The sequence below is a fragment of the Aeromonas sp. R2-1 genome (assembly GCF_040908425.1).
GTDB classification, from domain to species: domain Bacteria; phylum Pseudomonadota; class Gammaproteobacteria; order Enterobacterales; family Aeromonadaceae; genus Aeromonas; species Aeromonas caviae.
On record NZ_JBFODR010000055.1, the window covers coordinates 1 to 55,460 of the forward strand.

Annotated in this window: 51 protein-coding genes, 4 tRNA genes and 1 riboswitch; of the genes, 38 read left to right on the plus strand and 17 right to left on the minus strand. The window is 62.0% G+C overall.

All coding sequences use genetic code 11. From position 1 onward, the window contains the following. Positions 1-1,697: methyl-accepting chemotaxis protein (locus tag AB5Y80_RS19860; RefSeq protein WP_368173436.1), on the minus strand; the 1,697-nt coding region annotated here is incomplete at its 3' end. 273 nt (positions 1,698-1,970) lie between these two features. On the opposite strand from AB5Y80_RS19860, the gene AB5Y80_RS19865 reads away from it, so the two are divergent. The 3 genes from AB5Y80_RS19865 (at position 1,971) to AB5Y80_RS19875 (ending at position 8,904) form a co-directional block, all read left to right on the plus strand. Continuing rightward, the gene (locus tag AB5Y80_RS19865; RefSeq protein ID WP_368173437.1) at positions 1,971-4,274 is read left to right on the plus strand and encodes a patatin-like phospholipase family protein; all 2,304 of its coding nucleotides are present in this window, start codon (positions 1,971-1,973) and stop codon (positions 4,272-4,274) included. Positions 4,275-4,503: 229 nt separating this feature from the next. Next, positions 4,504-7,101 (plus strand): bifunctional aconitate hydratase 2/2-methylisocitrate dehydratase, encoded by a 2,598-nt coding sequence (acnB, locus tag AB5Y80_RS19870; protein WP_368173438.1) that lies wholly within the window; start codon positions 4,504-4,506, stop codon positions 7,099-7,101. Positions 7,102-7,332: 231 nt separating this feature from the next. Next, a complete protein-coding gene (locus AB5Y80_RS19875; protein ID WP_041213989.1) occupies positions 7,333-8,904 on the plus strand; it encodes a cyclic diguanylate phosphodiesterase in 1,572 nt (523 codons plus the stop codon). On the opposite strand, the gene AB5Y80_RS19880 is transcribed toward AB5Y80_RS19875, so the two are convergent. After that, positions 8,901-9,818: a LysR family transcriptional regulator gene (locus tag AB5Y80_RS19880; RefSeq protein WP_368173439.1), complete on the minus strand. Its 918-nt coding sequence runs from the start codon at positions 9,816-9,818 to the stop codon at positions 8,901-8,903. The two genes, AB5Y80_RS19875 and AB5Y80_RS19880, sit on opposite strands and share 4 nt — an antisense overlap. Positions 9,819-9,894: 76 nt before the next feature. Here AB5Y80_RS19880 and AB5Y80_RS19885 point away from each other — a divergent pair, with 76 nt between their 5' ends. The 4 genes from AB5Y80_RS19885 (at position 9,895) to mdtD (ending at position 14,683) form a co-directional block, all read left to right on the plus strand. After that, positions 9,895-10,512 (plus strand): LysE family transporter, encoded by a 618-nt coding sequence (locus AB5Y80_RS19885; RefSeq protein ID WP_103261545.1) that lies wholly within the window; start codon positions 9,895-9,897, stop codon positions 10,510-10,512. Between the two features lie 115 nt (positions 10,513-10,627). Then, positions 10,628-12,034 (plus strand): D-arabinono-1,4-lactone oxidase, encoded by a 1,407-nt coding sequence (locus AB5Y80_RS19890; RefSeq protein ID WP_368173440.1) that lies wholly within the window; start codon positions 10,628-10,630, stop codon positions 12,032-12,034. A 71-nt stretch (positions 12,035-12,105) separates the two neighbouring features. Next, the gene (locus AB5Y80_RS19895) at positions 12,106-13,233 is read left to right on the plus strand and encodes a GTP-binding protein (RefSeq protein ID WP_368173441.1); all 1,128 of its coding nucleotides are present in this window, start codon (positions 12,106-12,108) and stop codon (positions 13,231-13,233) included. Between the two features lie 61 nt (positions 13,234-13,294). Beyond that, on the plus strand, positions 13,295-14,683 hold the full coding sequence (gene mdtD / locus AB5Y80_RS19900) for a multidrug transporter subunit MdtD (RefSeq protein WP_010675801.1): 1,389 nt from the start codon (positions 13,295-13,297) through the stop codon (positions 14,681-14,683). Between the two features lie 9 nt (positions 14,684-14,692). On the opposite strand, the gene AB5Y80_RS19905 is transcribed toward mdtD, so the two are convergent. From AB5Y80_RS19905 to folB, 3 genes are all read right to left on the minus strand, one after another. Then, positions 14,693-15,175: a YbaK/EbsC family protein gene (locus AB5Y80_RS19905; RefSeq protein WP_042015124.1), complete on the minus strand. Its 483-nt coding sequence runs from the start codon at positions 15,173-15,175 to the stop codon at positions 14,693-14,695. 117 nt (positions 15,176-15,292) lie between these two features. Further along, positions 15,293-15,802, minus strand: a complete 510-nt coding sequence (folK, locus tag AB5Y80_RS19910; protein WP_042865424.1) for a 2-amino-4-hydroxy-6-hydroxymethyldihydropteridine diphosphokinase — start codon at positions 15,800-15,802, stop codon at positions 15,293-15,295. After that, the gene (folB, locus tag AB5Y80_RS19915) at positions 15,802-16,173 is read right to left on the minus strand and encodes a dihydroneopterin aldolase (protein ID WP_010675798.1); all 372 of its coding nucleotides are present in this window, start codon (positions 16,171-16,173) and stop codon (positions 15,802-15,804) included. The genes folK and folB overlap by 1 nt, the downstream gene beginning before the upstream one ends. A gap of 171 nt (positions 16,174-16,344) precedes the next feature. On the opposite strand from folB, the gene plsY reads away from it, so the two are divergent. The 7 genes from plsY to AB5Y80_RS19950 all read left to right on the plus strand — a co-directional run bounded on the left by plsY (position 16,345) and on the right by AB5Y80_RS19950 (position 19,867). After that, on the plus strand, positions 16,345-17,007 hold the full coding sequence (gene plsY / locus AB5Y80_RS19920) for a glycerol-3-phosphate 1-O-acyltransferase PlsY (protein WP_029314836.1): 663 nt from the start codon (positions 16,345-16,347) through the stop codon (positions 17,005-17,007). Positions 17,008-17,054: 47 nt separating this feature from the next. Beyond that, positions 17,055-17,130: transfer RNA gene (locus tag AB5Y80_RS19925), tRNA-Phe, on the plus strand. 52 nt (positions 17,131-17,182) lie between these two features. Beyond that, a tRNA-Thr gene (locus AB5Y80_RS19930) sits at positions 17,183-17,258 on the plus strand. A gap of 3 nt (positions 17,259-17,261) precedes the next feature. After that, positions 17,262-17,337, plus strand: a tRNA-Phe gene (locus AB5Y80_RS19935). An 8-nt stretch (positions 17,338-17,345) separates the two neighbouring features. Further along, positions 17,346-17,421, plus strand: a tRNA-Asn gene (locus AB5Y80_RS19940). A gap of 266 nt (positions 17,422-17,687) precedes the next feature. Beyond that, positions 17,688-19,031, plus strand: coding sequence for a potassium channel family protein (locus AB5Y80_RS19945; RefSeq protein ID WP_010675794.1), 1,344 nt, complete (start codon positions 17,688-17,690; stop codon positions 19,029-19,031). A gap of 236 nt (positions 19,032-19,267) precedes the next feature. Beyond that, positions 19,268-19,867: a Yip1 family protein gene (locus tag AB5Y80_RS19950; RefSeq protein WP_029314835.1), complete on the plus strand. Its 600-nt coding sequence runs from the start codon at positions 19,268-19,270 to the stop codon at positions 19,865-19,867. A 114-nt stretch (positions 19,868-19,981) separates the two neighbouring features. On the opposite strand, the gene AB5Y80_RS19955 is transcribed toward AB5Y80_RS19950, so the two are convergent. Continuing rightward, positions 19,982-20,314, minus strand: a complete 333-nt coding sequence (locus AB5Y80_RS19955; RefSeq protein WP_160837519.1) for a hypothetical protein — start codon at positions 20,312-20,314, stop codon at positions 19,982-19,984. A gap of 383 nt (positions 20,315-20,697) precedes the next feature. On the opposite strand from AB5Y80_RS19955, the gene AB5Y80_RS19960 reads away from it, so the two are divergent. After that, the gene (locus AB5Y80_RS19960; protein WP_368173442.1) at positions 20,698-22,191 is read left to right on the plus strand and encodes a histidine-type phosphatase; all 1,494 of its coding nucleotides are present in this window, start codon (positions 20,698-20,700) and stop codon (positions 22,189-22,191) included. Positions 22,192-22,243: 52 nt separating this feature from the next. On the opposite strand, the gene AB5Y80_RS19965 is transcribed toward AB5Y80_RS19960, so the two are convergent. After that, a complete protein-coding gene (locus AB5Y80_RS19965; protein ID WP_368173443.1) occupies positions 22,244-23,119 on the minus strand; it encodes a DMT family transporter in 876 nt (291 codons plus the stop codon). A 96-nt stretch (positions 23,120-23,215) separates the two neighbouring features. Between AB5Y80_RS19965 and AB5Y80_RS19970 the strand changes: the two genes are divergently transcribed. Then, the gene (locus AB5Y80_RS19970; protein WP_039039724.1) at positions 23,216-23,674 is read left to right on the plus strand and encodes an Lrp/AsnC family transcriptional regulator; all 459 of its coding nucleotides are present in this window, start codon (positions 23,216-23,218) and stop codon (positions 23,672-23,674) included. A gap of 87 nt (positions 23,675-23,761) precedes the next feature. Here the strand turns inward: AB5Y80_RS19970 and AB5Y80_RS19975 are convergent, their stop codons facing one another. The 4 genes from AB5Y80_RS19975 to treR all read right to left on the minus strand — a co-directional run bounded on the left by AB5Y80_RS19975 (position 23,762) and on the right by treR (position 28,699). Continuing rightward, on the minus strand, positions 23,762-24,382 hold the full coding sequence (locus AB5Y80_RS19975; protein WP_039039723.1) for a sugar O-acetyltransferase: 621 nt from the start codon (positions 24,380-24,382) through the stop codon (positions 23,762-23,764). After that, on the minus strand, positions 24,382-26,046 hold the full coding sequence (treC, locus tag AB5Y80_RS19980; RefSeq protein WP_330144076.1) for an alpha,alpha-phosphotrehalase: 1,665 nt from the start codon (positions 26,044-26,046) through the stop codon (positions 24,382-24,384). The genes AB5Y80_RS19975 and treC overlap by 1 nt, the downstream gene beginning before the upstream one ends. An 88-nt stretch (positions 26,047-26,134) precedes the next feature. Further along, positions 26,135-27,565, minus strand: coding sequence for a PTS trehalose transporter subunit IIBC (treB, locus tag AB5Y80_RS19985; protein WP_039039721.1), 1,431 nt, complete (start codon positions 27,563-27,565; stop codon positions 26,135-26,137). 186 nt (positions 27,566-27,751) lie between these two features. Further along, positions 27,752-28,699: a trehalose operon repressor TreR gene (gene treR, locus AB5Y80_RS19990; RefSeq protein WP_039039720.1), complete on the minus strand. Its 948-nt coding sequence runs from the start codon at positions 28,697-28,699 to the stop codon at positions 27,752-27,754. Between the two features lie 134 nt (positions 28,700-28,833). Here treR and AB5Y80_RS19995 point away from each other — a divergent pair, with 134 nt between their 5' ends. Together AB5Y80_RS19995 and manA are read left to right on the plus strand one after the other, a co-directional pair. After that, positions 28,834-29,784 (plus strand): AEC family transporter, encoded by a 951-nt coding sequence (locus tag AB5Y80_RS19995; RefSeq protein ID WP_103243772.1) that lies wholly within the window; start codon positions 28,834-28,836, stop codon positions 29,782-29,784. Positions 29,785-30,196: 412 nt separating this feature from the next. Beyond that, positions 30,197-31,387, plus strand: coding sequence for a mannose-6-phosphate isomerase, class I (gene manA / locus AB5Y80_RS20000; RefSeq protein WP_368173444.1), 1,191 nt, complete (start codon positions 30,197-30,199; stop codon positions 31,385-31,387). Positions 31,388-31,416: 29 nt separating this feature from the next. Here the strand turns inward: manA and AB5Y80_RS20005 are convergent, their stop codons facing one another. Beyond that, the gene (locus tag AB5Y80_RS20005) at positions 31,417-32,715 is read right to left on the minus strand and encodes a PTS sugar transporter subunit IIC (RefSeq protein WP_103255176.1); all 1,299 of its coding nucleotides are present in this window, start codon (positions 32,713-32,715) and stop codon (positions 31,417-31,419) included. Between the two features lie 263 nt (positions 32,716-32,978). Here AB5Y80_RS20005 and AB5Y80_RS20010 point away from each other — a divergent pair, with 263 nt between their 5' ends. From AB5Y80_RS20010 to ansB, 9 genes are all read left to right on the plus strand, one after another. Further along, positions 32,979-33,284 carry a PTS sugar transporter subunit IIB gene (locus AB5Y80_RS20010; protein WP_041204936.1) on the plus strand — a complete coding sequence of 102 codons (306 nt, stop codon included), beginning with the start codon at positions 32,979-32,981 and terminating at the stop codon, positions 33,282-33,284. 40 nt (positions 33,285-33,324) lie between these two features. After that, positions 33,325-34,650 carry a PTS sugar transporter subunit IIC gene (locus AB5Y80_RS20015; protein ID WP_042864875.1) on the plus strand — a complete coding sequence of 442 codons (1,326 nt, stop codon included), beginning with the start codon at positions 33,325-33,327 and terminating at the stop codon, positions 34,648-34,650. A gap of 53 nt (positions 34,651-34,703) precedes the next feature. Next, positions 34,704-36,089, plus strand: coding sequence for a glycoside hydrolase family 1 protein (locus AB5Y80_RS20020; protein ID WP_042864877.1), 1,386 nt, complete (start codon positions 34,704-34,706; stop codon positions 36,087-36,089). A 72-nt stretch (positions 36,090-36,161) separates the two neighbouring features. Next, entirely contained in the window at positions 36,162-36,473 is a 312-nt protein-coding gene (gene chbA / locus AB5Y80_RS20025; RefSeq protein ID WP_042641204.1) for a PTS N,N'-diacetylchitobiose transporter subunit IIA, read from the plus strand. A gap of 11 nt (positions 36,474-36,484) precedes the next feature. Further along, a complete protein-coding gene (locus tag AB5Y80_RS20030) occupies positions 36,485-37,414 on the plus strand; it encodes an ROK family protein (RefSeq protein ID WP_368173445.1) in 930 nt (309 codons plus the stop codon). A 224-nt stretch (positions 37,415-37,638) separates the two neighbouring features. Beyond that, positions 37,639-38,778: a carbohydrate porin gene (locus tag AB5Y80_RS20035; protein ID WP_042864880.1), complete on the plus strand. Its 1,140-nt coding sequence runs from the start codon at positions 37,639-37,641 to the stop codon at positions 38,776-38,778. A 126-nt stretch (positions 38,779-38,904) separates the two neighbouring features. Then, positions 38,905-39,867 (plus strand): LacI family DNA-binding transcriptional regulator, encoded by a 963-nt coding sequence (locus tag AB5Y80_RS20040; protein WP_042864881.1) that lies wholly within the window; start codon positions 38,905-38,907, stop codon positions 39,865-39,867. A gap of 62 nt (positions 39,868-39,929) precedes the next feature. After that, positions 39,930-40,124, plus strand: coding sequence for a heavy-metal-associated domain-containing protein (locus tag AB5Y80_RS20045; RefSeq protein ID WP_042015137.1), 195 nt, complete (start codon positions 39,930-39,932; stop codon positions 40,122-40,124). Between the two features lie 129 nt (positions 40,125-40,253). Continuing rightward, positions 40,254-41,312, plus strand: a complete 1,059-nt coding sequence (gene ansB / locus AB5Y80_RS20050; RefSeq protein ID WP_010675782.1) for an L-asparaginase 2 — start codon at positions 40,254-40,256, stop codon at positions 41,310-41,312. A gap of 95 nt (positions 41,313-41,407) precedes the next feature. Here ansB and AB5Y80_RS20055 read toward each other — a convergent pair whose 3' ends face one another. After that, positions 41,408-42,394: a sodium:calcium antiporter gene (locus AB5Y80_RS20055; RefSeq protein ID WP_368173446.1), complete on the minus strand. Its 987-nt coding sequence runs from the start codon at positions 42,392-42,394 to the stop codon at positions 41,408-41,410. An 89-nt stretch (positions 42,395-42,483) separates the two neighbouring features. Next, positions 42,484-42,590, minus strand: a riboswitch (yybP-ykoY riboswitch). A gap of 189 nt (positions 42,591-42,779) precedes the next feature. Here AB5Y80_RS20055 and AB5Y80_RS20060 point away from each other — a divergent pair. Then, complete coding sequence (locus AB5Y80_RS20060; protein ID WP_041213974.1) at positions 42,780-43,367, plus strand: superinfection exclusion B family protein; 588 nt, start codon at positions 42,780-42,782, stop codon at positions 43,365-43,367. Between the two features lie 64 nt (positions 43,368-43,431). Here the strand turns inward: AB5Y80_RS20060 and AB5Y80_RS20065 are convergent, their stop codons facing one another. The 3 genes from AB5Y80_RS20065 to AB5Y80_RS20075 all read right to left on the minus strand — a co-directional run bounded on the left by AB5Y80_RS20065 (position 43,432) and on the right by AB5Y80_RS20075 (position 44,958). After that, positions 43,432-43,890, minus strand: coding sequence for a methylglyoxal synthase (locus tag AB5Y80_RS20065; RefSeq protein ID WP_041211864.1), 459 nt, complete (start codon positions 43,888-43,890; stop codon positions 43,432-43,434). A gap of 250 nt (positions 43,891-44,140) precedes the next feature. Beyond that, positions 44,141-44,620: a bacterioferritin gene (gene bfr, locus AB5Y80_RS20070; RefSeq protein ID WP_010675778.1), complete on the minus strand. Its 480-nt coding sequence runs from the start codon at positions 44,618-44,620 to the stop codon at positions 44,141-44,143. 131 nt (positions 44,621-44,751) lie between these two features. Beyond that, positions 44,752-44,958, minus strand: a complete 207-nt coding sequence (locus AB5Y80_RS20075; protein WP_010675777.1) for a bacterioferritin-associated ferredoxin — start codon at positions 44,956-44,958, stop codon at positions 44,752-44,754. A 138-nt stretch (positions 44,959-45,096) separates the two neighbouring features. Between AB5Y80_RS20075 and AB5Y80_RS20080 the strand changes: the two genes are divergently transcribed. The 6 genes from AB5Y80_RS20080 to AB5Y80_RS20105 all read left to right on the plus strand — a co-directional run bounded on the left by AB5Y80_RS20080 (position 45,097) and on the right by AB5Y80_RS20105 (position 52,034). Then, on the plus strand, positions 45,097-45,411 hold the full coding sequence (locus tag AB5Y80_RS20080; RefSeq protein WP_041211748.1) for an HlyU family transcriptional regulator: 315 nt from the start codon (positions 45,097-45,099) through the stop codon (positions 45,409-45,411). After that, the gene (locus AB5Y80_RS20085; protein WP_368173447.1) at positions 45,408-47,480 is read left to right on the plus strand and encodes a tRNA(Met) cytidine acetyltransferase TmcA; all 2,073 of its coding nucleotides are present in this window, start codon (positions 45,408-45,410) and stop codon (positions 47,478-47,480) included. The genes AB5Y80_RS20080 and AB5Y80_RS20085 overlap by 4 nt, the downstream gene beginning before the upstream one ends. Before the next feature lie 367 nt (positions 47,481-47,847). Further along, a complete protein-coding gene (gene coxB / locus AB5Y80_RS20090; RefSeq protein ID WP_231959412.1) occupies positions 47,848-48,978 on the plus strand; it encodes a cytochrome c oxidase subunit II in 1,131 nt (376 codons plus the stop codon). Between the two features lie 9 nt (positions 48,979-48,987). After that, complete coding sequence (gene ctaD, locus AB5Y80_RS20095; RefSeq protein WP_041211746.1) at positions 48,988-50,586, plus strand: cytochrome c oxidase subunit I; 1,599 nt, start codon at positions 48,988-48,990, stop codon at positions 50,584-50,586. Between the two features lie 9 nt (positions 50,587-50,595). Next, complete coding sequence (locus AB5Y80_RS20100; protein WP_139736451.1) at positions 50,596-51,150, plus strand: cytochrome c oxidase assembly protein; 555 nt, start codon at positions 50,596-50,598, stop codon at positions 51,148-51,150. A 2-nt stretch (positions 51,151-51,152) separates the two neighbouring features. Continuing rightward, complete coding sequence (locus AB5Y80_RS20105) at positions 51,153-52,034, plus strand: cytochrome c oxidase subunit 3 (protein WP_368173448.1); 882 nt, start codon at positions 51,153-51,155, stop codon at positions 52,032-52,034. Between the two features lie 8 nt (positions 52,035-52,042). Here the strand turns inward: AB5Y80_RS20105 and AB5Y80_RS20110 are convergent, their stop codons facing one another. After that, entirely contained in the window at positions 52,043-52,222 is a 180-nt protein-coding gene (locus AB5Y80_RS20110) for a DUF2909 family protein (RefSeq protein WP_231563079.1), read from the minus strand. Between AB5Y80_RS20110 and AB5Y80_RS20115 the strand changes: the two genes are divergently transcribed. From AB5Y80_RS20115 to cyoE, 4 genes are read left to right on the plus strand one after another with little or no spacing between them, the layout of a single operon-like run. Then, complete coding sequence (locus tag AB5Y80_RS20115; RefSeq protein WP_368173449.1) at positions 52,190-52,993, plus strand: SURF1 family protein; 804 nt, start codon at positions 52,190-52,192, stop codon at positions 52,991-52,993. The two genes, AB5Y80_RS20110 and AB5Y80_RS20115, sit on opposite strands and share 33 nt — an antisense overlap. Then, on the plus strand, positions 52,990-53,472 hold the full coding sequence (locus tag AB5Y80_RS20120) for a hypothetical protein (protein ID WP_368173450.1): 483 nt from the start codon (positions 52,990-52,992) through the stop codon (positions 53,470-53,472). Before AB5Y80_RS20115 ends, AB5Y80_RS20120 begins: the two co-directional genes overlap by 4 nt. A 59-nt stretch (positions 53,473-53,531) precedes the next feature. After that, the gene (locus tag AB5Y80_RS20125; protein ID WP_368173451.1) at positions 53,532-54,542 is read left to right on the plus strand and encodes a heme A synthase; all 1,011 of its coding nucleotides are present in this window, start codon (positions 53,532-53,534) and stop codon (positions 54,540-54,542) included. Continuing rightward, a complete protein-coding gene (gene cyoE, locus AB5Y80_RS20130) occupies positions 54,539-55,444 on the plus strand; it encodes a heme o synthase (RefSeq protein ID WP_368173452.1) in 906 nt (301 codons plus the stop codon). Before AB5Y80_RS20125 ends, cyoE begins: the two co-directional genes overlap by 4 nt. The last annotated feature ends 16 nt before the right edge of the window (positions 55,445-55,460 follow it).

A 55,460-nucleotide genomic window follows, 5' to 3' on the forward strand; every position in this document is an offset into this window, starting at 1 on the left:
CCGGTGATCTGGTCGAGGGCGCCGTTGGCCTCGTCGGCCTGGGTCACCACCCGCAGGCTCTGGTTGCGGCCCTGGGCCATGGCGCTGACGGCGCGGGCGCTCTGTTCCTGGAGGCTGTTGATCATGCCCTGGATCTCGGCGGTGGAGGCGGCGGAGCGGCTGGCGAGGTTGCGCACCTCGTCGGCCACCACGGCGAAGCCACGGCCCTGCTCGCCGGCGCGGGCAGCCTCGATGGCGGCGTTGAGGGCCAGCAGGTTGGTCTGCTCCGAGATGCTGCGTATGGTGTCGAGGATGCTGCCGATGGAGTCGGTCTGGCTCGCCAGGGACTCGATGACCCCGGCGACCTGTTCGATTTCACCGGAGAGGCCGACGATGCCGTGACGGGCCTGGGCGACGACCTGGGCCCCCGCATCGGCCTGCTCGTTGGCCTGCTTGGCGACGTCGGCGGCGAGAGACGCATTGCCGGCGATCTCGCTGACGGTGGCTCCCATCTCGTGGATGGCGGTGGCGACCTGAACGGTGCGATCCCGCTGGGCGGTGCAGTTGTGCTGGGTGAGCTGGGCCTTGGCGGCCACCTCGTTGGCAGTGGCGGCGAGCTGGCGGGAGTTGCTCGCCACCTGCTCGATGGAGCCGTGGATCTTGGCGACAAAGTTGTTGAAGCCGGTCGCCACCTGGGCCAGTTCGTCACGGCCATCGACCTTGAGGCGATGGGTGAGGTCGCCATCACCGCTGCCGAGTTCGCGGAACAGGCGGGCCAGTTCGTTGAGGGGGCGGCTCACGGAGCCGGCCAGGAGAACGCCGAGCAGCCCCATACCGACGGCGATGGCCAGGCTGACCAGCACCATGTGCAGGCGCGCTCTGTCCAGTTCGGCATAAATCTCGGCCTCCGGCACCTGGGCCACCAGATACCAGTCGAGCAGGGGGATGTAGCTGCTGGCCAGGATCACGGGCTGGCCGTCGACCTCGGCACGGGTGGCGGTAAAGGGCTGCTTGTTGAGCAGGTTGGTGCTGCTGCCGCTGGCCAGCTGGGTCAGGTTGTCCCGATCGATGCGGGCGGCGTCGGGGTGCAGCTTCACCTTGCCGCTGCCGTCTGTCATGAAGACGAAGCCGCTGTCGCCGATGCGGAAGTTGGCGAGCATGCTGACCATGCTGTCGAGGGATTTGGCGAGGCCGGCGAGGCCGCGTCCGTCGAGCTGCTGGAAGTTGACGAACAGTTTTACCTCGCCATTGCTCTCCCGAAAGATGCTGAGCATCAGATCCTGGCGGCTCTTGGTGTAGTCATAGAACCAGTTGTCCTGCTCGTGGTTCAGGATGCGCAGAAAACCGTCCTGGTTGTAGTAGGCGGCACTCTGGCGATCGGCGAAGGAGGCGGTGACCAGACCATACTGGCTCGTCATGTCCTTGAGCTGGTTGATGAGGATGGACTCCTGCTCCTTGGGCATGCCGCGCTCGACCCAGTCCAGCACGAAGCGGTCGTTGGCAAGCTGTCTGGCGGCATTGGCGACCGAGGTGAGATCCTTCTCGATCTCCTTGCCGATGCGCTGGGTCAGGTTGGGCAGCTCCTGCTCGAACATGCGGTTCTCGATCAGCTGCTGGGCAGAACGCTGGCTGAAATAGCCCACCAGCAGGCAGGAGAGGGCCACGGCGAGGATGACGGTGGCCAGAATTTTCTGTTTCAGTGTCAGGCTTGCGAACATAGGGGTGACTCGGAAGTGTGAACCAGGGTTGAACTCATAATAGCGGCTGATTTGGCGCGCTCTTGAGGCGGCGGGGGCGTTTATTGTCGATTAACGTTTGCGCTCACACCCGGATTGGACTGGATTGGCGCCCGATTTTGCCAAGACATCGTCGCAAGCGGGGCGACCCCTCGCCAGCACCCCGGCTTGCGGTTAAAGTGCTTGCACTTATAGTAGGCTGCACCTGACTGGCGGCCTGCCCGCTCGACTCGCACCGGATTTATGGACTCTCATATGCGCATCTTTCATCGGGGATGGACCCACCTGCTCGTGCTCCTGCTGGCGATCCTGCCGTTCATGGCGGCGGCCGGAGCCAATGATCCCGCGCCTACGGCCAGAAACTCGGGGGCAACCAAGATGGATCGTCCGAGGATCGCCCTGGTACTGAGCGGCGGCGGGGCCAAGGGGTCGGCCCATATCGGGGTGCTCAAGGTGCTGGAGGCAAAGCACATCCCGGTGGACATCATCGTCGGGACCAGCATGGGCTCCTATGTGGCGGGCATGTATGCCATGGGGCTCAGCGCCGAGGAGGTGGAGCGCACGACGCTTGCCATCGACTGGAACAAGGGCTATCAGGACAAGGTGGGGCGCGACGAGCTCTCCCTGCGCAAGAAGCAGCAGACCGAGAAGTACCAGCTGCGCACCGACATCGGGGTCAACGGTGACCAGACCCAGCTGCCGGACGGCTTCTTCCAGGGACAGTCCATGGCCAGCCTGCTGCGCCACGCCACCTCCAACCTGCCGGCGCAAAAGAGCTTCGACAACCTGCCTATCCCCTATCGCGCGGTGGCGACCGACATGGAGACGGTGACCCCCTTCGTGCTGGATCACGGCAGCCTCGCCAAGGCGATGCAGGCCTCCATGTCCATTCCCGGTGCCCTCAAGCCGGTGGAGTGGGACGGCCGCATCCTGGCCGATGGTGGCACGGTCAACAACATGCCGGTGGACGTGGCCAAGGCCATGGGGGCCGACGTGGTGATCGCGGTGGACATCAGCGCCAAGCTGCGTACCCGGGAGTCCCTCAAGTCGGGATTGGCCATGATCGATCAGCTCACCACCTACATGACCCAGGTGGGGACCGAAAAGCAGAAGGCGCTGCTCGGCCCCAGGGACATCCTGCTGAACCCCGAGTTCGGCAACATGGGGATCGCCGACTTCGCCCTGATGCCGGAGGGGATCAAGATCGGGGAGGCGGTCGCCAACAGTGCAGCGGCCCGGCTCGATGCGCTCTCTCTCTCGCCCGCCGCCTACGCCGACTATCGCAACGGCAAGCTGAGCCGGCGCGCCGAGCGCAGCGGCCAGCCCGCCTACTACATCGACAAGGTGGAGATCATCAACAAGTCGCGCCTCTCCGACGATACGGTGCGGGCCATGCTGAACGTGCGTCCGGACAAGGTGCAGACCTACGAGAGCCTGGAGGCGGGGATCCGTCGCCTCTACGCCCTGGAGTCGTTCGATCGCATCACCTACGAGGTGGAGGCGCGGGACGGGGAGAACGTGCTGGTGGTGGACGCCAGCGAGAAGAACTGGGGGCCGGGTTATCTCAACTTCCAGCTCGGTTTCTCCGATGACTTCGAGAGCAGCTCCAACTACAACGTCGGCATGTCCTACACCCTGACCAACGTCAACGACTGGGGAGGCGAGTGGCTGACCGAGGCGTCCCTCGGGACCGCCAAGCACCTCAAGACCGACTTCTACACCCCGCTGGAGCCCTCCCAGACCTACTTCGGCGAGACGAGCCTGGCCTACGACAAGACCCAGCGACGCGTCTTCTTCCCGGAAGAGAGCAGGTCGTCGTCCGGGGTCAGCTATCTGGACTCCGAGTACAGCTTCACCAGCGTGGATCTTGCCGTCGGCTGGAATCGCCAGCCCTGGAGCCGCTTCTCCCTTGGACTGGAGGGCAAGATCGGCAGCGTGGAGATCCAGAACCTCACCAACGCGGATGCCGATGCCTCCGCCTGGGGACCCTACATCCGCTTCGAGCACGACACCCTCGACAGCCGCTACTTCCCCTATCAGGGGGTCTACTGGGACATCAAGGGGGGCTACTCCTACGTCGATCTCGACCCCTCGGACGGCCCCTCCGAGCAGGCCGAGGGGGTGAATTACCGGCTGGTGATGATCAAGCCCTGGTCCTGGGACAGGCACAGCCTCAACCTGATGCTGGAAGGGGGCGGCTCAAGCTCCCAGGAGACGGTACCGCTGTTCGTGCAGGATCTGGGGGGGCTGTTCCGCATGTCCGGCTTCCAGCATTACCAGTTGAGCGGTCGCTACAGCCTGTTCGGCGGCTTGCGCTACATCTACCGGGTGGCGGACAACGACTTCGGTGCCTTCAAGGCCCCCCTGTTCCTCGGGGGCTCCCTCGAGCAAGGGGGGGTCTGGGACAAGGGAGAGGACATCAGCATCGAATCCTCCTATACCTCGGGTTCCCTCTATATGGGGGTGGAGAGTTTCCTCGGTCCCATCTTCCTCGGCTATGGCGTGGCGGAGGGGGGACACGACATGTTCTATCTGCAATTGGGCACTACGTTCCAATAAGGGCGAAATGCTGCCTTTTTGTTAACTCACCTTGGGTGGGCGGCTTGTCACTCTAAAAAAACCTAATGGGTTTATATGGTTATGCTGGTTTGATGAATAACTGCACAGGGTTTGGATTTTAATTAGTCGTTAAAACTTATATAGTGGGGGGCACCCTACGGGTGTCCCGCAAGGACGATCGCCGCGAGCTTGGGCGAACCCCAAAAAAAAGACCAAAGAGGAATTAGTCGTGCTTGAAACATACCGTAAACACGTCGCAGAACGTGCCGCCGAAGGCGTGGTCGCCAAACCTCTGGACGCAGAGCAGGTTGCCGCCCTGGTTGAGCTGATCAAGAATCCGCCCGCCGGCGAACAGGACTTTCTGAAAGAACTGTTGTCCTCCCGCATTCCCCCGGGTGTTGATGAAGCGGCCTATGTGAAAGCCGGCTTCCTCACCGCCGTCGCCAAGGGCGAGGCCCATTCCCCCATCCTGACTGCCGCCGAAGCCGTCGAGCTGCTCGGTACCATGCAGGGTGGTTACAACATCCAGCCGCTGATCGACCTGCTGGACGATGCGACCCTGGCTCCTCTTGCCGCCAAGGGTCTCTCCCATACCCTGCTGATGTTCGACTCCTTCCACGACGTGGAAGAGAAGGCCAAGGCGGGCAATGCCCACGCCAAGCAGGTGCTGCAATCCTGGGCCGACGCCGAGTGGTTCCTGAACCGCCCGGCCCTGGCCGAGAAGATCACCGTCACCGTGTTCAAGGTGACCGGCGAAACCAACACCGACGATCTGTCGCCGGCGCCGGACGCCTGGTCCCGCCCGGACATTCCGCTGCACGCCCTGGCGATGCTGAAGAACGCCCGTCCCGGCATCACCCCGGACAAGGATGGCGTCATCGGCCCCATCAAGACCATCGATGCCCTGAAAGAGAAAGGTTTCCCGCTGGCCTACGTGGGTGACGTGGTCGGTACCGGCTCTTCCCGTAAATCCGCCACCAACTCCGTGCTCTGGTTCATGGGCGACGACATTCCGTTCGTGCCGAACAAGCGTGCCGGCGGCGTCTGCCTCGGCGGCAAGATTGCCCCCATCTTCTTCAACACCATGGAAGATGCCGGCGCCCTGCCCATCGAAGTGGACGTCTCCAAACTGGAGATGGGCGATGTCATCGACATCTTCCCCTATGAGGGCAAGATCACCCGCCACGGCACCGACGAGGTGCTGGCCCGGTTCGAACTGAAGACCGAGGTGCTGATCGACGAAGTGCGCGCCGGTGGCCGCATTCCGCTGATCATCGGCCGCGGCCTGACCGACAAGGCCCGCGAAGCGCTGGGTCTGCCGTTCTCCACCGTGTTCCGTCGTCCGCAGCCTGTCGCCGACACCGGCAAAGGCTTCACCCTGGCCCAGAAGATGGTGGGCAAGGCGTGCGGCGTGAAGGGCATTCGCCCGGGCACCTACTGCGAACCCAAGATGACCACGGTCGGCTCCCAGGACACCACGGGCCCCATGACACGCGACGAGCTGAAAGACCTGGCCTGCCTCGGCTTCTCCGCCGATCTGACCATGCAGTCCTTCTGCCACACCGCCGCTTATCCCAAGCCCATCGACGTGCAGACCCACCACACCCTGCCGGACTTCATCATGAACCGCGGCGGTGTGAGCTTGCGTCCAGGCGACGGCGTCATCCACTCCTGGCTGAACCGCATGCTGCTGCCGGATACCGTGGGTACCGGTGGTGACTCCCACACCCGTTTCCCCATCGGGATTTCCTTCCCGGCGGGCTCCGGTCTGGTGGCCTTCGCCGCCGCCACCGGCGTGATGCCGCTGGACATGCCGGAATCCGTGCTGGTGCGCTTCAAGGGCGAGCTGCAACCGGGCATCACCCTGCGTGATCTGGTCCATGCCATCCCCTACGCTGCCATCCAGAAAGGGCTGCTGACCGTCGAGAAAGCGGGCAAGAAGAACATCTTCTCCGGCCGCATCCTCGAGATCGAAGGTCTGCCGACCCTGAAGGTGGAGCAGGCGTTCGAGCTGGCGGACGCCAGCGCCGAGCGTTCCGCCGCCGGTTGCACCATCAAGCTGGATAAAGAGCCGATCATCGAGTATCTGAAGTCCAACATCGTGATGCTGAAGTGGATGCTCTCCGAAGGCTACGGCGACGTGCGCACCATTACCCGCCGCATCAAGGGGATGGAAGAGTGGCTGGCCAACCCGGTGCTGATGGAGGCGGACAAGGATGCCGAGTACGCCGAAATCATCGAGATCGATCTGGCCACCATCAAGGAGCCGATCCTGTGCGCGCCGAACGATCCGGACGATGCCCGTCTGCTGAGCAGCGTGGCTGGCGACAAGATTGACGAGGTGTTCATCGGTTCCTGCATGACCAACATCGGCCACTTCCGCGCTGCCGGCAAGCTGCTCGAGAAGTACCAGGGCGAACTGCCGACCCGCATGTGGATCGCCCCCCCCACCAAGATGGACAAGGATCAGCTGACCGAAGAGGGCTACTACGGCATCTTTGGTCGCGTCGGTGCTCGCATCGAGATTCCGGGCTGTTCCCTCTGCATGGGCAACCAGGCGCGGGTAGCGGAAGGGGCCTCCGTGGTCTCCACCTCCACCCGCAACTTCCCGAACCGCCTGGGCAAGGGTGCCAACGTCTATCTGGCCTCTGCCGAGCTGGCTGCAGTTGCCGCCATCATCGGCAAGATCCCGACCGTGGCCGAGTACCTGCAGTATGCCAAGACCCTGGACGCCACTGCGGCCGACACCTACCGCTACCTGAACTTCAACGAGATCGCCTCCTACACCAAGAAGGCCGATGCGGTGATCCTGCAGCAAGCGGTCTGAGACTCGCCGGTCTGACCACTGAAAATAACAATGCCGCGTCTCGACGCGGCATTTTCCATTTCAGGGGGCTGCGCGATAATGACCCGCCATGCCCAGCAACGGCGTCGTCGATTTGCCTGGTACGCGCGTTGCGCTTTCGTTGTCTGGCCATGATGGCCCCACCGTTTCCTGGTGGGCACTTTTATACCGCGGTACCTGCGAAGCGGGCCCGCGCATTGCGGCGTGGTTGCTATGTTTCTGTTCCGGATTGATCTGGCCCGCATGAAGTGGCGCCTTGGTTGTGCCCTGCTGGTGTTGGCCCTGCCCCTGGTGGTGGGAGGGTGGATGGTGCACGACAGCTACGAGCAGGAGCTGAAAAACGATGCCAGTGCGTCAGCCAGCAAGGCCAGAACCTTGCTGGAGCGCATGCTGGATCAGGCCGAGCGGGCCAACCTCGAGGTATTGCCGCTGGCCGGTCGACCTTGCAGCGACAACCTGTTGCTGCTGCGCAAGCGGGTGGCGCTGGAGCCTTTCCTGCGCTCCATCAATCTGGTGCGACAGGGGATCATCAACTGCACCTCGCTGTTCGGGCCTGCCAGGGAAGTGGATGACGGCTCCCGCTACACGGATCGCAAGTTGCTGCTGATGAGCGGCAACCTGGTGCGCAAGAATCACCCCTTGCTGGTGGTGCGTCAGGAGCGGGGGCGTGATGCGGCACTGAGCGCCATTGACAGCAGTCAGCTCAGTTTCATGCTTACCCTGAGCAGCGATCCCAGCGAGCTGTTCTTGCAGGTGGGGTCCGCCTGGCTCGATGAGTCCGGCCACTTCCAAAGCGATCCGCCGAAACTGCACAGCAAGTTTGCCCTGATACTCGCCTCCCAGCGTTACCCCTTCACCATCCACGCCGGTTATGCCATGCCGATCTACTGGCGTGCCCTGTGGGAGGCTCGCCATCTGCAACTGATCTGGCTGGGAGCCAGTTCGCTGGTGCTCTCACTGCTGGTGTGGTGGCTGCTTGGGCGGCCTGGGGCCCTGACGGACGAGCTGAGGCGCGGGCTGCGAGCCAGGGAATTTGTCCCCTATCTGCAACCGCTGATCGCCAGCAAGGGCGGTAAGATGGTGGGAGCCGAGGTACTGATGCGCTGGCAACATGCCACCGAGGGGCTGATCCGCCCCGATCTCTTCATCCCCCAGGCGGAAGAGTCTGGCCTGATCGTGCCCATGACGGTCAACTTGATGAAGACGGTGGCCAAGACACTCCACCCGGTACAGGAGCAGCTGCCCGAGGCATTTCACATCAGCTTCAACATCAGTGCCATCCACTGCCGGGACCTCTCCCTGGTGGCGGAGTGCCGCGACTTCCTCGGCCATTTCGTGCCGGGACGGGTGGTGCTGGTGCTGGAGCTCACGGAGCGGGAGCTGCTGGTGACCAGCCCGCAGACCCTCTCCCTGTTTCGCCAGCTCGACGAGATGGGGGTGCAGCTCGCCATCGATGACTTTGGCACCGGCCACTCCAGCCTCATCTATCTGCAGCAATTCCACGTGGACTATCTCAAGATCGACCGCTCCTTCATCGGCCGTATCGGGACGGAGTCCCTCTCCGAGCACATCGTGGACAACGTCATCGACCTTGGGGGACGGCTGGGGTTGTCCCTGGTGGCCGAAGGGGTGGAGACGGAGCAGCAGGCCGCCTATCTGAGAGGCAAGGGGGTCCAGTATCTGCAGGGATACCTGTTTGCCCGCCCCATGCCGATACGCCAGTTCTGCCGGGAGCTGACGGCGGGAGAGATACAGGTCGCCGCCGGGCGCACCGCCCAGGGCTAGGCCGCGCCCACCAGGCTGTGCAGCCAGTTCACCAGGATGTCGTGGGGGCTGCCGGGTTCGGGAGGGGCGGGGGCGAGCAGGTGATAGCCGGTGCCGTCGGGGACGAAGCCGAGCGGTGCCACCAGCAGACCGGCCTCGATATCGTCGCACACCTGGCGGTAGGGGCCGATGGCGACTCCCAGCCCGGCGACTGCCGCCTGCAGGCTGAAATAGAAGTGCTCGAAGGTCTGACCCGGCACCTCCTCGTTGGCGGGCATGCCTGCGTGCTGCTGCCACTCCAACCAGGCGCCCGGACGGGTCTTGGTGTGCAGACGGGGGGCCGTTGGCCTGAGGGCCTGCACATCCCCCCTGGATTCAAAGAAGTGCGCCACCTTGCCCGGCGGGCAGACAGGGCCGGTCCGCTCTTCGAACAGCAACTGGTTGTAGAGCTCGGCAGGCCAGTGAAAGTCGTTGCGCCGGATGGCGAGATCGATGCCGCTGCCAAAGCTGAGGGCGCCACCGCCCGCCATCAGGTGTACGTCCAGCTCCGGGTGCAGAGCCTGGAAGGCGGGCCAGCGCGGGATCAGCCAGCGCATAAGGAGGGTGGGTTCGCAGGAGAGCACCAGCGACTGGGGACGGCTCTGCTGGCGCAGGGCCTGCGCCGTCTGGCGGATGCTGCCCAACCCCTCTCTGACCGCCTGATAGAACCGTTCACCCGCGTCGGTCAGAAAGACCCGGCGCTGGCGCCGCTCGAACAGCATGACCCCTAGATCCTCCTCGAGCAGTCGTACCGCCCGGCTGATGGCGCCATGGGTGAGATGCAGTTCATCGGCGGCGCGGCCGAAATGCTCGGTGCGGGCAGCCACCTCGAAACAGCGCAGGGCGGTAAGGGAGGGAAGCGAGAGGGCTTTTTGTGAGTTTTTTTCACCATTCATGTCAGAAATCATCGTTCGTTATTGGTGTTATTGGCAAATAAAATAGCCGATATCCTCTCTAATCAGGACTCTTTTCATGACCGAACTGTTAGCCGTAGTGGCCATTACCCTCTTTGCCGTCATCAGCCCCGGGCCCGACTTTGCCATGGTGTCGCGCAACAGCCTGCTGCTCTCGCGCCGCACCGGCGTGCTGACGGCGATCGGCATCGCGGCCGGGGTCTGCGTGCACGTGGCCTACACCCTGCTGGGGGTGGGCCTGCTGATCCAGCAATCCCTCTGGCTGTTCAACCTCATCAAGCTGGCGGGGGCCGCCTATCTCATCTTCCTCGGCATCAAGATGCTGCGGGCCAAACCGGCTGCCGATGAAGAGCGCATCTGTCAGCCTGCCCTCTCCAGCCTGGGGGCGCTGCGCACCGGATTTTTGACCAATGTGCTCAATCCCAAGACCACCATCTTCATCGTCAGCCTCTTCATGCAGGTGGTGCAGCCGCAGACGCCGCTGGCGGTCCAGATCGGCTATGGCGCCTTCATCGCGCTGGCGCACGCCCTCTGGTTTGGTGCGGTGGCGCTCTTCTTCTCCACCCCTGCGGTGCGGGACCGACTGCTGGCGGTACGCCACTGGATCGATCGGGTGTTCGGGGGCCTGCTGGTGGGATTCGGCATGTTGCTGGCATTGACCCAGCAAACGCGCTGAGGCGGGGAGGGGCGCTCCCCCTATCCACCCCCGACTGTAGGGTCTTGTTTTTCATGCCTTGGCAGCCACTTTTCGGTAGAATTGGCGCTCATTTTGAAGTCAGATGAGGCGCGGTATGACGGTCAGGTTCCAGGCATTTCACAGCATCAAGGCGATTGGCAATCGGGAGGTGCTGTTCAACTGGTCCAGAACCAACCCCCTCGGCGCCCTTGATCAGGTGTGGCGCCCGACGACCCGTGACGAGCTGCAGCAACTGCTGCGGGAATACCCCGAGCGCAAGCTGCGGCTCATCGGCTCCGGCCTCTCTTTCGAACCCATCCACAGCGTCTACGCGGAAGGCAGCCAGGCGCTGCTGGTGGACCTGCACCACCTGCGCGGCCAGCTGGACAAGACTGCCGATACGGTGACCTACCTGGCGGGGACGCCGCTTGATACCGTCTATGCCGACCTCATCGCCATGGATCGCATGCTGCCGGCATCCCCCGGCGTCATCGGCATCCAGACCCTGGGCGGTGCGCTCAGCACCGGCACCCATGGGCAGGGACTGCACCAGTCCGCCCTGTGCGATGCGGTGGCTGCCCTGACCGTGATGCTGGCGAGCGGCGACATCATCCGTGTGGAGCGCACCGATCCGCGCTTCGGCGCCTTCGTGATGGGCATGGGGATGCTCGGTATCCTGCTGGATGTGACCCTCAACACCGTGCCCAACCGCATCATGCGCTGCACCAAGTTCACCACCGACTACCCCTTCCTGCTGGAACACAACGAGCGCCTCAACCGGGAGCACGTCTTCGTGAAGAGCTGGTGGTTCGCCTGGACCGGCGAGAGCCACATCTGGCTGGTGGATCCCGCCTCCGATGACGAGGTGGCCCGCTACCGCGCTGGGGGCAGCGAGCCGCTGGTGCTGGAGGGAGACATGGATGAGCGCATGAACCTGGCGCTCAATGCCACCATAGACGCGACCCTGCAGAAGATGGCCAGAGACACCAAGGACGAGGCCAGGGCAGGCGAGCACTTCGAGACGGTACGCCGCTTCAAGGACGCCTCGGATCTGGTGGGCAACGTCTACCAGATCCTCTGCAAGGGAATTCCTGCTCCCCAGATCAACTGCGAGGTGGCCGTGCCCCTCGAACGCATGGGGGAGGCCCTTGAAATCCTGCAGGCATGGCAGGAGGCGAACCCCGGCGTGCTGCACTACCCCTTCATCCTGCGCTGCACCGGTCCATCCGTGGCCTGGCTCAGTGCCGCCCATGGCAAGTCGGTGTGCTGGATAGGTTTTCTGGTCTATCTGGCGGCGGACGGGACCTTTGTCGGGGGCTCCATGGAGCAGATGCGCGAGTTGCAGCAACTGCTGGTGCCCCTCGGCGGCATTCCCCATTTCGGCAAGCACCTGGCGATGGACCTCTACGACTTCCCGGCCCTGTTGCCGCGCTGGCACGACTTCCTGGCCCTGAAGCGGGAGCTTGACCCCCATGGCCGTTTCGAAAACCGCTGGCTCGGCGACCTGTTCGCCAACCGGTAAGGATCTGACATGACCGATATGCAAGACACTCGCTTACTCATCCTCCTGCCGATCAGAGGGGGGGCATCCCGATGACAGACATGCAAGACACCCGCATCCCCGTGACCCTGCTGACCGGCTTTCTCGGCAGCGGCAAGACCACCTTGCTCAACCACTGGGTCAAGCAGCCCGAGCTCGGGGAGTGCGCCGTGCTCATCAACGAGTTCGGCTCCGTGGGGCTGGATCACCATCTGGTACAGCAGGTGGACGAGCAGGTGGTGCTGCTCGATTCCGGCTGCATCTGCTGCTCGGTGCAGGGCTCCCTGGTGGAGGCGCTGCAGGGGCTCTTCATGAAGGCCATCCAGCGCAAAATCAAACCCTTCAAACGGCTGATCATCGAGACCACGGGTCTGGCCGATCCGGCCCCTGTGCTGTTCACGTTGAGGGAAGAGGGCTTTATCGCCCAGCGCTACCGCTTCGATGGCACCGTCACCGTGGTGGATGCCGGCCATATCGAGCAGCAGCTGGCCGCTCAATATGAGGCGGTCAAACAGGTGGCGCTGGCGGATCTGCTGGTGGTGAGCAAGGGCGATCTGGTGGATGAAGAGACCCTTGCGCGGGTGGAAGCCCAACTGGCGGCCCTCAATCCGGCAGCCCCCATCCAGCGGGTCAGCAATGGGGTGCTCTCACCCGCGGTGCTGGAGAAGCTCGGCGCCTACAACGAGGAGGCGGGGCGCGACGTGCGCCAGTTGCTGGCCTGGCTGCGTACCGAATCCCCGAAGCAGGGGCTGGCTTCGCCCATGCAGCCGAAGATGACGCCGTTTGCCGCCAAGGTGGGGACGGCCGCGCCCACCCGCTTCGAGCACGGCAATATCGAAAGTTTCTCCCTGCGCATCGGCGAGCCGCTCAAGCCCTCCCGCCTGCTGGCCGCCATCGATGCGGTGCAGGCGCAATACGGTGATGCCCTGCTGCGGCTCAAGGGGATATTGCAACTGGAAGGGGAGAGCCAGCCAGTGGTGATCCACGGTGTGCACGGCCAGCTCTATCCGTTGCAGGCGCTGGGGGAGTGGCCCGAAGGCAAGGCCCAGTCCCGGCTGGTGTTCATCGTGAAGAGCCAGGACAGGGTAGGCATAGAGCAGTTGTTCCTCTCGACCCTCAAGGCCCCCGACCCCAGCCTGGAAGAGCACCTCAAGGCCATGCTCGGCCAGCCGGATGCCTGATATGCTGATATGACCCGCGCTCGTGCGGGTCTTTTCTTATGTGATGAGGAGAGACAGAATCATGCCTGACAGCTCCCCGATGGTGACGCCCGCCCAGCGCAAATGGCTGCCCTGGCTGACGGCGGTCGGTTTTTTCATGCAGACCCTGGATGGCACCATCCTCAACACCGCCCTGCCCAGCATGGCCGAGGCCCTGGGCGAGAGTCCGCTGCAGATGCAGTCCGTCATCATCGCCTACATGCTGACGGTGGCCCTGCTCATTCCCGCCTCCGGCTGGCTGGCGGACAGATTCGGCACCCGCCGGGTCTATCTGGTCGCCATCCTGCTGTTTACCCTGGGTTCCCTGGCCTGTGCCATCGCCAACACCCTGCCCATGCTGGTGATCGCCCGGGTGTTGCAAGGGGTCGGGGGGGCCTTGCTGATGCCTATCGGGCGTCTGGCGGTGCTGCGGGTCTACAGCAAGCATGAGCTGCTGAGGGTGATGTCGTTCGTCACCATCCCCGGTCTGCTCGGCCCCCTCATCGGCCCGGCCCTGGGGGGCTGGCTGGTGGAGGTGGCGAGCTGGCACTGGGTCTTCCTCATCAACCTGCCGGTGGGCTTGCTCGGCTTCGTGGCGAGCTGGCACTTCATGCCCGACCTTCGTCAGCACACCGCCAGGTTTGACTGGCAGGGGTTTGTGCTGTTCAGTGTCGGCATGGTGCTGGTATCCGTCGGTCTGCAAGGCCTGGGGGAGCACAGCATCTCAACCGGTTGGGCCCTGTTTGCGGTATTGTTCGGTCTGGCCGCCATGGCGAGCTACTGGCTCTATGCCGCCACGGCGGAGCAGCCCCTGTTTAGTCTGGCGCTGTTCAAGACGTCCACCTTCGCCATCGGTATCTGGGGCAATCTGTTTGCCCGCCTCGGCAGCGGCGCCATGCCGTTTCTCACCCCGCTCTTCCTGCAACTGGGGCTCGGCTTCTCCCCGAGCAAGGCGGGGATGACCATGATCCCCACGGTGATCGGCGCCATGCTGACCAAGACGCTGGTGAACAAGCTTATTCCGCGCATCGGTTATCGCCGCATCCTCATCGGCAACACCCTGGCGCTCGGGGCCATGATCGCGAGCTTCTATTTCATCGACAACCAGGTGCCCCACGGCGTACTGCTGGTGTGGCTGGCGGTCTTTGGTGCCATCAACTCCCTGCAATTTTCCGCCATGAACACCCTGACCCTGCAGGATCTCAGCAGCGAGCACGCCAGCAGCGGCAACGGTCTGCTGTCGGTGGTGATGCAGCTCTCCATGAGCCTGGGGGTGGCCATCGCCGCCAGCCTGCTGGGGCTCTTCTCTATCGGCCAGCCCGAGGAGAGTGGCCGCTGGCTGGAGGGGTTCCACCTCACCTATCTGTGCATCGGCCTGATGTCCATGCTGGCGGCGCTGATCTTCGCCCAGCTGGCGCGGGAAAAGCGCTGAGTCCCAGGCTCAGGGGGCGGGCAGGTAGCTCACGTCGCAGGGCAATCGGGCCAGCAGTCCGGCCAGGTGGGTGGTCTCCAGCAGGAAAGTCTGCTCGGGGTGGCCCGGCGTCCAGGTAAAGGCATGGTGATTCATGAGCACGGGATCCACCAGCAGTGGGATGTCGGCGCGGGGCAGGAAGGGGCAGACGGCTCCCGGCAGGCAGCCAATCTCGGTCTGCATCTCGTCGGCGGTGCAGATGGAGGGTTTGGCACCGAGCGCCGCCTTGACCGCCTTGCTGTCGAGCCGGCCGTCCCTGTGGGTCAGCAGCAGGGCGAAGCGACCATCCTTGAATTTGAGGAAAAGGGTCTTGCTGAACTCGGCCTGCCAGCCGAGGCGAGCCTTGACCCGCTCGTCGGTGGCGTAATCGAGGATGGGTTCGTGCTCGAAGTGCTGGTGGGGCAGGTCGGTGAGCAACTGACGGTTGAAGTCATGAATGGCATCGAGTGGCATGGGGTTCTCCTGTGATGGCGGTCATCCTGCCACTTGCACCGGCGCAGGCCCAATCACCGTTTCTTATCCATCATCAGCGAAGTCATCAACAAGGGCACCCGAGGGTGCCCTTGTTGTTCAGTGATGCTGCAATTCGCCCGCTTTCCAGTGGAAGGGAATGGGGTCAAGGCGCTGGGAGGCTTTGTCGTAACCTGCCCACAGCTCACCAATGGTGCGACCATCGATGGGGTGGCGGAATGTGGGAGCCAGCTCCGCCAGCGGCCAGAGCACGAAGGCGTTGGTGAGGATCTCGCCGCGGGGCAGCACCAGCGGCGTCTCGCAGACCAGCTCGCCGTAGAGCAGCAGATCGAGATCCAGGGTGCGCGGGGCGAACTTCTTGGCATCCGGCTCGCGGCCGTGAGCGAACTCCATGGCGCGCAGGCGCTGGCACAGGGTCGCCAGGGGCAGCTCGGTATCGGCACCCACCACCAGGTTGTAGAAGGGGCGGCCGTTGAAGCCCACCGCCTCGCTTTCGAATACCCTGGAGACCTGCAACTCGCCGAATTCGGCGTGCAGGGCATCGAGGCCGGCGCGGATATGGCGTTCCCGATCGATGTTGGAGCCCAGACTGATATAGATGCGGGTCATCAATTGGCGCTCGCAGCCGGCGTGCGATGGCGCAGGATCTCGACCCCGACGCCTGCCGCATTGGGCACGGCACCCGGTTTGGTCAGGGTTACCTTGACCCACTGTACCCGCTCGTCTTCCAGCACCAGGGCGGCGACCTGCTCGGCCATGGTCTCGACCAGCTCCACTATCTTGCCCTGGGCGTGATCACAGATCTTGCGAGAGAGGGTGGCGTAATCCAGCGCCAGATTGATATCGTCGGTTGCGGCGGCTGGGCGATTGTCAAACCCCATCTCGAGGTCGAAACAGAGCTTCTGGCGAATGCCCTTCTCCCACTCATATACCCCTATGGTGGTCAAAACCTCGAGTCCGCGAATAAACACCTTGTCCATGACAGTACTTCTTCTTTACTCTTGATGGGCTGTGAAAACAGCGCAGGGATGCAGGCCCGGCAAGCAGATTGCCGCTGGCGGCCGGTTTGGGCGACACGCTTTCGGGCAAGCCCGGGCCTGGGAATGTGGCCCGCATCATACCCCATTCATATCGTGGTAAAAACGACCAAGATGACGGCCCTGACGATTTTGATGATTATTCTGGCCTATCTGGGCGGCTCGCTGTCCAGTGCCGTGCTGGTTTCCCGCATCACGGGTCTGCCGGATCCCCGTGACCATGGTTCCCACAACCCGGGGGCGACCAATGTGTTGCGCCTCGGCGGCCGGATGGCGGCGCTGATCGTACTGCTTCTCGACGTGCTAAAGGGGATGGCCCCCGTCTACCTCGCCTGGTATCTGCAGATCAAGCCCGTCTACCTCGGCTTTATCGGGGTGGCCGCCTGTCTGGGCCACATGTACCCCCTCTTCTTCCACTTCCGTGGCGGCAAGGGCGTCGCCACCGCCCTCGGTACCATGCTGCCCATCGGCTTTGCCATGGGGGGCGCCGTCATCACCACCTGGTTGCTGGTGCTGCTGGTGAGCGGCTATTCGTCACTGGCGTCCATCGTGACCGTGTTGCTGACTCCGCTCTTTACCTATCTGCTCAAACCGGAATACACGTTGCCGGTCTCCCTGCTCTCCTGTCTCATCCTGATCCGTCATCACGAGAACATTACCCGCCTGCTCAAGGGGGAGGAGTCCCGCCTCTGGGGGCGCCGGGGAGCGGTCCCACCAGCAGAAGTGATGAAAATGGATGATGCTGCGCAAAAAAGAGACGAACGAGACGAAAAGTGAAATTTCCCGTTGACCACCTGCCCTAAAATCCGTTTAATAGCGCCCACGCCCAGATAGCTCAGTCGGTAGAGCAGGGGATTGAAAATCCCCGTGTCGGCGGTTCGATTCCGTCTCTGGGCACCATATTTTGGTGCCATGAAATAAAAACGTGTTCATGCACAATGGTTTGAAGTGTGCCGGCTTAGCTCAGTAGGTAGAGCAACTGACTTGTAATCAGTAGGTCACCAGTTCGATTCCGGTAGCCGGCACCATTTGCCCAGATAGCTCAGTCGGTAGAGCAGGGGATTGAAAATCCCCGTGTCGGCGGTTCGATTCCGTCTCTGGGCACCACGAATAATTCCTCCTTAGCTCAGTCGGTAGAGCGACGGACTGTTAATCCGCAGGTCGCTGGTTCGAGCCCAGCAGGAGGAGCCAATCTAAAAGCCCAGCAGCAATGCTGGGCTTTTTCTTTTCCCGTTTTTCGATGTTCCGCTTCCCGCTGTTCGAAAAGCGTCCTGTCCGGTGACAAAGCTGTCGCAGCGCCCCTCTTGAATCTTTCCTCCCAGTGACTTGGCCCGTCTGCCGAGTATGATGGCGTGGTGAGTCCCTATGCTGTGCCCGCCGGATCACCCTGTCGTGATCGACGCTTGCCGTCACCCCGGCCCGGCAAAACGGGATCGGTTTCTTGAGTGAGGTCATGCATGAATGCAACAGAGCTTTGGCAGCTTTCCCCCGAGCAATTCAACGAGTGGCGGCGTGAGAACGATTATCCCCGTATCTGGGCGCTGCTGGTGGCGTCGCTGCCCCATTTCGACGACTGGATGGCGGAGCAGAAGATAGAAAAAAGCGTGATCTTCCAGATCGGCATCGCCCGCTTCATCAGCTCCCGCTGCGTGCTGAGCCTTTGTGTCTACATGAGCGACGACAAGGTCCGCCTGTATGAGAGCGCCTCGAGTGCACTGGAATCCCTGCGCAAGAGCGGCCTCATCCGCTCGGAGACCCGTTTCGAGCCTTACAGCATGTGGCTGGCGGGAAAACATGGCAATGACGAGGTGAAACGGGTGCAAAGCCTGCTCTCGGTCTCGGAGAACAACAAGGGGGAGGCCCAGGTGCTGGGCAAGCATCGTCTGCTCAACATCGGCGGTGTTGCCCTCAAAAGCCCCATCATCTCCGGCCGGTTGCTCGATTTTACCTGTCTCGACGAGCTCTCTCTCGATGGGGCCGTCAACAACTCCAAGGTTTATCTGTGGCACTGCTCGGCCAAGGGGGTCAGGGTCAATGGCGGGGTGATCGGGCTCGATCTGTTCGACTCCCTGCTGTGGGACCACAGGGCCTGGGCCAAAAAGCGGGAGCTGGCGCTGGAGGACGGGGTCTTTCAGGACTTCACCATAGAGTGCGAGGAGATCCGCTTCCACTCCTCCCGGGCGGTGCTGAAAAACTTCAGCGTCAGTGCCAAGAACTTCGATGCCACCATGGAGCACACCAACCTGGACAAGGTGGAGGTGGTCTACAACGACAATGGGCGGATCGACCACAATGAGGCGAGCAAACTCTATCGCAATGCCAAGCGCCTCTTCTCCAGCGTGGGTGACACCGTCGATGCCGGCGAGTGTTACTACAAGGAGAAGCTGCACGAGATGAAGTCCCTGGCGAGCCCGCGGGAGCTGTTCCGGGAGCGCTGGTTGCGAAGCGGTCCGATGACGAAGTGCTGGCTCTCCCTGTTGTGCTATCTCAAGTGCGCGGGCAAGTTCATTAGCTTCATCACCTGGGGGTTTGGGGAGCGTCCCATCAGAAGCCTGCTGATGTCGATGGGGGTGATCCTGCTGGCGACCCTGACCTATTTCCTGGCGCCGGAGTCTGCAACCCACGGCCATCTGGGGCGCTCCCTCTATTTCAGCATCGTCACCTTCGTGACCCTGGGTTATGGGGACATCTCCCAGACCTCCTCGCCGCTGCAACTGCTGTCGGCCATCGAAGCCTTCTGCGGCATGTTCCTGACCGGTCTCTTCCTCGCGGGTTTTGCCTCTAAAACCAAGCAGTATTGACGGGAGCGCCGACGGCGGGTGCCATCAGTGCCCGCCTCCGTGCCCTCCTGCTGTCTTCCCATCCCTCCCGGCTGTCCCGGCGACCTTGCTTGACGCAGCGGCGGTGGAGCGACTTTATTTAAAGTCATCGCATGCCATGACAAGCGATGGCGCCACCAGCGCCCGGACAAGACGCAATCAGAGGAGAAAGCCCGGTATCGATCCGCTAACCACCGATGTAGAGAAGGAATAACGCTATGATATTGAATCACTTATGGGGATTGTATGCCCATCCCCACACCGAATGGCATACCATAGACGAGCGGCACGACAGCTTCAGAAACAGTCTGACCCACATCCTGCTCGTGGCCCTTATCCCTCCCATCTGCGCCTACTATTCCGCCGTTCACATCGGCTGGAGCATCGGGGTCGGCGATCCCATCACCCTGACCGCCAACAGCGCATTCAAGCTGTCGGTCGCCATGTACGTGACCCTTATCATCGGCGTGCTGGCACTCTCCTATCTGGTGCACTGGATGGGGCATACCTTCGGCTCGGATCCCAGCTACACGACCTCGCTGGAGCTGGCGGCCTACACCTCCACGCCGCTCTTCATGGTGGGCTTCTCCGCTTTCTTCCCGCATCTCTGGTTCGTGATGCTCATCGGTTTGGTCGGGCTGACCTATTCCGTCTACCTGCTCTATATCGGCGTGCCCATCCTGATGCACATCACCAAGGAGCAGGGATTCATCTACGCCAGCTCAGTGGTGACGGTCGGCCTGGTGCTGCTGGTCTGCGTGCTGGCTGCCACGGCCATCCTGTGGGGATCCGGCTTCGGTCCCGTCTTCACCCAGTAGCCGTGCGTGCCGACGGCAACGACGACAAGGGCGCCTTGATGGCGCCCTTGTCGTTGATCTCTCGCCTGGTCGGCGTGTCTTTGCCAGACCCGGGAGGGACGTCGTCTGCGTTGATCAGCGGGGATTGCCGCTGCCGATGCCGAACGGGATGCGGTAATCGCTGCTCTGATCGCCGAGGCTGACGGTCAGGTTGCCCTGGGCGCGGCTCGGGATCTGTACCTGTTGTGTACCCATCAGGTTGGCGTGGACGGAGGCCACCAGATCACCGGATTCATCGCGCACCTCCAGCATGGGGTTGGCCTTGCCGGCCATGGCGGCGCCAGCATGCCAGTTCACGAACAGCACACCCGGGGTGGCATTGAAGTCGGCGGGGACGGAAGCCTGGGCAACACCGGCACTCATCAGGCCTGCAACGGCCAGCATCTTGATCACGTTTTTCATGTTCATTCACTCTCTTGGTTTTTATGTCATTGGCAAGGCCTGACAGGCCTGCATCAATGCATCCTTGCAAGAGGTCATTCAAATGGTGTGTTGTTTTGTCACGGATGTTTGTCGCCCATATGTATGGGGGACTGCCATGAACGACCAGTTGTTTTGCGGCTTGGCGCTCCTGCCTAAGCGATGTGTGAATATTAAGCGCCTCACCCGGTCATTGTTAGCGAGATAAACTGGTCTACACGTTCAAAAAATATGAATGATGTTTTGTGGGGAGGAAGCAGGCCGGTTGGAGGGGAGTCACCCTTCAGGAGAGAGGTGCATGTCCCAGACCTGACACCGGATTGTCACATCCGGTGCGTACTGTGCGGCTTCATTTTCACACTGGTTCAAGGATGACTATGTTTCGCGTCTCTTCCCTTGCCGCCTGCGTGGCGGCCACCCTGCTGAGCGGCTGCCATTCGGGCAACGACTCCTCCTCGCCTGCCGTCGGCGACTATCAATACAGCACCAAGGCGGTCTATGCCGCCCGTCAGGCAATGAACAGCTATGAGGTGGCCCCTGAAGGCTTTAGTCCCGTCTTCACTGAACTGGTGGCACGCCATGGCTCCCGCTCGCTGTCCAGCCCCAAATACGATGTGCTGACCAAGCTGGTGTGGGAGGAGGCCGCGAGACAGGGGGCCTTGACCGAGCTGGGCCAACGGCTCGGCGCCAAGGTGGACGCCGTCACGGCCGCCAACCAGACCCTCGGCTATGGCCTGCTGAGTGCGCTCGGCAAGGAGGAGCACGCCAACCTGGCGACCCGGCTCGCCGAACGGCTGCCCACCCTGCTGACCACTGAATCGACTCCCCTCTGCCTCAAGGTCGAGACATCGGGCAAGGATCGCGCCAACGAAAGCGCCTACTTCTTCATGCAGAGCCTGGCCAAAAGGGTCTCTCTGGTGACGGACAGCCCCGACTGTTACGTCAGCCAGGAGAACCCTTTCGAGATCGACAAGGGGCTGCGCAACAAGTTCGAGCTCTACTTCCACAAGACCGAGCCGCAGGGGGAGTACACCCGGTATCTGCCCACCTTCCAGGCCTATCAGGCCTTTGTCGGGGACGAAGACAACGGGGTGGCTCCCGCTCCCGAGCTGACCGAGGCCCTCGATGCGCTCAAGGCCCTGCCCAGGACCCGGGTGATGGCCCGCGAGATGCTCGAGCGTCTCTATAGCAAGGCCTTCGTCGACGAGCTGGCCGCCGGGGTGGATTATGTGGCGGTGAATCCGGAAGACGGCGGCAAGACCCATGTGCGCGACGAGGTGGACGCCGCCCTCATGCTCTACAACCTCTTCATCATCGGCCCGGGGATGATCCGGGAGGCGCAGGCACAAGGCGGGTCCTGGGATCTCGAGCAGTTCATCACGCCAGAGGAGTCTGCCTGGTTCTCCTACCTCTCCGATGCCGAGGACTTCTACGAAAAGGGGCCGAGTCTTGCCAGCCAGAGCGCCACCTACGCCGTGGCCCAGCCCCTGCTTGACGGCCTCTTCAACGAGGTACAGACCCAGGTGGTGGAAGAGGCGGGCGAGCATGTCGCCAAGCTGCGCTTCGCCCATGCGGAGACCCTGATCCCGCTGGCGGCCCTGATGAAGCTGGAAGGGAGTCGTCAGAGCGCCCAGCCTGGCGTGCTGATGAGCCAGGAAAACAACGAATGGCGTGGCGGCTGGGTCTCTCCCTATGCGGCCAATATCCAGTGGGATGTCTACCGCAACGAGGCCGGCCGGGTGCTGGTGAAGATGCTTTACAACGAGAAGGAGCTCGCCTTCAAGGCAGCTTGTGCCCCCATTGCGGTGGGCAGCTTCTTCTATGACTTCGGCGAGCTCAAACGCTGTTACGACTATTCGTCCTGACGCGCTCGTGCCATCCCCGGGGCCGGTCATCGCCGGCCCCGATTTTTTTGGTTCAGGCGGAGCCCGCTTGTCGACGACCCGCCTGCCAGGTGGTGCCCATGGAGGAGGCGATGATGGCGGCTATCCCGAGCCACTGGGACGGGGGCAACTGCTCACCCAGCCATACCAGTCCCATCAAGGCCCCCATGGCCGGTTCACCGCTGGTGAGAATGCCGTAGCTCTTGAGGGGAAGGCGGCGCAGGGCAAACATCTCGAGAGAGTAGGGGATGGCGCTCGAGAGCAGCCCCACCCCGATGATGGTGAGGATCACGGGGACGGTGAATGACGCCTCGATCGCACCCTCCAGCCCGAAGGGCAATACCAGCAGGGTGCCCACCCACATGCCCAGCGCCGGAGCCTGTGCGCCCAGCAAGGCTCCTGCCCGCTTTCCGGTGAGCATATAGAGCCCCCAGAAAAGGCCAGCCCCGAGAGCCAGTGCGGCCCCCAGGGGATCGATGGCCTGCTGTGTTGCCCGCAGGGGCAAGAGCAGCAGCAGCCCGGCGATGGCCAGTATCAGCCAGATGAAGTCTGCCCGGTGGCGTGAGGAGATCAGGGCCACCGTCAGGGGGCCGATGAACTCGATGGCCAGGGCTACGCCGAGGGGAATGCGTGCGATGGCGAGATAGAAGAGCAGGTTCATGGCCCCAAGCGACAGGCCGTAGGGGATGGCGCCCAGCAGGGTGCGTCGGTCGAGGGGGGCACGCCAGATGCGAAACACCAGGGAGAGGAGGAGGGCGGCGCACCCCAGCCGGAACAGGGTCGTACCTGCGGCACCCAGCAAGGGAAACAGGGATTTGGCCAGGGAGGCGCCGAGGGTGATCGACAGCATGGCGAGCAGGACGGCCAGAAGAGAGGAGAGGGCATTGGGATTGGGTTGCATGGTGTTCATACCGGGCAGGACGATGAGCAATAAAATATATCTGGATACTTGGGTAAAACCGGTCTAATACTGGCCTTGTGCGATAATTTTTATCTAATGAACCCCATGACCGACAAATTTGATCTGCTCATCCTTGCCGAGCTGCAACAGGATGCCCGTCTGCCCACGCCGGAGCTGGCCCACAGGGTCGGTCTTTCCGCCCCAGCCTGCTACCGCCGCGTCCGCGCCTTGCGGGAGTCCGGTCTCATCGAGCGGGAAGTGGCGCTGGTGGCACCGTCCACCATGGGCTGGCCCATCACCATGCTGGTGCTGGTGACCCTGGAACGGGATCATGGCCGCATCGTCGATGAGATGATCGCCAGCCTGCAGCGGGAACCCGAGGTGATGGATCTCTGGTATGTGACGGGGGAGCAGGACTTCGTGCTGCAAGTGGCCGCCAGGGACATGCAAAGTTACGAGCAGTTCACCCGTCGGGTGCTCCATGCCAGGGATCAGGTGCGCAGTTTCAAGACTCTGGTGGTCATGGGACAGCACAAGCGTTGCGGCGCCTTGCTGCCCGGGTAAAGAGGGGGCTGCGCCGAAGCCTTGGCGGCATTGCGGGAGCGCCGTCAGGGAAACGAACAGGGGCAGGTACGGCCTGCCCCTTCTGTGTCAGCCAGGTGCCCCGGGCGCCAGCTCCTCTGCCGTCATGGGGCGCAAGACCCGGCAGGGATTGCCGACCGCCACCACGCCTGCCGGAATGTCTCTGGTGACAACGGACCCCGCCCCGATGACGCTGTTGTCCCCTATGGTGACGCCCGGGCAGATGACGACGCTGCCCCCAATCCAGACGTTGTTGCCGATGCGTACCGGCTTGCCGAACTCCACCCCCTTGATGCGAGGCGCTACCGCCACCGGGTGGGTAGCGGTGTAGATCTGCACTCCGGGGGCCAGCAGCACGTTGTCGCCTATGTGTACCTCGCACACATCCAGGATGGTGCAGTTGAAATTGGCGTAGAAATTCTCGCCGACAAAGATGTTGGTGCCATAGTCGCAGAAGAAGGGGGGCGTGATGAAACAGCGTTCTGCGCGGCCACCCAGCAGGCGGGTGAGGCGCTCATCCCAGCCAGGGGCATCGGTTCGCTCCCGGTTCAGTTCTCCCAGCAGGGCGCGGCACTGCTCCCGCGCAGCCCGCAGTTCGGGGTCCCCTGCATCATAGGGCGCTCCCGCCACCATCTTCTGCCACTCGGGGCCACGCACGGCGGGCCGCTGCACTGTTGTTGCGTCAGTCATCATTGCTCCATCAGCCAGATCAGGGATTCGTAAGGGCGCAGCTTGCAGGATTGCGGGCGGGCCGGGCTATCCGGGTAGTTGCCAAGCAGCAGTTGCCCCTTGCCACCGGCCAGCTCGGCCGGCAGCTCGAAGGCCGCCGGCTTGCCATAGAAGTTGCTCACCACCAGCAGGGTCTGACCGTTGGCGCGGCGGACATAGGCCCAGATCTGCGGGTGCCCGGTCAGCAGCTCCTGATAATCCCCCTGAGTGAAGATGGGGTACGCCTTGCGAAGGGCGATGAGATCCCGATAGTGCCAGAACACCGAGTGCTGGTCGGCGAGCGCCGCCTCGGCATTGATCTCGGAATAGTTGGCGGCGGGCTTGAGCCAGGGCGTCCCGCTGGTGAAACCGGCGTTGGAGGCGGCGCTCCACTGCATCGGGGTGCGCGAGTTGTCCCGGGACTTGGCGCCGAGAATGGCGAGGATCTCGGCCTCGCTCATCCCTTCCGCCTGCTTGATGGCGAAGATGTTGCGGCTCTCCACATCCTGATAGTCATCGAGGCGCTGATAGCCGGGGTTGGTCATGCCGATCTCCTCCCCCTGATAGATGTAGGGGGTGCCTTGCAGGCCGTGCAGCGTGCTGGCCAGCATCTTGGCGGCCACTACCCGCTGTTCGCCCTCGTCACCGAAACGGGAGACGATGCGCGGCTGATCGTGGTTGCACCAGAAGAGCGCCGACCACCCCTTGCCATGCATACCGCTCTGCCAGTGGTTGAAGATGCGCTTGAGTTCGAGGAAATCGAACGGCGCCTTGGTCCACTTGTCGCCGCCCGGGTAATCCACCTTGAGGTGATGGAAGTTGAACACCATGGAGAGCTCGGAACCATCCAGCGCGCCATAGCGCTGGCAGTGTTCCAGGCTGGTGGAAGACATCTCGCCCACCGTCATGGCCCCCACGGGGGCGAAGACGTCGCGGCTCACATCCTGCAAAAATTCGTGGATGCGCGGCCCGTCGGTGTAGAAGCGGCGGCCATCCCCCACCTCGTCGTCAGGGAATGCCTGATCCTTGGAGATGAGGTTGATGACGTCGAGGCGGAAACCGTCGACCCCTTTCTTCGCCCAGAAATGGATGATCTTCTTCACCTCGGCGCGCACGGCCGGGTTCTCCCAGTTGAGATCCGCCTGCTCGCGGGCAAAGAGGTGCAGGTAGTACTGGCCGGTGGCCGGGTCCAGCTCCCAGGCGCTGCCGCCAAACTTGGATTGCCAGTTGTTGGGCACGCCGCCGTCCACCGGATCTTTCCAGATGTAGTAGTCGCGATAGGGGCTGTTCTTGTCCCCCAGCGCCGACTTGAACCAGGCGTGCTCGGTGGAGGTGTGATTCACCACTATGTCCATCACGATGCGGATGCCGCGCGCATGGGCGGCGGCCAGGAGCGCTTCGAAATCGCTCATGGTGCCGTAGGCCGGATCAATATTCAGGTAGTCGGCGATGTCGTAGCCGTTGTCCACCTGGGGGGAGACATAGACCGGGGTCAGCCAGAGGGCATCGACGCCGAGGGTCTTGAGGTAGTCGAGGCGGGCCATGATCCCCTTGAGATCACCGGTGCCACGGGCGCCGGAATCCTGAAAGCTTTTGGGGTAGATCTGGTAAATCACGGCGCTTTGCCACCAGGGTGTCTGTGTCATGGTTGGTTCGCTCATTGGTTGAAACCGGATTAGTTGGAACAGGGCAACGATAAAGGGCGGAGCCAGGGCTCCGCCGAGGTTGTGTGGATCAGGCCGTGGCCAGATCCAGCTTGCCGGCAGCCTGCTGGCGCTTGTAGACCAGCAGCGTCAGCAGGGCGGGGACCACGATGGCCACCAGCATGGCGATGGCGTAGATGCCCCAGTATTGCGGCTGGATGGAGAGGATGCCCGGCAGGCCGCCCACCCCGATGCCGTTGGCCATCACACCGGCGAAGCCGCAGATGAGAGCCGCACAGCTTGAGCCCACCATGGCGCACAGCATGGGGAACTTGTACTTGAGGTTGATGCCGTACATGGCCGGCTCGGTCACCCCGAGATAGGCGGAGATGGCGGCCGGGACCGATATCTCCCGCTCGTTCTCCTTGCGGCTGATCAGTATGATGCCGACGACCGCAGACGCCTGGGCGATGTTGGAGAGGGCGATCAGCGGCCAGATGGGGGTGCCGCCCATGCTCTGCATCAGTTGCAGGTCCACCGCGTTGGTGGTGTGGTGGATGCCGGTGATGACCAGGGGCGCATAGAGGAAGCCGAACAGGGCGGCGCCGATGGGGGCAAACGAACCCGTCATGGCCGCCTTGGCGGCAAAGCCGACGCCGTCACCAATCCAGCGGCCGAACGGACCGATCAGGGCGTGTGCCACGATCACCGCCAGCAGCAGGGAGATGAAGGGCACAATCACTAGGTAGAGATAGGCCGGGATGATGCGCTTGAGGCTGGTCTCCACCCAGGCAAGGAAGACACCCGCCAGCAGGGCCGGAATGACCTGGGCCTGATACCCCACCTTCTGGATGACGAAGAGGCCGAAGTCCCACACTTCCGGGGTCTGCTGGCCGATGCCATAGGCGTTCATCAGTTGCGGCGACACCAGCGTGATACCCAGCACGATGCCGAGGATCTCGGAGCCGCCCATCTTTTTCACCGCAGACCAGCAGACACCCACCGGCAGGAAGTGGAAGATGGCTTCACCCAGCAGCCAGAGGAAGGCGTGCACCTGGGCCCAGAACTGGCTGATCTCGGTGAGGGTGTGGGTGCCGTCGTCGAACATCTTGATGTCGCCGATGACGTTGCGAAAGCCCAGGATCAGACCACCGGTGATGATGGCGGGCAGCAGGGGGACGAAGATCTCCGCCAGGTGGGAGATGCCGCGCTCCAACGGGTTCATGTTGTGGCGGGCGGCCTGTTTGGCGGCCTCCTTGCTGCCGCCGCTCACGCCGATCTCCTGGGTGAGCGCCTTGTACCACTGATCCACCTCGTTGCCGATCACCACCTGGAACTGGCCGCCCTGGGTGAAGCTCCCCTTCACTGAAGGGATGGTCTCGATGGCCTTGGGATCGGCCTTGGCCGGATCGGCCAGCACGAACCTGAGCCGGGTCAGGCAGTGGCTGACAGTGGTGATGTTCTCTTTGCCGCCGATCCGCTCGATCAGCTGCGCCAGATGCTGTGTGTTGACTTTTGACATGAGCCTTCCCTCTGTGACTCCATGAATAATGGTCGTGTCTTTACCGGCTGGCCAAGGACCGCCCGTTTATTGGTATCGTTCCCAATCAGCATGAAGCCAGTGGCTGGCATCGGCAATGGGAACGTTCCCAATTCGTGGCGCTGGTCACAAAAAGCGCAAAACGCCGGGAATGGAGGAAAAGATAGACTACAGGGGCTGACAGGGGGCGATGGTCGCTCTGGGGGGCTGCCCCTCTTCAATCTGGTCGAGCAGCTGTCTGGCGGCCAGGATGCCGGCGTCCTTGTAGCCGAAATCCAGGCTGAGGGTGTTGGCAAAGAGGAACGTCAGCATGGGATTGCTGCCAAGGCCGCTCACCAGGATGTCGGTGCGACCCTGCTCCTGCAGGTATTTGGCGGCGCCGATGGCCAGGGTGTCGCTGGCACAGACCATGGCCTGGGTGGTGGGGCTGAGGAGTTCGGCCGCGAGCCGATAGCCGCTTTGCAGACCGAGATCCCCGAGGGCGCTGCGGGGCGTGCGCCCTTGTTCCCGACAGTAGTCGAGGTAAGCCTGATGCCGACGCAGCCCGGTGGTGAGATCGCTGCGTTCCACCCCGAGATAGGCGACCTCGGTCAGGCCACGCTCCCCGAGGTGGGCGAGCACGGCGCGCACCGCCCCGTCATCGTCGAAGCAGACCGACGAGAAGCCGGGGCGCTCGCGGGCCATCAGCACCAGTTTCTCCCTGAGCGGCGCCATGGCGGCATAGTCCAGATCGTTGAAGGCAAACAGTATGATGCCGTCCACCCCGCGCCGCTCCAGCACCGCCAGGTGCTCGCTCACCTTGGCGGGGGAGAACTTGCTCTCCATCAGCACGGCGTCGTAGCCACGCTGGTAGAGGGTCTCCAGCATGCCGCGCACCGCCTGGTTCTCGGAGCTGGAGTCGAGGCGCGACACCACGATGCCGACCACCTGCTGGCTCTGGCTGCGCATGGCCCGCGCCGATTTGCTCGGGACGAAACCGTGCTGGGCGATCACCGATTCGACCCTGGCCCTGGTCTGGGCATTGACCTTGGGATCCTGATTGAGCACCCGGGAGACGGTCGACTTGCCGACCCCGCTGAGGCGAGCGATATCGAGGATGGTCAGTTTCTTTTCCATGGGGGATCCGTGACAGGGGAGGGCGACAACCGGGATGCAGACATTGTTGTGATTAACTCCTGTGAATACAAGCCCATGGCGTTAGAATGCCCTTTCCCAGGCGACTTTCTTCGCCGTTGCACAGGACGCGCATCATGGATCTGTTGGCAAGTCTGCACTTCTCCCTCTCCATCACGGGCCCCATCTGTCTGGTGTTGGTACTCGGCATCTGGCTCAAGCGGCTGGGTCTCTTGCCCGACAGCTTCGTCGAGTCCGCCTCCCGTCTGGTGTTCCAGGTCACCCTGCCAGCGCTCTTGTTTCTGAGCATGGTGCGCACCGATTTTTCCACCATGCCGAGCCCCTGGCTCATCCTCTACGGCCTGCTCGGCACCCTCGCCGGTTTCCTGGTGCTGGAGGTGCTGGCGGCCCGTTTCATCAGCGAGCAGAAACTGCGGGGCATCTTCGTGCAGGGCAGCTTTCGCGGCAACATGGGGATCATGGGGCTGGCCTATGTGCAAAACGCCTACGGCCCGGAGGGGATAGGGGCCGCCGCCCTGCTGGTGGGCTCCATCACAGTGCTCTACAACATCCTCGCGGTGATCACCCTGACCCGCAGCCTGGGGGGCGGAAAGGGGCTCACACCCATACTCAAGGGGATCGTCAAAAACCCCCTCATCATCGCCATTCTGGCGGCCCTGCCCTTCGGTCTGCTCGGCATCGAACTGCCCCAGCTGGTCATCAGCACGGGCAACTATTTCGCCAACATGACCCTGCCGCTGGCCCTGCTGTGCACCGGCGCCAGCCTCAACCTCAAGGCCCTGCGCGGCGGCGCCATGCTGACCGGCTGGGCCACGGTCAACCGGCTGTGCTGCATCCCCGTGCTGCTGGTGCTGGGGGCCTGGGCGCTCGGTTTCAGCCCTCAGGCCCTCGGCATCCTGTTTCTCATCAGCTCGACCCCCACCGCCGCCGCCAGCTATGTGATGACCCGTGCCATGGGCGGTGACAGTGCCCTCGCGGCCAACATCATCGCCACCACCACCCTGGGCTCGCTCGTCACCACCAGCCTGGGGGCCGCCCTGATGAACTACCTGGGACTGATGGGCTAGCCCGGCACTGAGGGCAGACCCAACTCTCTGGTCTGCCCTGAGCCGTTTCCGACGAACACCCTTCTCAGTCATTTTCTCCTTCTTTGGAAAGCGCTTGCCGTCTAGTGGGCCGGCAGGCTCCGAGTGTTGCCCTCTATCGCTTATCATTCCCCTGCTGGCTGCTGGCTGCTGGCTCAAGCCCTTATCTTCCTGGGCAGCATCATGACATCACGTTAGGCCGTGTCTGCCTGACCGACGCCTGCCGTTGATACGCAGGCGCGCGTCTCCTCCCTTATATCGATCTGTCGCCCCCCTCTCATGGTGTCATTCTCTGATATGGATCACCTCAATGATGGAAACCGGTTTCCGTTGTTGGGTTGGACTGATACATTCCGGACATCTCCCTTCCACCATCACCATGAGATGTTCATATATGCATTTATCGACAGCATTTCTGATGCGAAACTCGATCCAGGAATATGACTGGGGTAGTCGTGACGCCTTGACCCGGCTGTTCGGGATCACGAATCCGGAGCGCAAGCCACAGGCCGAGCTCTGGATGGGGGCTCATCCCAACGGCTGTTCACAGGTCGAGGTAGCTGGCCTGATGACATCTCTGTCCGAACTGATCGCCGGGCGCGGCGTGGTGATACTGGGCGAATCCACCTATGCCCGCTTCGGGAGGCTGCCCTTCCTGTTCAAGGTGCTCTGTGCCGAGAAGGCGCTCTCCATTCAGGTTCACCCCAGCAAGGCTCAGGCCGAGGCCGGGTTTGCTCGCGAGGTGGCGCAGGGTATCGCCATCGATGCTCCCTACCGCAACTACCGCGATAACAACCACAAGCCCGAGCTGGTGTTCGCCCTGACCCCCTATCAGGCGATGAATGGTTTTCGTGACTTTGCCGCCATCCTGGCGCTGTTTGAGCGGGTGGCGGCGGCCAGTCTGGCGCCTCTGGTGGAGGTGTTCGCCACCGACCAGAGCGAGGGCGGACTGGCACGTTTCTTCCGGGCTCTGCTGACTTTGGAGGGGGAATCCAAAGAGACGGCTCTCGCCGCCCTCAGGGTCTGTGCCGCGCGTGATCGTCAGGACGAGACTTTTTCCCTGGTGCTAGACCTGTTCACCCAGTATCCGGGGGACGTGGGTCTGTTTGCTCCCCTGTTGCTCAATGTGGTGACGCTGCAACCGGGCCAGGCCATGTATCTGGATGCCGGCACCCCCCACGCCTATGTCCATGGGACCGGGCTCGAGATCATGGCCAACTCCGACAACGTGCTGCGGGCAGGGTTGACCGCCAAGCATCTGGATGTGGACGAACTGCTCGCCTGCACCAAATGTCGGCCCAAGCCGGTCGAGACGCTCCTGATCTCGCCCCGTGCGGAGGAAGGGGTACAACACTTCGAGGTGCCAGTCCCCGATTTCACCTTCAGTGTCTACGCAGCGGGGGAGCACAGGCTGGTCACTGCGAGCGCGGAGATCCTGTTTGCCATCAATGGCTCCCTCTCCCTGCACCGTAACGGCCAGCCCCCCCTGGTATTGGATGGGGGGCAGTCAGCTTTCCTGCCTGCCTGCCTCGGCCCTTATGAGGTGCAGGCCCAGGGCAGTTTTGCCCGCGCAGGAAACCGTTGAGTCAGGCCGCCTCGGGGCGGCCTGCTTGATCAGTGGGTCGTGTGCTCCGTCTCCTGGGCCAGCAGCATCCGCTCGTGAGCGATGAAGAAGGGGCGGTAGAGCACGTAGCTGTTGAGGATGCAGACCAGGCTCATCAGGCCATTGCTCCAGCTGCCGTTGGCCGCCCAGGCGGCGCCGAGTGGGGAGGGCATGGACCAGGGCAGCAGGGCGATGAACTTGTCGAGGAAACCCCACTGGGTCAGCTGCCAGGCGATCACCGCATTGATCAGGGGAACGCCGATAAAGGGCAGGAAAAACAACGGATTCATGATGATGGGGAAGCCGAACAGCAGGGGCTCGTTGATGTTGAACATGGAGGGGATGAAACCCAGCTTGCCCACCGACTGAATGGAGTGGCAACGGCTGCGCATCGCCATGAACACCAGGGGCAAGGTAGTTCCAATCCCCCCGATCAGCAGGTAATAGTCCCAGAACCCCTGCAGGAAGGTGTGGGGCAGGGGCTCGCCCGCCATCAGGGCCGTCTGGTTGGCGCTCACCCCGGCCATCCAGAAAGGGGACAGCAAGCCGGTCACGATCAGGGCGCCGTGGATCCCCATGAACCAGAGCAGGTGGGCGATCAGCAGGGTGATAAGCAGGGCGGGCAGGGTGTCGGCCCCCACTATCAGGGGCCGGAACAGGGAGGCCATGAAATCCGGCAGGCTGATCCCGAACTGCTGCTGCAACCAGAGCCGCAGCAGGCTGAGCGACAGCATGATGAACAGCAGCGGCACGATCAGCTGAAAGCCCCGGCGGGTCATCACCGGCACCTCTTCCGGCATCTGGATGTACCAGCCCCGACGATAGAAGAGCCTGGTCACCTCCACCGAATAGAACGCCATCAGCAGGGCCGTGAAGATCCCGGCGCCCCCCAGATAACCAAACACCCCGGGTTGCAGCGAGCGAAAGTCGATCAGCATCAGGAAGGCCATGCAGCCCCCCAGGCCGCACAGGCGTTCCGGCATCTCGTATGCCTTGGCAAGGCTGGATGCCGCACCGAAGGCGATGATCAGCGCCACCAACCCCAGGGTGTGGGAGTAGACGGGAAACAGGAAAGGGTGCAGCTCCCGGGCAAGCCAGTGCAGCCACTGCCCGAAGGCGTGCGGCGTGTCGGGGGCGATGGGAGGATAGAGGATCGGGACCAGCAGGCTGCCGACGATGACGAAGGGCATGGCCAGCTGAAAACCATCGCGCAACGACAGCACATGGCGACTGCGGGTCAGCCAGTTGGCAAACGGTACCATGCGCTGCTCTATCATGCCGACCAGCATTGCCATCCATTGCAGATTCATCACGTTATTCGGTTCCTTGTCATCCTGATACCCCTCGTCATCACGGGGCTTGGACGCCATTTTGACGGCTTTGTGGTTTTGTTTCCGTAATATCCGAAGCCATTTTGCCATTTCATTACCTCGCTCACACTTCCCGGCCCTTTGAAGCGGAAAATGGCGATCCTGTTCACACATCGATGGATGAGTTGTGGAAACCGGTTTCCAATTTGAATTCGTCCGATCAAGAATGCGCCATCCGTTACGAACGTCTGGAGAATCGGGAAATGAAAAAGATCATGTTGTGCTGCTCCTCTGGCATGTCCACCAGTCTGCTGGTCAAGAAGATGAAGGAGGAGGCGGACAAGCGGGGATTGGACGCCGAGATACAGGCCTTCGGGGCGGCAGAGTTCGATCTGCAGATGCCCCACTACCAGGTGGTGCTGCTCGGGCCCCAGGTCAAATACATGCAGGCCGAGTTGCAGCAGCGGGCCGCGGCCCACGGCGTGCCGGTCGACACCATCAACATGATGGATTACGGCATGCAACGGGGTGACAAGGTCCTCGACCACGCCCTCACCCTGATCGGTTGATGCGCAGATCACCACCAGTGAAAGTCACAAGGAAACCTTCATGAACACCCTTTACGAACGCTTTGTCAGTACCATAGAAAACCGGGTCAGCCCCCTGGCCGGGCGGATCGGCCAGCAAAAATATGTGCAGGCAATCCGTGACGGCTTCATCGCCGCCTTGCCCTTCATGATCGTCGGCAGCTTCATGCTGGTGTTCATCTTCCCCCCCTTCTCGCCCCAGACCCAGTGGGGCTTCGCCCGCGCCTGGCTCGACTTCTCGGCCACCTATCAACCTCAGCTGCTGCTGCCGTTCCAGCTGAGCATGGGGCTGATGACCCTGTTCATCTCGGTGGGGATAGGCGCCAGCCTGGCGCGCCAGAACGGGCTGGATCCGGTCACCACGGGTCTGCTCTGCCTGATGTCCTTCATGCTGGTGGCCGCGCCGGTCAAGGATGGCGCCATCTCCATGCAGTACTTCTCCGGCCAGGGGATCTTCACGGCGCTGATCACCGCCATCTATGCGGCCGAGGTCTATGCCTTCCTCAAGCGCAACAATATCACCATCAAGCTGCCGCCCCAGGTGCCGACCGGCGTCGCCCGCTCCTTCGAGGTGCTGATCCCTGTGCTGGTGATCATCCTGACCCTGCACCCCCTCAACCTGCTGCTGGAGAGCACCACCGGCATGATTCTGCCGGAGGCCATCATGTCCCTGGTCAAGCCGCTGGTGGCCGCCTCCGACTCCCTGCCCGCCATGCTGCTGGCGGTGCTGGTGTGCCAGGTTCTCTGGTTCGCCGGGATCCACGGCGCCCTGATCGTCACCGGCATCATGAACCCGTTCTGGATGGCAAACCTGGCGAACAACCAGGCCGCCATGGCGGCGGGTGATGCCCTGCCCCACATCTTCCTGCAGGGCTTCTGGGATCACTACCTGCTGATCGGCGGCGTCGGCTCCACCCTGCCCCTGGCCTTCCTACTGCTGCGCAGCAAGGCGGCGCACCTGAGATCCATCGGCAAGATGGGAGTGGTACCTGGCCTGTTCAACATCAACGAGCCCATCCTGTTCGGTGCCCCCATCGTCATGAACCCGGTCTTCTTCCTGCCCTTCATTCTGGTGCCCATGATCAACGCCACCCTGGCCTGGTTTGCCCTGGACTTCGGCCTGGTCGAGCGGGTGGTCTCCCTCACCCCCTGGACCACCCCTGGCCCCATCGGCGCCTCCTGGGCCGCCAACTGGGCCATCAGCCCCATGGTGCTGAGCCTGCTGTGTATGTGCTCCGCCGCTGCCATGTATTACCCCTTCCTGAAGGCCTATGAGCGCACCCTGCTCAAACAGGAAGAGCAAACCGATAGCGTGGAAGCGCGTCCGCTAGCGGCCGCCACCCGTTGATTGTCTGTTGGGGCCGCCTGGCGGCCTCCTTTTCAAGCCTGGAGTAACAAGAGATGCAATACCGTTTTCCTGAACAGTTCTGGTGGGGCAGCGCCTCGTCCGCCGCCCAGGCGGAAGGTGCCAGCCAGCAAGGGGGCAAGGCGCCCACCATCTGGGATCACTGGTTCGAGCAGTCCCCCAACCGTTTCCATCAGCAGATAGGGCCGGCGCAGACTTCCGGTTTTTATGAGCATTTTCGCGACGACATCCGTCTGCTGAAGCAGCTTGGCCACAACAGCTTCCGCACCTCCATCGCTTGGTCGCGGCTGATCCCGGCTGGCCGGGGAGAACCCAACCCGGAGGCCGTCGCCTTCTACGACGCCATGCTCGACGAGCTCAAGGCCGAGGGGATAGAGCCCTTTATCTGCCTGTTCCACTTCGACATGCCCATGAGCATGCAGGAACTGGGGGGCTGGGAAAGCCGGGAAGTGATCGAGGCTTACGCCGAGTTTGCCGCCACCTGCTTCAGGCTGTTCGGGGGCAAGGTGAAGCACTGGTTCACCTTCAACGAGCCGATCGTGCCGGTGGAGGGGGGTTACCTCTACGACTTCCACTATCCGAACGTGGTGGATTTTCGCCGCGCCGCCACCGTGGCCTACCACACCATGCTGGCGCACGCCAGGGCGGTTCAGCGTTACCGGGAGCTCGGTCAGGATGGCCAGATCGGCATCATCCTGAATCTGACCCCTTCCTATCCGCGCTCCCAGCACCCGGCGGATCTGAAGGCGGCCAACATCGCCGATCTGATGTTCAACCGCAGCTTCCTGGATCCGGCGGTCAAGGGGGAATACCCGGCCGAGCTGGTGGCACTGCTCGAGGAGTATGACCAGCTGCCGGCCTGCGAGCCGGGGGACAAGGCCCTGCTGGCGGCGGGCAAGATCGACCTGCTGGGGGTCAACTACTACCAGCCGCGCCGGATCAAGGCGCGCAGCAACGCGGTCAATCCCGCCAGTCCCTTCATGCCGGAGTGGTTCTTCGACTACTACGAGATGCCGGGCCGCAAGATGAACCCGCACCGGGGCTGGGAGATCTACGAGCAGGGGGTCTACGACATCCTCACCAACCTGCGCGACCACTACGGCAACATCCCGAGCTACATCTCGGAGAACGGCATGGGGGTCGAGGGGGAGGCCAAGTTCAAGGGCGAAGATGGCCAGATCCAGGATGACTACCGCATCGGTTTCATCCGGGATCACCTCATCTGGCTGCACAAGGCGCTGGAAGAGGGCTGCCAGTGCCGGGGCTATCACCTCTGGACCTTCATCGACAACTGGTCCTGGAGCAATGCCTACAAGAATCGCTACGGCTTCGTCGAGTTGGAGCTGGAGAGCCAGACCCGGCGCATCAAGCAGAGCGGCCAGTGGTTCGCCACCGCCGCCCGCGAGAATGGCTTCGACTGATTATTCCGCCAGCTGACCCCTATAAAGAAAGCGCGCCAGCCCCAGGCCGGCGCCCATCACCAAGGAGTGTGTATGTTCGATCTGGAAGAGACTGTCATGGGTCTCATCATCAATGCCGGCATGAGCCGCAGCCTCTGCTTCGAGGCGCTGCGCCAGGCCAGGGCCGGCCAGTTCACCGAGGCCGACGATCTGCTGCGCCAGGCCGCCGAGGCCGCCAATGCCGCCCATGCGGTGCAGACCCGGCTGATCGAGGCGGATGAGGGGGAGGGCAAGATCCCGGTCAAGTTGATCCTGGTGCATGCCCAGGATCACCTGATGACCGCCATGCTGGCCCGGGAGCTGGTCACTGAGCTCATCGAGCTGCACCGCAAGCTGGCCGCCTGAGGAACACCAACATGTTGCGACTCGGACTCGACATCGGGGGCACCAAGATAGAGGCCCAACTGCTCGACGGTCAGGGCGTCAGCCTGCTGCGCAAGCGCATCCCGACCCCGACCACGGGTTATGGCGACTTCTTGATGGCCATCACCGGGCTGGTGGAGGAGATGCGGCGGGAGCTGGGCCGCCCCTTCACCATAGGCGTTGGCTTGCCCGGGGCGATCGACCCGCAGACCGGGCGCATCAAGAACGCCAACTGCCTGTTTCTCAACGGACAAGACCTTAAAGGAGACTTGGCCCAGGCGCTGGGTCAGCCGGTCTGGCTCGCCAATGACGCGGACTGTTTTGCCCTGTCGGAAGCCGTCGACGGGGCTGGTGAGGGGGGCAGGGTGGTGTTTGGCATCATCCTCGGCACCGGCTGTGGTGGCGGCTTGGTGGTCAATCGCCAGCTCATGGGCGGCCCCAATGCCATCACCGGGGAGTGGGGCCACAATCCGCTGCCCGGCTACGATCCGGACCGGGATGGCCCGACCCAGCCCTGTTACTGCGGCCGCCACAACTGCATCGAACGGTTCGTCTCCGGTACCGGGTTTGCGGGGCGTTTCGTCGAGCGCCACGGCCGCAGCCTGTCGCCGCTTGGGATCATCACGGCCGCCGCAGAGGGGGATCTGGAGGCTCGGGTTCACTATGACCACTTCATCCAGGCCCTGGCCCGCAGCGTCGCCAGCCTGATCAATGTGTTGGACCCGGATGTCATCGTACTGGGGGGTGGCCTCTCCAACATCGCCTCCCTCTATCGCGATCTGCCCGCGGCAGTGATTCCCTACCTGTTCTCCGCGCAGTGCCTCACCCCCATAGTGCCCGCCCGTTACGGGGACAGCAGCGGCGTGCGGGGTGCCGCATGGCTGCCGGGCTGCGTCGAAGGAGCCACCACATGGACCATCTGAACCCTGGCCGCCGGGCGAGCGCCAACCCGCCTCTCCTGGATGGCGATGAGTGCCAGGGGTTGAGACCCGGTCTCGGACCCTAGCCCCACCCGATTTGATCCATGCCCTTTGCCCTACATTGCGCCGCGATGGGGGAAAGGCATGCCCGAATTTGTCCTCCCTTCGGGGAGGCAGATAAATAAGTGCTTGTATATCAAAAACATAAAACTCAAGGAATGATAATAATGAAACTGACAAACCTGTCCGCCCAGCTCCTTGCCATCCTGGCCCTGAGCACCCCTTTCATGGCCAGCGCCGTGGTGGAGACCAACACTGACTTCGGGCGCCTGAGCCTGGGGGGCGATGCGGAGATCAACCTGAACGCGTCCAATACCACCCGTGGCAACGTGCTGGGTCAAACCAGCGAGACCCGCACCGATCGCTGGGACGAGGATGGTCGCCTGCTGCTGAACTTCCTCGGAGTGCGAGAATTGGAAGATGGTCGCTACGGCCAGATCCAGATCCAGCCCACCATAGGAACCAACGGCGGTGCCGGTGCCGATGATGCGTACCTGGGGTTTGGCCAGCGCAGCAACTGGGGGATGAAGGTCGGCCGTTTCGAGGCCTATGATATGTTCCCACTGGGTCAGGACATCTTCGTCGAGCACTCAGGTGACAGCGCTAACGACCTCTACTCCGATGGCAATGGTTATGTCTACATGCTGAAGGAGGGTCGTGGCCGGGCAGGAAAGGGCGGCCAGCTGCTGCTCAACAAGGAGACGGGCAACTGGTATCTGGAGTTCTCCACCCTGATTGGGGACCGCACCAATCTGTTTGCAGGCCAGCAATACCATGGCTATGCGCTGACTAAGGCCAAGGACTCCATCATCGTGCGTCCCGTCATCGCCTGGAAGGGGGAGAACCTCAAGGTTGCTCTGGGGGCTGAGGGCAACGTGATCAGCGACGCCATCGTCACCAGCGATGACGTGTCCGTGTCCGATCGTATGGGTTACGGCCTCACCACCAGCTGGACCCAGGATGCCCTGGTCATCAACGCCAATGCGGCCCGTATGGACGCCGAGGATGAAACCGATACCACCCTGGGCGCCAACCTGCTTTGGCACAATGCCGGCCTGGGTTACATCTATGCCATCAACGACATCAGCAGCGCCAATCTGAACAACAACAGCGCTGACTTCGGCAAGATGGTGGGCAAGCACACCATCAACACCGTCTATGCCTCCTACAAGATCCCGAGCGTGCTGGATCTGGACAACTTCGACATCTATCTAGGGGCCTACTGGTCCCAGCTGAATGTCGACAGCGCCGAGGTGGACAACATCGATCGCTACGGTGGTCGGGTGCGCTTCAAATATTACTTCTGATGGAAGCCAGATTGGCAGAGGGGGGCAAGGGCCCCCTTTTTCATTGACCAGAGTGCCGGCCCTTACCGGAGGTCGCTGGCCTGTGCTAGGATGGAGACCTGTTAACCGGTTACCGTTGATGAAGCCATGGCCAATATTACCGATGTGTCGCGCCTCGCGAATGTGTCTAAAGCCACCGTTTCCCGCGTCCTGAGCGGCTCGCGCGGCGTGCGAGAAGAGAGCCGGTTGGCCGTGTTGCAAGCCGCCGAGCAGCTGAATTTCCGACCCAATGCCACGGCCCGCTCCCTGGCTACCCAGGCGACTGATTGTGTGGGCATCATCCTCTCCCCCCAGCTTGGTAACCGTCTGGCGAGCATGTTGCCACTGCTGGAAGGGGCGCTGGCCAAGACGGGCAAGAGCATGCTGGTGCGCTTTGCCGATGAGGCGCAGCAACAGCAGCAGGCGGTCGATGAGCTGCTGGGAGGACGCTGTGATGGTGTCTTGGTGCTTGGTACCAAGCAGCCTCTGAATCCGGATCCGCGCCTCATCCAGCTCGATGGGGTGAGCGACACCGACAACCTCAATCTCTGCTACGACCTGACCTTCGCCACCGAGAGCGCCTGCCGCTTCCTGCTCGGCAAGGGTCATCGCCAGCTGGTGCTGATGCTGGATGACAAGAGTTCCCCGGCGGGAAAGAGCGCAATTCAAGGCTATCAGCAGGCCCTGCAGCAGCAATCCCTGCCCTATAACAGCCAGCTGGTGATCGACGGTACCGACAACCAGCAGGCGCTGCTCGGCCTGCTCAATCGCTACCTGCCCTTCACCGCGCTGTTGGTGCAGCAAGATGCCCAGGCTGCCGACGCCATGCGGCTGTTGCGCGAGTTCAACCTCCAGATCCCTCAGGATGTCTCCGTCATCAGCCTGGAGGGCTCCGCCCTGGCGAGCCAGCTGACCCCGCCGCTGACCTGCATCGAATACCCGAGCGAGCGACTGGCCCAGGAGAGCGTGCGGGTGTTGCAGGCGCAACTGGCGCAGAGTCTGCGGCCGGCTGATGAACAGCAGAAATTCCAGGGGCGTCTGGTGGTGCGTGAATCCGTGGTGGCCCGCTAGAGCTTGACCTTGCCGGAGGCGGCAGCTTTAGGCTGATTGCACATCGACAGAGGAGAGAGCCCATGACCATCGAACTCACCGTTACCGGCATGTCTTGCGGCGGCTGCGCTGCCAGCCTGCAAAAGGCCTTGCTGGCCCAGCCAGCAGTCCGCACCGCCACGGTCGACTTTGCCAGCCGCCAGGCCGTCATCGAGAGCGAGCTGAGCAAAGCCGAGTTGATCGCCCTGATCGAGGCGAGAGGCTTTCAGGTAGAGTGAATTATCACTTAATTGGTAGTAAACAGACTAATATTCTGTTTACTTCTTTTTATTGGTGAGAATGATCACTTAAATCCCGTTTAAAAAGAATAAAAATGCTGCAATTCCCTCATCCAAAAGGATTGCAGCATGACCCTTCCCATTCGCAAGACCCTGATCGCCGCCGTGCTCGGCCTGACCCTCTCCCCTATGGCCATGGCGCTGCCCAGCGTGCACATTCTGGCCACCGGCGGCACCATCGCCGGGGCGGGCCAGTCCGCCACCCAGTCCAACTACGAGGCCGGCAAGGTGGCCATCGAGACGCTGATCGCCGCCGTGCCCGAGATGAAAAACGTGGCCGACGTGCAGGGTGAGCAGGTGGTCAAGATCGGCTCCCAGGACATGAACGACGAGGTGTGGCTCACGCTCGCCAAGCGCGTCAACGCGCTGCTGGCCAGGGATGACGTGGACGGCATCGTCATCACCCACGGCACCGACACCATGGAGGAGACCGCCTACTTCCTCAATCTGACCGTCAAGAGCGACAAGCCGGTGGTGCTGGTGGGCGCCATGCGCCCCTCCACCGCCATGAGCGCCGACGGCCCGATGAACCTCTACAACGCCGTGGTGACCGCCTCCGACCCCGCCTCAAAGGGACGTGGCGTCATGGTGGCGATGAACGACACCGTGCTGGATGCCCGCGACGTCACCAAGACCAACACCACAGGAGTGCAGACCTTCGCCTCCCCCAACTTCGGCCCGCTCGGCTACATCCACAACGGCAAGATCGACTACCAGCGCAGCCCGGCCCGTCTGCATACCAGCAAGACCCCGTTCGACGTGAGCAAGCTCGACAAGCTGCCCCAGGTCGGCATCGTCTACAGCTACGCCAACGCCTCGGACCTGCCGGCCAAGGCCCTGGTGGATGCCAAGTTTGACGGCATCGTCAGCGCCGGGGTGGGCAACGGCAACCTCTACCACACCCTGTTCGACACCCTGGCCAAGGCGAGCAAGGACGGCATTCGCGTGGTGCGCTCCGCCCGCGTGCCGACCGGCTCCACCACCCTGGATGCCGAGATCGATGACGCCAAGTACGGCTTCGTCGCCGCCGAGACCCTCAACCCGCAGAAAGCGCGGGTGCTGCTGATGCTCGCCCTGACCCAGAGCAAGGATCCGGCCCAGATCCAGCGCTGGTTCCAGCAGTTCTGAGACCTCGGCTCGGCCTGATTGAGACTACTTTGTGAGATGAAGGGCAGGATGGGATCCTGCCCTTTCTTGTTGGGCCGGGGGCGGATGCCGGGCCCTCAGCTCATTATCAGCCAGCCGCAGAAACCCAGGTAAACCAGTCCCACCAGGGCGAGCCTGCCCGCCGTCATCCGCTCCCGACTGAACCCCCTCCACAGCAGCGCGACCGCCAGCAGCGTCACCAGGGAGGAGGCCATCATGGTGCTGTCCAGCAGCCAGGGGGTGAACAGCAGGCAGAACGCCTTGGGAATGGTGCCCTGGATCATCATGGCGCCGGAGATATTCGCCAGTGCCAGCCGGTGCTTGCCCTGCCGCACCCAGATGAGCACGTTCATCAGCTCGGGCATTTCGGTGGCCACCGGGCTCAGCAGCAGGGCGGCCACTACCGGAGAGAGACCGAACAGCTCGCCCATGTTCTCCAGCTGGTGAACGAACAGCTGGGCCGCCAGCGCTACCACACCGAGCGCCACCAGGGTTTGCAGCAGCACCTTGTCGAGCGCCGGGATCCTGGCGTGCGGATCCAGCTTGAGGGGGGAGGGCAATTCCGCATCGTGGCTGTCGGTCTGTTTCAGCTCACGTCGCACATAGAGGAGGTAGATCAGCACGAACAGGGGGGCCAGCCAGGTTTTATCGGTGAAGGCCATCATGCCAAGCAGCACGGCCAACAGGAAGATACCGGCAAACCAGGCCTGATCGCGGCCTATCTCGCGCTGCACCTCACCATGAATGACCCTGTGCCCATGGTCCAGGCACAGCAGCAGGGTCACGCCAACGGCGGCATAGCCAAGGGTGGAGAGCACCAGGGGACCGCCGAGGGCCGCACCTATGCCTATCTGCTGCTGGGCGGGGGCATCACCCATCAGCAGGGCGGTCAGGGTGACGATACATTCGGGCAGGGCCGTGCCGAGGGCCGCCAGCAGAGAACCGGTGGCACTTTGGGACAGTTTGAAATGATGGCCGGTCCATTCGATGCCGTTGACGAAGTATTCGCAGGCCAGATAGATGGTGACGGCAGAGATCAGAAATAACAGCAGGGTGATCAGCATGATGAGTAACCGCCAGGCGAGCAGAACAACCGATGGACCCGATACGGCTCGCCCGGCTGGCGTGCATATCGGGGCCAAAGGTCTTGCAGGACGATAGGTGCTATCGCCGCCCATGCCATGGATCTGCGGATCCAAGAGTGTTGACATGGGCCCTGCCCGGATTTCGGGCGGGTTGCTACTCTCCAGTGACAGTGTGGGATTTTTACCAAGTGGCTCGGTGAGGCGCAAGGCCAACAGGGGATGATCCGTGCGACAAGTTGTAAAAGGATGTGACAACCCTCGACTCTCCCGTCCGGGATCCTGATCTTTTTACGGGGATCCTTGTGCTGGCACAGTGATTGCTATGAATTGGCTACTGTCCACATTGACTTGGGAAGGGTGAACGATGAAACGGTGGATCCAACATTTTTACCAGCTTAATCGCCTCAACTGGCTGATGGTCTGGCTGCTGCTCTGCTGCAGCATCATCCTGCTGTTTCCGGCCGGATTGATGAAAGGTGCCGTGAGCCAGTGGGCCACGGCTCATGCGGCCTGGCTTGGGGTCGGCATGTTGATCGCCATCTCCTATTTCTGCAGTCAGGGCTTCCTGATCGCCTGGGAGTGGGCCTGTGACGAGTGGCAGTCCCGCCGCCAGCAGGATCAACTGGCCCAGATGATTGGCTTCCTCGACTTCAACGAGAAGGCGGTGCTGCGGGAGTTCGTACTGCAACGGAAAAGCGTCATAAACCTGCCGATCACCGAACCCGCCGTCAAAAACCTGATGGATGCCGGCGTGCTCACCTACGCCTACGGCAAGCCGGCGCGAGAGAAGGAGGACGAGAACCAGATCCGCGCCCTGATGATCGCCCTGCCAGCGCGCCCTCTGCTGACCTACAAGGTTCTGGGGCTGTCGCGGGGCAAGATGAGCGACGAGCAGGTGGAGCAGATCATGAATGCCAGGCCCAAATTCGCGCAGAAAAGCCTCCAGCGCTGACCTTCTCTCCCCATGAAAGAAAAGAGCCGGACATCTGTTCCGGCTCTTTGCTGTCTGGCGTTGCTTATTCGGTTCTGGCCTTGAGGTAGCCGGCGTAGTCGGGCACCTGGACGCTGAATGCCTGCTGCATGTGCGGGCTGTCCATGATGAAGTCCGCCGTCGCCTCGTTGGTGGCGACCGGGATGTTCCAGACGGCCGCGAGGCGCAGCAGGGCCTTGACGTCAGGATCGTGGGCGGCGGGATTGAGGGGATCCCAGAAGAAGATCATCACGTCTATCTTCCCTTCGGCGATGAGGGCGCCGAGCTGCTGATCCCCTCCCATGGGGCCGGAGAAGAGGCAGGTAATGGGCAGTTGCGCCTTCTTGCCGAGCAGGGTGCCCGTGGTGCCGGTCGCATAGAGATGGTGGAGCTTGAGCTCCTCCTTGCGGCGCAGCACCCAGTTCAGCAGAGGGGCTTTCATGTTGTCGTGAGCCACCAGGGCAACCCGTTTGTGGGGCGCCATCTCGCGTGCAATCAGTTCCATGGAGGTCATCCGTAGCAAAATGATGGGAATGGGGTCGTATCCTAATCGAAAGCGGCGCCTGCCGCTGCCCCATGCATCGTAACTGTGATCCCGGAGGCGGTTCAATCTGGCGCCTGCCATCCTGACAGCCTCTGGCCTGCCTTGTCAGCAACCAGGTTGGCTACCGTATCGTTGGGTAAGATCTCTGCCGCTGGTGCCATGAAAAAACCCGCCTGGGCGGGTTGGGATTGTCTCTTGATGTCATCGCGATTCAGGATGACTCGGCATGGAGCTGGGATTGCTGGTAGTTTTCCAGACCGATACGGGCGATGAGATCGAGCTGGGTTTCTAGCCAGTCCACATGCTCCTCTTCATCTTCCAGGATCTCCTGGAACAGGTCGCGGCTGACGTAGTCCTGCACGGACTCGGCATAGGTGATGGCGACTTTCAGGTCGGGGATGGCGTCCATTTCCAGAGACAAGTCACAGCGCAGCATCTCTTCCACCGTCTCACCGATGCGTAGCTTGCCCAGATCCTGCAAGTTGGGCAGCCCTTCCAGAAACAGCACCCGCTTGACCAGCTCGTCGGCATGTTTCATCTCATCGATGGATTCGTGATACTCCTTGTGCCCCAGCCCCTTGAGGCCCCAGTCATCATAGATGCGGGCATGCAGGAAGTATTGGTTGATGGCAACAAGCTCATTGGCCAGCACCTTGTTGAGGTGGGCAATGATTTTGGGATCTCCTTTCATCGACATTACTCCTCGTGTTCGAGCCTAGGCAACGATCACTAGAGCTTAGTCCAGAAACATGACCATAACGTGATGGGGAAAGTCGTCCCCTGGAGGGCAGAAGGAGAGATGAAGACGAGAAGTCGGCGGTTTTACGCCACTTCGTAATAGAGCGGTGCCTGCTCTGACTCCATCTTGTCGATTTCGGTAGCGATGATCTCCATCGCCATGCGCACACATTTACCACATTGAGCACCGACTTCCAGCGACTGTTTCAACTGTCGGAATTCAGTCTTGCCTGCCTGTACCGCCTTGCGGATCTGGTTATCTGTGATGCCGCGGCACAAACACACGTACATAATCTGGACCTCATGCTGGAATGAGATGAAATCTAAATGAGAATGGTTCGTAGTGCAAAGAACGAATGGTAATAAGATCCCGTGCTTGCCAGTGATTCCACCCTTGGGGAGAATGCCTGCATCAGAGAGGATGCGAACATGTTCAAAAAACTATTCAATGCCCTGTTCAAGGGAGAGATCGCCCAGAGCCCCGAGGTTGAGCCCATCGAATACATGGGCTATCTCATCTATCCCGAGCCCATGGCGGAAGGGGGGCAATACAGGCTGGCCGGTCGCATCACCAGGGAGATCGACGGGCAATTACAGACCCATCGCTTCATCCGCTCCGATCTCTTTGCCAACCCGGCGGATGCCGAGCGCTTCATGGTGCAAAAGGCCCATACCTTCATCGACCAGATGGGGGAGCGCATGTTTGAACCCCGCGTGAAGCCAGACGCCAGTCCAGCTCCATGATGTCAGCCGAGCTGCTCGCCTTGCGCCACGCTATCGCTCATGCCGGCGAGCGGCGTCTGATCTGGCTGGAAGGGGAGGAGGATGACTGCATCGTTCGTGCCGAATCCTTGCTGTGGGGGGCCGTGTTCTGGCTGGGGCAGGGTCCTGAGCGTCATGCTCCGCAGCCTGCCGCCAAGGCGCTTCAACGGCTCGGTCAGGAGTGTGACACCCTGGTATTCAATGCCTTCAGCGGTTTTCACCCCGATGCATTCGGTGCCTTGGCGGGGACATTGAGGGCTGGGGGGCTCTTGCTTCTGCTGACCCCGCCGCGTGAGGCATGGCCGACCTACCCAGACCCTGATCGTCAGAGGCTGGTCGCCCAGCCAGAGGAGGCCGATCGTGCCGGGCAGGGGTTCATCTCCCGTCTGGTACGGTTGCTGGAAGAAGATCCGGCGCGAGATCTGACGCCTGCCTCTTGTGATATGACCTGGCAGCCTCTTGACGGGGACCGGCCGCTGAGCGCGGATCAGGCCCGTGCGCTGCCCGCCATCCACAACGTGTTGCACGGCCATCGCCGTCGCCCCCTGGTGCTGAGCGCCGATCGCGGTCGTGGCAAGAGCGCCGTGCTGGGGCTGGCGAGCGCCGACTTGCTGAGTCGGGATCCGGCCTTGAGGATAGCGGTGACTGCCCCTTCCCACGCTACAGTGGCGACACTTTTTGCCCATGCAGAGCGCGCGCTGGCAGAGATGCCTGAGCGGCTGGCCGGTCTGAGCTATGTGTCCCCTGATCGGGTGGCTCAAGGAGACGTGCTGGCGGATCTGCTGTTGGTAGATGAGGCCGCCGCCATCCCGACCCCACTGCTGGAGGCCATGCTGGCCCGCCACAGTCGCATTGTCTTCGCTACAACGGAGCACGGCTATGAGGGGACGGGGCGCGGCTTTCATCTGCGCTTCAAGCGGATACTCGATGAGCAAACCCCGGATTGGCAGGAGCTGCGCCTGGTGGAGCCCATTCGCTGGAGCCTGAGCGATCCGCTGGAGCCTCTGATCTTCCGGCTCCTTGGTCTGAATGCCGACATATCGGCACCTCATCCCCCGACATCACCGACCTGGCGCCTGGTCGGACAAGATGAGCTGGCCCGTGATGACGCGCTGCTCAATCGGGTGTTCGGCCTGCTCGTGCTGGCTCACTACCAGACCAGCCCCAGTGATCTGCGGTATTTGCTGGAGGGGCCGGATCTCGACATTCATCTGATGGAGCAGGGACAGGAGTTGCTCGGGGTGGCGCTGGTCGCGCGGGAGGGCAATATACCCCCTGATCTGGCGCATGCGATCTGGGCCGGACGAAGGCGCCCTCGTGGACATCTGCTGCCCCAGTCGCTGCTGGCCCACGCCGGTTTCGTGACGGCGGGGGAGCGCTCTTATGCCAGGGTGATGCGCATCGCCATCCATCCTGCCCTTCATCGTCTCGGGCTGGGGTCCAGGTTGCTGGACAAGCTGGTATCACATTACCGGGCATTAGGTGTCGATTATCTGGGTTCTGCCTTCTCCGCCAGTCCAGATCTGCTGCCATTCTGGCTCAAGGCGGGATTGAAGGTGCTGCGTCTTGGTCTGCAACGCGATGCGGCCAGCGGCAGTCATGCAGCCTTACTGCTGATGCCGCTGCAATCGGAATATTACGCCGAGCTGGCGCAGTGGCGACAACGTTTCATGAGCCAGTTGCCGGCCCTGCTGGCTGGTGAACTCAAGAGGCTGGATACCGAACTGGTCTGGCTATCCCTCAGAGGCGGACCTGTCACTCATGTGCAGGATCTGGATGAATTCGAGCATCGGGAACTCGATTGCTTTGCCCACCATCACAAGCCATTCGAATTGTGCCAGGGGACACTGCAACGCTGGCTGCTCCGGCAAGTGATGATGCTGGACGGGTTGAGTCAGGATGAACGACGGTTGCTGATCGCCACCATCTGGCAATATGCGCCCTGGTCCGAGCTGGCTGCCCGACAGGGCGTCGCGGGCAAACCCACCCTGATAAAAGCACTGCGCTCCCTGCTGGCCAGACTGCTGGCTCAGCAAGCACCAGCGGGCTGACCCCGCCTCTTGCACGGCAGAAAACCACGGAGCCCGGGAGGAGCCCATGGCCCCTCCCGGGTTCTGCACATCGATTCGACTCACCATGGCTGAAGCTCTCCCCGTTCAAGGCGCGGCCACCACTGGACCCGCTTGTCCCTCTTCCCTGCTCGCGTTTTGCCCATTGCCACTGCTCTGATGAGCCTGACCAAGGCTATCTGCATTTTGGTTTTTTCTGAATATGGACTAATACTTGAATGTGAAATGAATTTTAATAAATGCATTATTTTCAGATGGTTAGCATTTGGTTTGTCGAATGTAGGCCATCTTCTCCAACGTGCACAGGGAGTGCAATGTGAGAAACGATGCAGCTCAGGCAGGTGCCGGAATGATGATGTGGTTCATCAGCAGCAGCGCCTTTGCCAATGAGATCCGGTTCAACATGACGCGCGGGGCCACCGCCATCAGCCAGCAGGTCTATGACCTGCATATGACGATTTTCTATATCTGTTGCGTCATCGGTCTGCTCGTCTTCGGCATCATGTTCTGGTCCATCGTGCACCATCGAAAATCGCGCGGTGCCAAAGCCGCCCAGTTTCACGAAAGCACCCGCATCGAGTTGCTGTGGACGGCCATCCCCGTGTTGATACTGATCGCGATGGCGGCACCGGCAACCTCGACCCTGTTGAAGATGGAGGATACCTCCAAGGCCGATCTCACCGTCCTCGTCACGGGCTCGCAATGGAAATGGCATTACAAATACCTCGAGTATCCGGTGGCGTTTTATTCCCTGCTGGCGACCAGCAAACAGCAGATCTCCGGTGATGCCCCCAAGGGCGGCAATTATCTGCTGGAGGTGGATAACCCTCTGGTGTTGCCGGTCGGCAAGAAGATCCGTTTCCTGATGACCTCGGACGATGTCATCCACTCCTGGTGGGTTCCCGCCTTCGCCGTGAAAAAAGATGCCAATCCTGGCTACATCAACGAATCCTGGACGCGGATCGACAAGCCGGGCACCTATCGTGGGCAGTGCGCCGAGCTGTGCGGCAAGGATCACGGTTTCATGCCCGTGGTTGTGGTGGCCAAATCCGCAGAGGAGTTCGAGACGTGGATTGCCAGGAAGGGAGACGAGCAGGCAACCGCCAAGGCACAGCAACAGGCGCAGGCAGCGGAGACCATGACGTTGCCACAAGCCATGGCGCTGGGGGAGAAAGTCTATCTGGGCCACTGTGCGGCCTGTCATCAGCCCGCGGGTACCGGATTGCCCGGCATCTTCCCGGCGCTCAATGGCAGCAAGGTGACCACACAGGCGGAGCATCGTGCCCAGCATCTGGATACGGTGTTGCATGGCCGGAGTGGTACGGCGATGCAACCTTTTGGCAAACAGTTGACGGCACAGGAACTCGCCGCCGTCATCACCTATGAACGCAATGCCTGGGATAACAAGACCGGTGACCTTGTGCAGCCAGCCGAGGTGCAGTCCCTTCTCAACCCGGCCAATCCGGACAAGGACAAGTGAGGCGTCGGCATGAGTGATGGAATCACGGATACCCCGCACAGCGAACATGTCCACCAGCCAGCGGCCGGTCTGAGGCGCTGGCTCTACACCACCAATCACAAGGACATCGGTACCCTCTATCTGTGCTTTGCCCTCACCATGTTCTTTACCGGTGGCGCCATGGCCATGGTGATCCGGGCAGAACTGTTCCAGCCCGGACTGCAACTGGTGGAACCCCTGTTTTTCAACCAGATGACCACAGTACACGGCCTCATCATGGTCTTTGGTGCCGTCATGCCCGCTTTCACCGGCCTCGCCAACTGGCTGATCCCCATCATGATTGGGGCCCCTGACATGGCGCTGCCCCGCATGAACAACTGGAGCTTCTGGATCCTGCCGTTTGCTTTCCTCATCCTCCTGTCGAGCCTGTTTATGGAGGGAGGCGGCCCCAGTTCTGGCTGGACCTTCTATGCCCCCCTGTCTACCCAGTACAGCGGCAACAGCACGGCCCTGTTTGTCTTTGCCATTCACATCATGGGGATCTCCTCCATCATGGGGGCCATCAACGTCATCGTGACCATCTTCAACCTGCGGGCGCCGGGCATGGGCTGGATGGAGATGCCGCTGTTTGTCTGGACCTGGCTCATCACGGCGTTTCTGCTCATCGCTGTCATGCCGGTGCTGGCGGCTGCGGTGACCATGGTGCTGACGGACAAGTATTTCGGGACCAGTTTCTTCGATGCGGCCGGTGGGGGGGATCCTGTCCTGTTTCAGCACATTTTCTGGTTCTTCGGGCACCCGGAAGTCTACATCATGATATTGCCGGCTTTCGGCATCGTCTCCAGCATCATTCCGACCTTCTCCCGCAAGAAGCTGTTCGGTTATCGCTCCATGGTCTATGCCACCAGCAGCATCGCCTTGCTCTCCTTCATGGTCTGGGCTCACCACATGTTCACCACCGGATTGCCCGTGGTGGCGGAGCTGTTCTTCATGTACACCACCATGCTGATCGCGGTGCCGACAGGGGTAAAGGTGTTCAACTGGCTTGCCACCATGTGGCGTGGTTCTCTGACATTCGAGACCCCCATGCTGTTTGCCATCGCCTTCATCACCCTGTTCACCATTGGCGGTTTCTCCGGGCTGATGCTGGCCATGACACCGGCTGATTTTCAGTATCACGACACCTATTTCGTAGTGGCCCATTTCCACTATGTGCTGGTGACCGGTGCCGTCTTCTCGATCCTGGCTGCGGCCTACTACTGGTTGCCGAAATGGACGGGGCACATGTATGACGAGCGGCTCGGCCAATGGCATTTCTGGTGTTCGCTCGTCTCGGTCAATGTGCTGTTTTTCCCCATGCATTTTGTCGGGCTGGCGGGCATGCCTCGCCGCATTCCCGATTACGCCCTGCAATTTGCTGACTTCAACATGCTGATCAGCCTGGGGGGCTTTGCCTTCGGCCTGTCCCAACTGCTGTTTGTCTGGGGCGTGGTCAAATGCATCAGAGGCGGAGCCAAGGCGAGCGATCGGGTATGGGAGGGGGCCGAGGGGCTGGAATGGACGCTCTCTTCTCCCCCTCCTTATCACAGTTTCCAGACTCCGCCGGATATCCGGTCGGAAGAGCGTTAGGGAGGTCATATGACCCAGGTCAGTCATGCCCCCTTGCTCAGAAAACTGGCTCTGGTCGTGCTCGTCATGTTTGGTTTTGCCTTTGCTCTGGTGCCGCTTTATGACGTCTTCTGCCGGATCACCGGCCTCAATGGCAAGACGTCTGATCAAGCGGCCAGTACGGAGCGGGCGGTGATTGACAGCAAGCGGAGCATCCAGATCGAGTTTCTTGCTCAGGCGGATACCCGGATGCCGTGGGAGTTCAGCGGTGAGACGACTCGGCTGTCGGTGCGGCCGGGGGAGGTGAAGATGGTCAACTTTCGGGTCTTCAATCCCACGGAGCGGACCATGGTGGGTCAGGCGGTCCCGTCGGTCTCTCCCGGTCCCGCCGCAGCCTATCTGAAGAAAGTGGAGTGTTTCTGCTTCAATCGCCAGGAGCTGAGGGCAGGGCAGAGCAAGCTGATGCCGCTCAAGTTCTATATCGATCCGGCACTACCGGACAGCATCAATACCATCACGCTTTCCTACTCGCTCTATGACATCACGGAGTCCGTACCTGCACCGGCACTCGCACAGAGGAAATGACCATGGCCAAGGTGAACCAGACCTATTATGTCCCGGACCAGAGTCGCTGGCCCATCATTGGTGCCATTGCACTGTTTTTCCTGGCGTTGGGGGCGGGACATCTGGTCAATGAAGTGGCGAGTGGGCAGACCGGTTTCGGCCGGTATCTGATGATGGCCGGTGTCGCCCTGCTGGCATTCATGTTGTTTGGCTGGTTCCGTCACATCATCCGGGAGTCCATGACCGGGCTCTACAGCGCCCAGATGGACAGATCCTTCAGGCAGGGCATGGTCTGGTTCATCTTCTCCGAAGTGATGTTCTTTCTGGCTTTTTTCGGAGTGCTGTTCTATGCCCGCCAGCTTGCGGTGCCCTGGCTGGATGGTGCGGGCCACAGGGTGATGACGGGCCAGCTGCTGTGGCCGGATTTCACCGCTCACTGGCCCCTGCTCAAGACGCCCGGCGGGGCCACGACCCAGGCCATGCCCTGGCAGGGGATCCCCCTCATCAATACCCTGATCCTGCTCGGCTCCTCCGTGACCCTGCTGTTTGCACACATGAGTCTGGAAAGCGGCAGACGGATGCGGCTCAAGGGGATGTTGCTGGCTACCGTGGTGCTCGGGCTGACATTCCTGTGGTTTCAAGGCTATGAGTATCTGCATGCCTATCGGGATCTCGGGCTGCGGCTGGATTCAGGCATCTATGGCAATACCTTCTTCATTCTGACCGGGTTCCATGGACTGCACGTGCTGCTGGGCACCCTTTTCCTGACCATCATCTGGCTGCGCATCATGTTGAGGGATCATTTCACCCCACAGCGTCATTTCGCTTTCCAGGCTGCGGCCTGGTATTGGCACTTCGTCGATGTGGTCTGGCTCTGTCTGTTCGTCTTTGTCTACCTGCTTTGATGCCGTGCTCAGTAGGGGCGCGGGTTGGGTTCCAGCCAGCCCATCGCGAGAGAGAGCAGCAGTATGATGACCACCAGCAGGGAGAAGAAGACGCGCCGGCCCAGAGGTACCGACATCTTTTGCGTATTGCCTGCACTGAGCATCAGCCAGAGGGCGTGAAACAGCTGGCCGATGATGAGCAGCAGCATGAGTATCAGAACGACCTTGATCAACATCTTGGGATCCTCCTCGATATGCGCGATTCGGCTGCACGAGACAAGCGACGACCATGGCATCACAGACGCTGGTTCGTCTTGTTGTTCACTCTGGTGGTGACGGCCGGTTTGTGCAAGCTGGCGTTCTGGCAGTGGCAGCGCGGAATGGAAAAAACGGCCTGGCTGGCGCAGATGGCAAAGATGCAGCAGGCCGGGCCAAGGACATTGGCCCAGATCGACTGGCAACACCCGGAGTCACTGGATGGCCAGCCTCTGCAAGGGAAAGCCGAGTGGGTCAGCCCTTATGTCTGGTTGCTGGACAACCAGATCGTCAACGGGGAGGTTGGCTATGACGTGCTCATCCCGGTACGCGCAGAGGGAGGATCCTCACTGTTGCTGGTCAACCTGGGATGGGTGCCCGCGCCATCCGACAGGTCGCAATTACCCAATCCCGCCATCCCCGCCGCAATGACCCTTGAAGGTGTTCTGCGCATGGCTCCCGGCAGCTTCCTGCTGGGACAGAACATAGAACCAGGCCCCTACCCGAACCGGCTGCAATCCATCAGGGTCGAGACCCTGCGACAGGCAATCGGAGCCCCGCTTGCAGACGCCGTGTTGTATCAAAGACGAACCCCATTCCTCTATCACTACCAGCACAATGTCATACCTCCTGAAAAACACCGGGCCTATTCGGTGCAATGGCTCGGCTTGGCGCTGGTGGTTCTGTCAGGGGGGGTCATGCTGACGAGGAGGTGCTCCCCATGAGCGGATGGCGACGCTGGCGGGTGCCAGCGCTCTTTGCTGCGGTGATCCTGCTGCCTGTGGTGCTGGCGGCTCTGACGCTTCACCAGGGCTGGTATGAACCCGGCACGCGCAGCAAGGGGCACTGGCTGCACCAGGAGATCTACCTGTTGAAACCGCTTCCTGCCCATCAGCACCAATGGCGACTGGTCTATCTGGTGGCCCCTCGCTGCGAGGGGCAATGCCGGCAGGTCCCTGTGCTGATGGCGCGCATCCAGGCTGCACTTGGCCGCAACCTGGACAAGCTGGAGCTGGTCCAGTTGACGCCATCTCACGAGGCAAACAGTGAAATGAGGGAGGGGGATATACTGCTGGTGGACGCCCGCGGGCTGGCCATCTTGCGTTACGAGGTACCCGGCAGCACGACGACCTGGCCGTTGCTTGGCAAGGCGGTACTGTCGGATCTGCAGCAACTGCTCAAGTATCAGCGTGGGGTGCAGTGACGATGCAGCCGGCATGGAACTCGCATCTTCTGGTGACTGCACGGTCAACGAGGCGGCATATGAAGATGCACAAGAGGCTGGCCTCCGTGGCCATTGCGCTGGCAGTTCTGGTCATCGCGCTCGGTGCTTATACCCGGTTGACGGATGCCGGGCTGGCTTGCCCAGATTGGCCAGGTTGTTATGGTTCACTGGCCATTCCCCGCGCCGAGCATGCGGAACTGGCGGCACAGCGCTATCCGGCCAGCCCGCTTGTTCCTCACAAGGCGCGCAGTGAGATGGTGCATCGCTACTTCGCCGGGGTGCTGGGAGGCGTGATTGTGCTCCTGTCCGGCTTGGGCTGGAGTACAGGCGGCCGACTGCGTCACCTCTCGCTCATCTTGCTGGTGCTGGTTGCAGGTCAGGCGGTGCTGGGTATGTGGACGGTGACCCTGGCCCTGCATCCCCTGGTTGTGACCACTCATCTGCTGGGCGGCTTCGTCATCCTGACCTTGCTTTGGCTCTATCGGGCCGAATTGGCAGGTTTCCCTTCACCCCCGCCCGTACACCAGGGTGTGACCTGGCTTGGCAGCATCGCCTGTGGCGTGCTGCTGCTGCAGATCGCGCTGGGGGGCTGGACATCGGCGAACTATGCGGCCATGGCGTGTGTGGAGTTTCCCTTGTGCCAGGGCAACTGGCAGGCAGAGCTGAATTGGGCGCAAGCCTTTCATCTCCCTATGGGGCACGCCAGCTATGAGTTCGGCGTGCTGGGCAAGGAGGCGCGCCAGACCATTCACATCGCCCATCGCCTGGGAGCGCTGACCACGGCCTTGCTGGTGGGGGCTTTCGCCCTCGCGCTGCTCTGCCAGCGGACCCCCCTGAGAGGGTTTGGCTGGTTGTTGCTGGGTCTGCTGACCGTGCAGATTGCCTTGGGATTGGCGAACGTCCATCTGGCCCTGCCGTTGGCCAACGCCCTTGCGCACAATCTGGTGGCAGCCCACCTGCTGGTTTGCTGTGTGCTGGCGCGCGGGAGGCTCTCTGTGCCTCATCACGACCCCTTGCGACCCCCTGGGATGGTCAGGAGCCGGACATGAATGGGAGAGGGCGGGCACAGCGCTTTGCCCTCCGTCGGCTGCACGATTATTGTCAGTTGACCAAACCAAAGGTGGTCGCCCTGCTGCTCCTGACCGCCTGGGTGGGCATGCTGCTGGCCGAGCCGACACGCGCCTCTCTGGACGAGATGATACTGGGCCTGGCGGGGATTGGGCTGCTCGCTGCCGGGGCGGCGGCCATGAACCATTCTCTGGAGTGCGGCATCGATGCCCGGATGCGCAGAACGCGCTGGCGCCCGGTCGCCACGGGACGGATCACGCCGGGGCAGGCGATGAGTTTCGCGATCTGTCTGGCACTGTCGGGGTTTGTTCTGCTCCATTGGGGCGTAAATCCCCTGACTGCCTGGCTAACCCTGGCCAGCCTGTTCGGCTATGCGGTCGTCTATACCCTGCTGCTGAAGCGGGCCACGCCGCAGAATATCGTCATCGGCGGATTGGCGGGAGCCATGCCACCGCTCTTGGGCTGGACCAGCATCACGGGGCAGCTTTCGGCCGAGCCCTGGCTGCTGGTGATGATCATCTTTACCTGGACGCCGCCCCATTTCTGGTCCCTGGCCATCCACCGGCGCGATGACTATGCCGGTGCCGATATTCCCATGCTGCCGGTCACCCACGGCACCGATTTCACCAAGACCGCCATCCTGCTCTATCTGCTGATCCTGACGCTCGTCTGCCTGCTGCCCTATCTGATCGGCATGTCAGGGCTTGTCTACCTGGTCGGCAGCCTGGGGCTGAACCTCGGATTCTGCTGGCATGGCTGGTTGTTGAAATATGAGGAGCGCCCCGGCCAGGCGATGCGCACCTTCCGTTTCTCCATCTATCACCTGATGCTGCTGTTTGGTCTGCTGATTCTGGATCACCACTGGCTGTGGCGGTTGTCATGATGTTGATGCGGGTCGC

Excerpts from the sequence above, each read along its gene's own strand:
- AB5Y80_RS20020 (WP_042864877.1), top strand. The coding sequence starts at position 34,704 with ATGCAATACCGTTTTCCTGAACAGTTCTGGTGGGGCAGCGCCTCGTCC.
- AB5Y80_RS19895 (WP_368173441.1), top strand. The coding sequence starts at position 12,106 with ATGACAGACATGCAAGACACCCGCATCCCCGTGACCCTGCTGACCGGC.
- cyoE (WP_368173452.1), top strand. The coding sequence starts at position 54,539 with ATGAATGGGAGAGGGCGGGCACAGCGCTTTGCCCTCCGTCGGCTGCAC.
- coxB (WP_231959412.1), top strand. The coding sequence starts at position 47,848 with ATGATGATGTGGTTCATCAGCAGCAGCGCCTTTGCCAATGAGATCCGG.
- AB5Y80_RS20100 (WP_139736451.1), top strand. The coding sequence starts at position 50,596 with ATGACCCAGGTCAGTCATGCCCCCTTGCTCAGAAAACTGGCTCTGGTC.
- AB5Y80_RS19965 (WP_368173443.1), bottom strand. The coding sequence starts at position 23,119 with ATGAACACCATGCAACCCAATCCCAATGCCCTCTCCTCTCTTCTGGCC.
- AB5Y80_RS19880 (WP_368173439.1), bottom strand. The coding sequence starts at position 9,818 with ATGAATGGTGAAAAAAACTCACAAAAAGCCCTCTCGCTTCCCTCCCTT.
- AB5Y80_RS19875 (WP_041213989.1), top strand. The coding sequence starts at position 7,333 with ATGTTTCTGTTCCGGATTGATCTGGCCCGCATGAAGTGGCGCCTTGGT.
- treC (WP_330144076.1), bottom strand. The coding sequence starts at position 26,046 with ATGACACAGACACCCTGGTGGCAAAGCGCCGTGATTTACCAGATCTAC.
- folB (WP_010675798.1), bottom strand. The coding sequence starts at position 16,173 with ATGGACAAGGTGTTTATTCGCGGACTCGAGGTTTTGACCACCATAGGG.
- folK (WP_042865424.1), bottom strand. The coding sequence starts at position 15,802 with ATGACCCGCATCTATATCAGTCTGGGCTCCAACATCGATCGGGAACGC.
- AB5Y80_RS20015 (WP_042864875.1), top strand. The coding sequence starts at position 33,325 with ATGAACACCCTTTACGAACGCTTTGTCAGTACCATAGAAAACCGGGTC.
- AB5Y80_RS20065 (WP_041211864.1), bottom strand. The coding sequence starts at position 43,890 with ATGGAACTGATTGCACGCGAGATGGCGCCCCACAAACGGGTTGCCCTG.
- AB5Y80_RS20060 (WP_041213974.1), top strand. The coding sequence starts at position 42,780 with ATGAAACGGTGGATCCAACATTTTTACCAGCTTAATCGCCTCAACTGG.
- AB5Y80_RS19950 (WP_029314835.1), top strand. The coding sequence starts at position 19,268 with ATGATATTGAATCACTTATGGGGATTGTATGCCCATCCCCACACCGAA.
- AB5Y80_RS19955 (WP_160837519.1), bottom strand. The coding sequence starts at position 20,314 with ATGAACATGAAAAACGTGATCAAGATGCTGGCCGTTGCAGGCCTGATG.
- chbA (WP_042641204.1), top strand. The coding sequence starts at position 36,162 with ATGTTCGATCTGGAAGAGACTGTCATGGGTCTCATCATCAATGCCGGC.
- AB5Y80_RS19975 (WP_039039723.1), bottom strand. The coding sequence starts at position 24,382 with ATGACTGACGCAACAACAGTGCAGCGGCCCGCCGTGCGTGGCCCCGAG.
- AB5Y80_RS20105 (WP_368173448.1), top strand. The coding sequence starts at position 51,153 with ATGGCCAAGGTGAACCAGACCTATTATGTCCCGGACCAGAGTCGCTGG.
- AB5Y80_RS20040 (WP_042864881.1), top strand. The coding sequence starts at position 38,905 with ATGGCCAATATTACCGATGTGTCGCGCCTCGCGAATGTGTCTAAAGCC.
- AB5Y80_RS19960 (WP_368173442.1), top strand. The coding sequence starts at position 20,698 with ATGACTATGTTTCGCGTCTCTTCCCTTGCCGCCTGCGTGGCGGCCACC.
- bfr (WP_010675778.1), bottom strand. The coding sequence starts at position 44,620 with ATGAAAGGAGATCCCAAAATCATTGCCCACCTCAACAAGGTGCTGGCC.
- manA (WP_368173444.1), top strand. The coding sequence starts at position 30,197 with ATGCATTTATCGACAGCATTTCTGATGCGAAACTCGATCCAGGAATAT.
- AB5Y80_RS20075 (WP_010675777.1), bottom strand. The coding sequence starts at position 44,958 with ATGTACGTGTGTTTGTGCCGCGGCATCACAGATAACCAGATCCGCAAG.
- plsY (WP_029314836.1), top strand. The coding sequence starts at position 16,345 with ATGACGGCCCTGACGATTTTGATGATTATTCTGGCCTATCTGGGCGGC.
- AB5Y80_RS20045 (WP_042015137.1), top strand. The coding sequence starts at position 39,930 with ATGACCATCGAACTCACCGTTACCGGCATGTCTTGCGGCGGCTGCGCT.
- AB5Y80_RS19995 (WP_103243772.1), top strand. The coding sequence starts at position 28,834 with ATGGATCTGTTGGCAAGTCTGCACTTCTCCCTCTCCATCACGGGCCCC.
- treB (WP_039039721.1), bottom strand. The coding sequence starts at position 27,565 with ATGTCAAAAGTCAACACACAGCATCTGGCGCAGCTGATCGAGCGGATC.
- AB5Y80_RS20030 (WP_368173445.1), top strand. The coding sequence starts at position 36,485 with ATGTTGCGACTCGGACTCGACATCGGGGGCACCAAGATAGAGGCCCAA.
- AB5Y80_RS20035 (WP_042864880.1), top strand. The coding sequence starts at position 37,639 with ATGAAACTGACAAACCTGTCCGCCCAGCTCCTTGCCATCCTGGCCCTG.
- AB5Y80_RS19865 (WP_368173437.1), top strand. The coding sequence starts at position 1,971 with ATGCGCATCTTTCATCGGGGATGGACCCACCTGCTCGTGCTCCTGCTG.
- AB5Y80_RS20080 (WP_041211748.1), top strand. The coding sequence starts at position 45,097 with ATGTTCAAAAAACTATTCAATGCCCTGTTCAAGGGAGAGATCGCCCAG.
- AB5Y80_RS19905 (WP_042015124.1), bottom strand. The coding sequence starts at position 15,175 with ATGCCACTCGATGCCATTCATGACTTCAACCGTCAGTTGCTCACCGAC.
- AB5Y80_RS19970 (WP_039039724.1), top strand. The coding sequence starts at position 23,216 with ATGACCGACAAATTTGATCTGCTCATCCTTGCCGAGCTGCAACAGGAT.
- ctaD (WP_041211746.1), top strand. The coding sequence starts at position 48,988 with ATGAGTGATGGAATCACGGATACCCCGCACAGCGAACATGTCCACCAG.
- AB5Y80_RS20005 (WP_103255176.1), bottom strand. The coding sequence starts at position 32,715 with ATGAATCTGCAATGGATGGCAATGCTGGTCGGCATGATAGAGCAGCGC.
- AB5Y80_RS20010 (WP_041204936.1), top strand. The coding sequence starts at position 32,979 with ATGAAAAAGATCATGTTGTGCTGCTCCTCTGGCATGTCCACCAGTCTG.
- ansB (WP_010675782.1), top strand. The coding sequence starts at position 40,254 with ATGACCCTTCCCATTCGCAAGACCCTGATCGCCGCCGTGCTCGGCCTG.
- mdtD (WP_010675801.1), top strand. The coding sequence starts at position 13,295 with ATGCCTGACAGCTCCCCGATGGTGACGCCCGCCCAGCGCAAATGGCTG.
- AB5Y80_RS20125 (WP_368173451.1), top strand. The coding sequence starts at position 53,532 with ATGAAGATGCACAAGAGGCTGGCCTCCGTGGCCATTGCGCTGGCAGTT.
- AB5Y80_RS20055 (WP_368173446.1), bottom strand. The coding sequence starts at position 42,394 with ATGCTGATCACCCTGCTGTTATTTCTGATCTCTGCCGTCACCATCTAT.
- AB5Y80_RS20085 (WP_368173447.1), top strand. The coding sequence starts at position 45,408 with ATGATGTCAGCCGAGCTGCTCGCCTTGCGCCACGCTATCGCTCATGCC.
- AB5Y80_RS19890 (WP_368173440.1), top strand. The coding sequence starts at position 10,628 with ATGACGGTCAGGTTCCAGGCATTTCACAGCATCAAGGCGATTGGCAAT.
- AB5Y80_RS19885 (WP_103261545.1), top strand. The coding sequence starts at position 9,895 with ATGACCGAACTGTTAGCCGTAGTGGCCATTACCCTCTTTGCCGTCATC.
- treR (WP_039039720.1), bottom strand. The coding sequence starts at position 28,699 with ATGGAAAAGAAACTGACCATCCTCGATATCGCTCGCCTCAGCGGGGTC.
- AB5Y80_RS20120 (WP_368173450.1), top strand. The coding sequence starts at position 52,990 with ATGAGCGGATGGCGACGCTGGCGGGTGCCAGCGCTCTTTGCTGCGGTG.
- AB5Y80_RS19945 (WP_010675794.1), top strand. The coding sequence starts at position 17,688 with ATGAATGCAACAGAGCTTTGGCAGCTTTCCCCCGAGCAATTCAACGAG.
- AB5Y80_RS20110 (WP_231563079.1), bottom strand. The coding sequence starts at position 52,222 with ATGCTGCTGCTCATCATCGGCCAGCTGTTTCACGCCCTCTGGCTGATG.